We start from the raw sequence: 57671 nt of genomic DNA on the forward strand, positions 1-57671 counted from the left end.
GGGCAAGAGCGCTTTGGTTACTTTCGCGCTTTTCGAAAGTGACCCGCTGTAAGAGCGGAACCCATAGTGGCCGTTACCTAAATAACGGATATGTACTCGGTCTGATCCAGCATCCCGGTCGGCCCTGAGGCCGCCATCGGGAGCAAGCCCCCTCCCACATTCAGCTGTGTGTGGGTATCGGCTTGCGCATCAGGCCCCCCACCACCAGCGCGCCCAGCAACCCCAATAAACCCGCCACCCACAACACCCCGCTGAACCCACCCACAAACGCCTGCCGCGCCAGCGGTTGCACTGTTACTCGCGCTGCTTCGGGCACCAAGTCCAGCGCCGCGGACATATCACCGGCTACCACCCGCGAAGCAATACCCGCCACCTGCGCCTGCCACTGCGGGTCGATACTCGCGCTCAGCAACTGTTCGCTGTGGCTGCTCAGCAATGCGCCATACACGCCGATGGCCAACATGATTGCGCTGAAGCGCATGGTGGTGCTCATGCCCGAGGCCATGCCCGCGCGATCCCGCGGCACGCAGGCCATGATGTTTTTCTGCGTGTCGCCATTGAGTAACCCCGCGCCTGCACCGGTGACGGCGATCGCCAGGGCAAAGGGCAGATAGCCGCCGGCCTGCACGGCCCACGCGCTCAACAGATTGCCGCAGCCCACCAGGGTCAAGCCACTCGCCATCATGGTCGCCGGTGTGAAGCGTGCCGCCAGACGTACACCGACGCGCGGGCAGATCAGCATGGTCAAGGCAAACGGCAACATGCCCAGGCCCGAGGCAATCGCGGAGAAACCCAGGCCGTTCTGCAGGTAGAACGGCAGCAGCGTCATCATCACCTGGGCGCACCCGGCATAGGCAAACATGCCGAGCAAGGCGCCGATAAAGCGCGGGTGCCGAAACAGCTGCAAGTCCACCATCGGTCGCTGCTGCAGGTGCTCGACCAGCACAAACACACCCATCAGCAGCCCACCGCCGAGCAGGCGAGCGTAGGTCAGCGGGCTATCCCAACCGATGCGATTGGCCTCGATCAACCCCCAGATCAGGCACAGCAAGCTGCCACTGAACGCCAGGCTGCCCCAGGGATCCAGGCGCGCCGATCGGCTGTCGCGGGACTCGGGAATCGCCCGCAGCACCAAGGCCATCAGTACCAGCCCCACCGGCAGGTTGAGATAGAAAATCCAGCGCCAGCCCAGGTACTCGGTAATCAAGCCGCCCAGGGTCGGTGCGGCGGTCATCGCCACGCCCATGCACGCGCCCCAGAACGCCCAGGCCTTGGCGCGTTCTATTTCATCGTGGAAGGTATGCCCGATAGACGCCAGTGCCGAGGTCAGCAGCAGCGCCGCACCCACCCCCTTCACGGCCCGGGCGATGTCCAGCCACAGCGCGGTGGGTGCTGCGCCGCAGCCCAGGGAGGCGAGGATGAAAATACCCAGGCCCCAGACCAGGGTTTTCTTGCGGCCAAAGCGGTCGGCGATACTCCCGGCCGGCAACAACAAGGCGGCGAACGCCAGCATATAAGCGCTGACGACCCACTCGATATCGGCAAAGTTGGCGCCCAAGTCGCGGGCGATGCTCGGCAGCGTGACGGCAACGATGTTGGTATCCAGCACGATCAACGAGCAGACAGCGGAGGCGGTCACCAGCGTCAGGCGTGGACTGACCCGGCTCACAAGCAAATTACCTGGTAGGCAATACGGAAATCTCGGTTGACTTGCATCGCAAGGGCTCTCTAGTGTTCAGGTACTGCGAGCTTATCCCTGGCGAATCACATTTTTGTTAGGCACCAGGAAGTACTTCATTACCTTTGAGCTAATACTGCCATGGAAATCCGCCATTTTCGTTACTTCCTGGCCGTGGCCCGGCAGCGCAATTTCACCCGCGCCGCCGAGCAATTGGGCATTGCGCCGCCGACCCTGAGCCGGCAAATCCAGGACATGGAAACCAGCCTGGGCACGCGCTTGTTTGTCCGCCGGCAGCGCGAAGTCAGCCTCACCGAAGCGGGTGCCGCGCTGCTGAGCGAGGCCGAAGCCGCCGTGCGCCAATTCGAGTTCGCACAGCGCAATGCCCAGCGCGCCGGGCGTGGCGAGATCGGGCATATTGAGTTGGGTTACGTGGCCTCGGCGCTGTACTGCGGGCTGTTGCAGCGCCAGGTACGGGGGTTCAGCCAGGCGTTTGCCGATGTGAACGTGAACCTGCGCGAATGGGCTATGGCTGCGCTACCGGGCGCGGTGGCCGAGGGGCGCTGCGATATCGGTTATATCCGTTCGCCGATGACTCTGCCGGACGGCGTGGAGGCGGTGCGCCTGGACAGCGAAGGCTTTGTGCTGGCGCTGGCCCATGATTCCTGGCTGCTGGGGCTTAAGGCAATCACCTGCGAGCACCTGGAAAACGAGACGTTTATCTTGCCGGAACAAATCAGCGGCACCTTGCATGTCGCCGCCCAGGGCGGCTACGCACCGCGCCTCGGCGCGCAGCCGGGCGGGTTGGTGGCGGTGGTGGCCCTGGTGTCGTTGGGGCAGGGGGTTGCGGTAGTGCCGGCATCGATGGTCGGGCATGTGAGCCTGCCGGGCGTGGTGTATCGCAATATCCAGGGCAATGAGGCGTCGTCGTGGTTGTCGTTGATTTACCGGCGTTTTGAAAAAGCGCCGGCGGTGGCGCGGTATATCCAGCAGGTCAAGCAGTCAGTCGCGGCTGCACCGAGTCGGCCAGGCGCGTAAGAATCAGGCAACACGACACCGCCCCGGCGTCCAGCACCCCGAGAGAGCGCTCGCCCAGGCGACTGGCGCGGCCGATCTTGGCCACCAGGTCCTTGGTCGAATCGCGCCCCTGGGAGGCGGCGGTTTTCATCGCCTCCAGCGCATCGTTGAAAGGCGCCCCGGATGCATGTGCCTGTTCAAACGCCTCTACTGCAGGAATAAGGGTATCCATCAGGCACTTGTCGCCCACGCCCGCCTCGGTGATGTCCTGCAGTGAAGTCAAGCCGCCGCGCAACAGATGGGCGAAGGTCGCGGCGTCGATGTCTTCACAATTGCGCACTTCGTCGGCCATGCCAATAAACAGGCTGCCATACAGCGGGCCCATGGAGCCGCCGATGCCTTCCATCAGGCTCAGGGTCAGTTCATCCAGGGCTTGGGCCAGGCTCAGTTGGCGGCCTTCGATAGTGCGACCGCAGTGGGCGAAGCCCTTGGCCATGTTGATGCCGTGGTCGCCGTCGCCAATGGCGCCGTCGACTTCGCTGAGGTATTCGCGATTGGCCACGATGACGCTGACCAGGTCGGCAACGATGGCGCTGCCGTCACGGGTGGAAAAGTGCTGGCTCATGTTTACTCCGCCTGGGTCATGCCGATGGAACGGCAGGGTTGGTCGATCAGGGTTTTCAGCTCGGCGTCGAGGCCGAGCAGGGTCAGGGTCACGCCCATCATTTCCAGGGAGGTGAAGTAGTTGCCGACGTAGCAACGGTGAATCTTCAAGCCCTTGGCCTTGAGTTGTTTTTCCACCTCGGCGTAGAAAATGTACAGCTCCATCACTGGCGTGGCGCCAAGGCCCGAGACCAGCACCACCACACTGTCGTCCTGGCTGAAGTCGCGGTCGGCCAGGATCGGCGCAAGCATTCGCTCAGCCATGGCGGCGGCCGGTTCAATCGGAATGACTTCGATGCCCGGCTCGCCATGATGGCCGATGCCCAGTTCCATCTGGCCGTCAGGGATCTGGAAGTTCGGCTTGCCGACGGCGGCGATGGTGCAGGGCGTGAGGCCGATACCGATCGAGCGGCAGTGGTCGACGGTCTTCTGCGCGACGCGAATCACCCCGTCGAGGTCGTAATGCTGGGCGGCGGCGGCACCGCCGATCTTCCACATGAAGATTTCCCCGGCCACTCCGCGACGCTTGGCGATATCGGCCTTGGGCGCCGAGGCCACGTCGTCGTTGGCCACCACGGTGCGGATGCGCATGTCTTTGCTGGCGGCCATTTTCATCGCCAGCTTGACGTTCATATTGTCGCCGGCGTAGTTGCCATACAGGCAGGCTACGCCCGCGCCATGGTCGGCGGCGCGGAAGGCGTCGAAAAAGCTCTTGGCGGTGGGCGAGGAGAAAATCTCGCCGACGGCCACGGCGTCTACCAGGCCCGGGCCGACATAGCCGAGGAACGCCGGCTCATGCCCGGAGCCGCCGCCGGTGACGATGCCGACCCGACCCTGGCCGGAGGGCCGGGCCTTGACGATGACCCGTGGGTTGGTTTCGTACTGGCGCAGTTCGGGGTGCGCGACCAGGATGCCGCGCAGCATGTCTTCGACCACTTGGTCGGGATCGTTGATGACTCGATTCATAACGCGGGTTCCTGTGTTCTTGTTCTAAGGGGTGACACCCCTCCATTGTGGGAGCTGGCTTGCCTGCGATGGCGGTGTGTCAGTTGGGGAATCTTTATCTGATTCACCGCCATCGCAGGCAAGCCAGCTCCCACAGTTTGTGTGTTGCTGCTGGAATCAGGGTTCGAGCACCACCTTGAGCGATTTATCGCCGCGCTCCATCACCGCAAACGCCTCCTTGAAGTCCGCCAGGGCAAACTTGTGGGTCACCACATCGCGCATGTCGATTTTGCGGTTGCCGATAAAGTCGATGGCTCTCGGGTACATATAGGGCCCCAGGTGCGAGCCGAGGATGTCCAGCTCCTTGCGATCGCCAATGATCGACCAATCGACCGTGGCCTCGTCATTGAACACGCTGAACTCGACGAAGCGCCCCAGCTTGCGCAGCATCGCCAGGCCCTGGTTGACCGCTTTGTGGTGCCCGGTGGCTTCGATGTAGATGTCGCAACCGTAGCCGTCGGTGATCTCGCGGATTTTGGCCAGCACATCGACCTCGGCCGGGTTCCAGACTTCGTCGGCGCCCATGCGCAGGGCGAGGGCGGCGCGCTCGGGTTTCATGTCCAGCACGATAAGCTTTTTCGGGTTGCGCAATCGCACCGCGCCGATGATGCCCAGGCCCAAAGTGCCGGCGCCTGCGACCACCACAATGTCGTCATGGTCGACGTTGGCGCGCTCCGCCGCGTGCAGCGAGCAGGCCAGCGGCTCGATCAGGATCGCTTCGTCGGGCGCGATGGATTCCGGCACTTTGTGGATGATGCCTTCCTTGGTGAAAATCATGTACTGGGCCATGGCGCCCTGCACATTATTCTGGAAGCCATACAGGTCATGCTTCTGGCACATCCAGTACTGGCCGTGGTTGCAGAAGCGGCAACCCCAGCACGGCACGATCTGTTCGGAAATCACCCGGTCGCCGACCGCCACGCCGCGCTTTTCGGCGCCTGGGCCAAGGGCGACGACACGGCACACGAACTCATGCCCGGGAATCATCGGCGGCTTCACATAGCGCGGTTGCTCGGCATCGCCCCAGAACGACGGCGCGCCGCGATAGGTCTTGATATCGCCCATGCAAATGCCGCACAGCTCGACCTTGGTCAGGATCTCGTCGGGGCCGGGGGTGGGCACGTCGACGGTTTCCAGGCGGTAGTCTTCCGGCCCATGGCAGACCACGGCCTGCATGGTTTTGGGGATGCTCGGGGCAAGTTGTTCGGGTGTGCGTTCGGTGACGGTGGACATGACAGGACCTCACGACATAAAGATGGAATTACTGAATGCTGTAGCCGCCATCGATCACCATGTTGGCGCCGGTGATCATCTGCGCGGCATCGCTGAGCAGGTATAGCGCCAGCCCGGCGATTTCTTCCGGCTGGGCAAAACGCCCCGCCGGGATCTGCAATTTGGCCCGCTCACCCACGTCGCCGGCCCAGGCTTTTTTGCCCAGGGCGGTTTCGACGATGGTGGGGGAGATGGCATTGACGTTCACCTGCGGCGCCCACTCCATGGCCAATACCTTGGTCATGCCGACGATGGCGGCTTTGCTGGCGCAGTAGGCGACGTGACGGTCCAGGCCAATCACAGCGGCCTGGGACGCCAGGTTGACGATGCGCCCGCTGCCTTGGGCGAGCATATGTCTGGCGCAGGCCTGGGCCACGAAGAAACTCGCCTTGAGGTTGATGTCCAGGGTGGTGTCCCAGGCGCTTTCGCTGACCTCGATGGCTTTGTCCAGCAACACCACGCCTGCGCTGTTGATCAGGTAATCCAGGCGTTGGAAATGTGTGAATACGCGGTCGATGGCGGGTTGTATCTGGCCGGTCTGGCCGAGGTCGACGGCAATGCCCAGGTGCCCGGCACCCAGGCTGGCGGCCACCTCGACCACGGCCGGGTCGCGGTCCAGCAGCGCCACCCTTGCGCCGCGTTCCGCCAGTAAGTTGGCGCAGGCCAGACCAATGCCGGCGGCGCCACCGGTGATGACCGCGCAACGGCCGCTGAGGTCGAAGGCTTGGTTCCAGAAACCAGACATGAATAACTCCCGTCACAGATCAAAAGGTAGAACGCGGTCCAATGTGGGAGCTGGCTTGCCTGCGATTGCATCGACCCGGTCTACCTGATGCACCCAGGTGCCTGCATCGCAGGCAAGCCAGCTCCCACAGTTGACTGTGTTTCAAGCCACTGACTACTTGCCGCCGCTGACTTGCTTGTACAGCGCATCCGCATTGGCATTGGTCACCGGCACCCACGGCAGGATGTAGTTCCTGGCCGTGCCGTCACCCCATTTCACGTCCTTGGCGTAGCGCTCCCAGATCACCGATTGCGGCTTGTAGTCCTCACCGGCCAGGGCGCGCAGGGCCACGTCCAGTGCGCCTTGGGATTGGGCCTGGGCGTCCTGGAGGAATGTGGTGACTTCGTCTTTTTTCGCCGCCTGGATCGCATCCGGCATACCGTCGATGGAGGTCACGGGCACCTCTTTGGAGGTCAGTCCGTGAGACTTCAGGGCCTGCACAGCGCCGAGGGCCATGTCGTCGTTCTGGGCGATCACGCCGTTGATGCCCTTGGGGTGGGCGTTGAGCCAGTCTTCGGTGAGGGTCATGGCCTGGGCGCGGTCCCAGTTGGCGGTTTTCTTCTCGATGATCTTGATATCAGGGTGTTTGCCCAACACTTCCAGCTCGCCTTTTTCCCGGTCGATCTGCGCCGACTGGCCAATCGGGCCCTGGATGATCACCACGTTGCCCTTGCCGTTGAGCTTGTCGACCATGGCCTGGGCCTGCAGGCGGCCGCCTTCGACGTCGTCGTTCCCCACATACGGCACGCTGGCATCGGCTACTTTCGTATTGGAGGCGATGACCACCACGTCGTTGCTCATGGCCGCCTTGACCGTACCGACACCGGCCTTGGTATCAATGGGCACGAACAGAATCGCGTCGTAGCGTTGGGTCACCATGTTTTCGATCTGGTTGTTCTGGGTCAGGGCGTCGTAGTTGCCGTCGAATACGGTCAACTGCACGGTGCCATCCTTGACGGCCGGATGTTCCTTGAGCTCACGCACCCAGTTCTGCATGAACTGGCCCTTGAGGCCGTAGACGGCTGCGCCGATCTTGTAGGTCTTGCCATCGGCTGCCATGGCGACACTGCTGGCGAGCAGGGAGAGGGCCGCCGCGGCGGCCAGGGTAGTACCCAGTTTCATAAGTCGAACTCCAGTTATTGTTATCGGTCGTTCTTCAGCGTTTTTTCTTGCGCCACACGTCGATCAGTACTGCGAACACGATGATCAGGCCCTTGGCGACCTGCTGGTAATAGGAGGACACGCCGAGCAGGTTCAGGCCGTTGTTGATCACACCGATCAGCAGCGCCCCGAACAAGGTGCCGACAATGCTACCGGTACCGCCCGACAGGCTGGTGCCGCCGATCACCACCGCGGCAATCGCGTCCAGCTCATAGGAAACCCCGGCCTGGGGCAGGGCAGAGGTGGTACGTGCCGACAACACCACGCCGGCCAATCCGGCGAGCAGGCCCGAAACCACGTACACCGAGAACATCACCTTGCGCACGCCGATGCCGGAGGTGCGTGCGCTTTTTTCATTGCCGCCTACCGCGTACACGTAGCGGCCGTAGGTGGTGTAGCGCAGCACCATCCAGAAGATCAGCGCGACCACAGCGAAGATAATGATCGGCACGCCCACTGGGCCGATCTTGCCGATACCCAGCGCCAGGTAGGCGTCGGGCAGGTCGGTGATCGGGCTGCCGTCGTTGAGGATAAAGGTCATGCCGCGGGCGATGCTGAGCATACCCAGGGTGGCCACGAACGGCGGGATCGACAGGTTGGCGACCATAAAGCCGTTGACCACGCCAAGCATCGCCCCGGCAAACATCCCGGCGCTGACTGCCGCCAACAGGCCATAGCCCTGGGTGGCGACCATCGCGCTGCACAATCCGGCAAAGGCCAGGATCGAACCTACCGACAAGTCGATGCCCTTGGTCAGGATCACATAGGTCATGCCCACGGCGAGGATGCCGTTGATGGAGGTCTGGCGCAGGATGTCCATCCAGTTGCGCCAGGTCATGAAGTATTCGCTGGAAAACGCCATCACCACGCACAGCAGGATAAACACCAGCGGCAGGCCGAAGCGGTCCAGAGACAGGCGCAAGCGGTTGCGTGGCGCGGTGGTGACAGGGGCGGTAAGGGTTTTGGCATTCATGAGGCAAGACTCAACAAGGCTTCCTGGGAAAGGGCAGTGTCGGTGCTGATGGTCACCAGCCGGCCGCCCTTGAATACGGCAATGCGATCACTCAAGTGCAGCAGTTCCGGAGCTTCGGACGACACCACAATGGCGGCGCCGCCGGCCCGTACGAACTGGTCGAGCAGGTGGTAGATCTCCTGCTTGGCGCCTTCATCGATGCCGCGGGTGGGTTCGTCGCAAAGCAGGCACACCGGCTCGGTGGACAGGCATTTGGCGAGCACGACTTTTTGCTGGTTGCCGCCGCTCATGGACGCCACCGGCAGGTCCAGGGAGCTGGTCTTGATCTGCAGGCGCTTGACCATGTCTTCGGCCAGTTGGGCTTCCTTGCGCGCATTGATCAGCGACCAACTCGACAAGCGCTTGTAGGCCGACAGCGCGATGTTCGAGAGGATGCTGCCGGTCAGCACCAGGCCACTGTCCTTGCGGTCTTCGGTGACCAGCGACATACCGGCGTTGATGGTGGCCTTGGGCAGCCCGATGGGCATGGGCTTGCCTTGCAGGGTGACGCTGCCGGAATCGGCTACGGTCAGGCCGTAGATGCAGTTGAGAAACTCACTGCGCCCGGAGCCCATCAGCCCGTAGATGCCAAGAATTTCGCCACGGCGCAATTGCAGGCTGATGTCGTGGAACTCGCCGTTGCGGCTCAGGTTGTCGACTTGCAGGCAGGTGTCGGCGGCGCATTCACGGCCGACCTTGTGGTCGATGCGCGTCAGTTCCTGGCCAACAATGCCGCGTACCAGGTGGTCGCGGTCGATATCGGCCATGCGCCCGCTTTCTACAAAGGCGCCATCGCGGAAGATGCTGTAGTCGTCGGCGATCTGCGCCAGTTCGCTCAAGCGATGGGACACATACACAATGCCGGCGCCACGGGCGGTGAGGCGGCGAATGGCCTTGAACAGGGTTTCTGCCTCGCGCTCGCCGATGGCCGAGGTGGGCTCGTCCATGATCATCACCTGGCAGTCATGGCTGAACGCCTTGGCGATTTCCACCAGTTGAATTTGCGCCACGCTCAAGCGGTGCATGGGGCTGGTGGCGTCGACGTCGAACTCCAGGCTTTCCAGCAGCTCGCGGGTGCGGCGGTTCAGGGCCTTGCTGTCGACAATGCAACCGGCGCGGCGCGGCTCGCGGCCCAGCCAGATGTTTTCGGCGACGGTCATGTAGGGGATGGGTTCCAGCTCTTGGGTGATCATCGCGATCCCGGCCGCCAAGGCTTCACTGGGGCGGTTGAACTGCACCGGTGCACCGTTGAGCGCAATGGTGCCGGCGTCACGCTGGGTAATGCCCATCAGGATGCTCAGGAAGGTCGACTTGCCGGCACCGTTGCCGCCGCACAGGGCGTGGACGCTGCCGGCGCGTAGAGAGAGGCGCCCGTCACGCAGGGCGGGCACCCCGGCGTAAGCCTTGGCGACGTGTTCAGCCTGGAGCAGTAATGGCGTGGCCATCGGCGTGTCCTCGTGCTGTGAATTCTTATTAGGTCGCACAGTCATGTTTCGCTGTGATCATATGTGTATCAAATGAAATTCTGATCAGTCAATCTCTTTCATTAAAAAGCGTTGATTCTCATCTGTAGTGGCTTTAATGGCTGTTTATCCCACTTTGACTGGGAGGTCAGTTAAATCGCGCTTGACATGAAGGGCATAATGATCGCGAAATGGCTGAGCGAAATTTCATTGAGTGATCATATGATCAGTCTTAATCTAGATAAGGGCAGCGGAGCCAGACGCCATGAACACACCTTTTCCGGTGGCTATCGGATGCGATGAAGCGGGTTTTGAGCTTAAAGAGCTGTTGAAGCGCCATATCGAGGCGCTGGGTTACCCTGTCACTGACTTCGGTACCCATTCCATCGCGCCGGTGCTCTATCCGGACATCGCGCTGGCCGTGGCCAACGCTATCAGCGCCGGGCAGCAGCGCCTCGGTGTGCTGGTGTGCGGCACCGGCATCGGCATGGCCATCTCGGCCAACAAGGTGTTGGGTATCCGCGCGGCTCAGGCCCATGACACCTATTCGGCGGAGCGGGCGCGCAAGAGCAACGATGCGCAGATTCTGTCCATCGGTGCGCGGGTGATCGGCGCCGAACTGGCCAAGAGCATTGTCACGGCGTTCCTGGTCTCGGAGTTCGAGGCGGCGCGTTCCGGGGCCAAGGTCGAGCGCATCAACGCAATCGAGCGCGATGGGCATCAGTAGTGGACGGCACGGGGCAAGAGTCGGGAGAATGCGCCTTTGACGCCGAAACGGAAGCCCGTCCCCATGAGTGACAGTACCCAGCGCATGGCCAGCGATATCGATCAAATGACCGAAGTGGCGATGCTCTATTACCTTGAGAACGTCACTCAGGAAGCCATTGCCAAGCGCTTTGACCTGTCGCGGGCCAAAGTCAGCCGCCTGCTCAAGCGTGCGCGAGATGAAGGCATTGTCGAGGTGCGCGTGTTGCAGCACCCGGCGATGAACAACGAACTGGAACGCGCGTTGGTGGAGCGCTTCAAGCTCGACCGCGCCTTGATCGCCGTTGACCATAGCGACCCCGACACCCAGCGCTCGGCAGTCGCTAGCCTGGTCGCCAACTACCTGAACAAAACCTTGGGCGATGGCATGATCGTCGCCGTGGGCATGGGCCGTAACGTCGGCGCGGTGGCCGATAACGTGTTCCTGCCGGTGACGCGCAACTGCACGTTCGTATGTGCTATCGGTGGTTCGCTCAAGGCCGGCGAGTACATGAACCCCGACCATATCTGCCGGCGCCTTGCCCTGCGCTTTGGCGGCGAGAGCGAAAGCCTGTACGCCCCGGCGCTGGTGGCCAACCCGGAACTGCGTGGTGTGTTGATCAATAACGACACGGTACGCTCCACCCTCGACCGCGCCCGGCGTGCCGACATTGCCCTGATCGGCATTGGTGATATGAGCGAAAACAGCAACATGGTGCGCATGGGCTGGTTCTCGCCCCAGGAAATCGCCCAGGCGCGGTTGTCCGGCACGGTGGGCGATATGATGGGCTATGACTTTATCGATATTCACGGCCAGCCGGCGGTCAACGCCATTCAAGGCCGAGTGATCGGGTTGACGGTGCAGGAGCTGTTCCGCATCCCGGATGTGGTGGCGATTGCCAGTGAAAACACCAAGGCCGCGGCGACGCTGGGGGCGTTGCGGTCGGGGGTGATCAATACGCTGGCGACGACCGTCACCAATGCCCACACCATCCTGGCGCTGGATGATGCCACCCGAAAGTCTTGATACCACACCGTTCCAAATGTGGAATGGGGGGCTTGTGTGGGAGGGGGCTTGCTCCCGATAGCGGTGTGTCAGCCAGCTTATATATTGACTGACACACCGCCATCGGGAGCAAGCCCCCTCCCACATTGGTTTTGCATCGGCTGGAAGACAGGTTTTGTAATAGTTTTGCTATGTGGGAATTGTGTATTTGGGCTGTAGGATTCAAGTCCTTTTGTTATTTCAGGACTTGCATGAACACCCTCTCGGAGCCTCCCAGTCGTCTTTCCCCAAGACACTTACTGTCGCTGTTCCCCCTGAAGCACCCCGTATTCCGACTGCTAACCTTGTCCCGGTCCACTGACCGCGCATTGCCGTGTCCGGCATTCTGAAAACTTTGAATACAGAGACTCTATAAATGGAATGGTTAGCGGATCCAACGGCCTGGCTGGGCCTGGCGACCTTGATTGTGCTGGAACTGGTGCTGGGTATCGACAACCTGGTGTTTATCGCGATCCTGGCAGACAAGTTGCCGCCGGAGCAGCGTGACCGTGCACGTTTGATCGGTTTGTCCCTGGCGCTGCTGATGCGCCTGGGCCTGTTGGCGAGTATTTCCTGGTTGGTGACCCTCACCCAGCCGTTGTTCGAGGTGTTCGACAAGAGCTTTTCCGGCCGTGACCTGATCATGCTGTTCGGTGGTGTGTTCCTGTTGTTCAAGGCCACCATGGAGCTGCACGAACGCCTGGAAGGCCACGTGGCCCAGCACAAGGGCAGTGTGGCTTATGCGATGTTCTGGCCGATCGTGGCGCAGATCGTGGTGCTCGACGCAGTGTTCTCCCTCGACGCGGTGATTACCGCAGTGGGCATGGTCGATGAGCTGGCGGTGATGATGATCGCGGTGATCGTGTCCATCGGTTTGATGATCGTGGCGAGCAAGCCGCTGACCCGTTTCGTCAACGCCCACCCTACGGTGATCATGCTGTGCCTGGGCTTCTTGATGATGATCGGTTTCGCCCTGACCGCCGAAGGCTTGGGCTTCCATATTCCCAAGGGCTACCTGTACGCGGCCATTGGTTTCTCGATTCTGATCGAGGTGTTCAACCAGATTGCCCGCTCGCGTCGCAAGAAATCGGCACAAGGTGTGCTGCCGGTGCGTGAGCGTACGGCCCATGCAGTGATGCGTTTATTGGGTGGCCGCAGCCTGGCGGTGGAGGAGGTGGGTGAAGAGGTCGCTGACTTGCTGGGCGAGCCGGATACTGCACAGGGCCCGCTGTTTGATCGACGTGAGCGGGTGATGATCAGCGGGGTGCTGCAACTGGCCGAACGGCCGATTCGTACCCTGATGACACCACGGGCCAAGGTTGACTGCATCGACCTGGCGGACGATCCCGACACGATCCGCCTGAAGCTGATGCATTCGTCCTACTCGCGTTTGCCGCTGATCCGCAACGGTGCGGTGGATGAACCCTTGGGCTTTGTGCACAAGAAGGAACTGCTCAAGGAGTACCTGGCCGGTAACGAGCCGAACCTGGAGCACCTGGCGCGCCGGGCAATCAACCTGCTGGAGAGCTTTTCGATCCTCAATGCCCTGGAGCAGATGCGCCAGGAGTCCACCCATATCGCCTTCGTAATCAACGAATTCGGGGACTTCATGGGCGTGTTGAGCATGACCGATATTCTGGAGTCCATCGCCGGTGAATTGCCCGATGCCAGCGAAATCGAAGGGCCGGACATCGTCGAGCAGAACGACGGCTTTCGTGCCAACGGTGCCTTGAACCTCAATCTGGTGCGTCTGCGCACGGGCTTCAAGGCTGCGGCGACCGAGGATTATCAAACCCTGGCGGGGTTGGTGATGAGCCTGCTCGACCGTTTGCCGGTGGTGGGCGATAGCTTGGAACATGAGGGTTGGCGTTTGACGGTAGCTGAAGTGGAGGAGCGTCGAGTGACGCAAGTGCACTTGCGCCCTTGCTCAGGTCATAACGGTTGAAGATGTCTGTTACGCACTGCTCTTGTTCTTCAAGTGGGCCGAAGCCCTTGAGTTTTTCTACCACGATTCCCTCCTGGTAGATCAGTAGCGTCGGGGTGCCTGTCACATCAGGGTGCCTCGGCGTATGGGCGCAATCGAGTACCAAACTGACTAGCCAGGGATGCTTCCAAGCGGCCTGTTCGAATAAGGAGCCTGCTTGCGCACAGGCAGGGCAGTGCTCGGAAACAAACAGAATGAACACCGGGCGCGGGGTGTTCAGTACCCGATTGAACTCTTTGGCGCTGGAAATTCTGCGCGTGGCGACTCCCATGTCGATCCCCTTCCGGCTGTGTTGGTTTTTGCCAACGCTAAGCCGGTGGGGTACCACCGTCTACTGTCAACCTTCACAGGTGTGCGTCGATCCGAGGCGGTCAGTATGGGGGCGCAGTAACACCGTTGTGGGGCGTTGCGTAGCAACACCCGATGCTGGCGGCGCAAAGCCGTTAAGCGCTTCAATACCTATCTTGCTGAACCCTAAAGAGTTTCCCGACCGCATATTTTTCCTCCCGTGGCTGTGGCACACTTTCTGCTGTCTATTCCGTTGTTACATACCAAGTTCCGGTATAGCGGAATACACAATCCCTGGAGTGCTTGTCATGCATCACCGACCTTCCGTATTCAAAGCGTGTGTTTTTCTTGTCGCCGCATCGGCTTCCTTCACAAGCATGGTGCAGGCGGCGGACAGCAAGCTGGATGATGTGCTCAAGCGCGGGCATCTGATCGTGGGTACAGGCAGTACCAATGCGCCGTGGCACTTCCAGGGAGCGGATGGCAAATTGCAGGGGTTTGATATCGACATCGGCCGCATGGTGGCCAAGGGTTTGTTCAATGACCCGAGCAAGGTCGAGTTTGTGGTGCAGTCATCCGATGCGCGCATTCCCAACCTGCTGACGGACAAGGTTGACATGAGCTGCCAGTTCATCACCGTCACCGCCAGCCGTGCGCAGCAGGTGGCTTTTACTTTGCCGTACTACCGCGAAGGTGTCGGCCTGCTGTTGCCCAACAACAGCAAGTACAAGGAAATCGAAGACCTTCAAGCCGCAGGCGATGACGTGACCGTAGCCGTGCTGCAAAACGTGTACGCCGAAGAGCTGGTGCACCAGGCACTGCCCAAAGCCAAGGTCGACCAGTACGACAGTGTCGACCTGATGTACCAGGCCGTGAACTCCGGTCGCGCCGACGCGGCTGCCACCGATCAGTCCTCGGTCAAATACCTGATGGTGCAGAACCCCGGTCGCTACCGCAGCCCCACTTACGCCTGGAGCCCGCAAACCTACGCGTGTGCGGTCAAGCGTGGCGACCAGGATTGGCTGAACTTCGTCAACACCGCGCTGCATGAAGCCATGACCGGTGTGGAATTTCCCACCTACAAGGCTTCTTTCAAGCAGTGGTTCGGCGTTGACCTGCCAGAACCGGCCATCGGTTTTCCCGTGGAATTCAAATGATCCGGAACAGCCGGGGCGTGCTTGAGCGCGCCTCACTCAGGTATTGCCGACCATGAACTATCAGTTGAATTTTGCCGCCGTCTGGCGTGATTTCGACACCTTGCTGGCGGGGCTCGGCCTGGGCCTGCAGTTGGCCCTGCTGTCGATTGCCATCGGCTGCGTGATCGGCCTGCTGATGGCGTTTGCCATGCTGTCCAGGCACCGCGCGTTGCGCATCCTCGCTTCGGTGTATGTGACGGTGGTGCGCAATACGCCGATCCTGGTGTTGATCCTGTTGATCTACTTCGCCTTACCGTCCCTGGGGATTCGCCTGGACAAAATCCCTTCGTTCATCGTCACCCTGTCGCTGTACGCCGGTGCCTACCTGACCGAAGTATTCCGCGCCGGGCTGTTGAATATTCCCAAGGGCTTGCGTGAAGCGGGGTTGGCGATCGGCCTTGGCGAATGGCGGATTCGCGCCTATATCACCGTGCCGGTGATGCTGCGCAACGTGCTGCCGGCGCTGTCGAACAACTTTATCTCGCTGTTCAAGGACACGTCCCTGGCCGCCGCGATCGCGGTGCCGGAGCTGACCTATTACGCCCGCAAGATCAACGTTGAAAGCTACCGGGTGATTGAAACCTGGCTGGTGACGACCGCGCTCTATGTGGCTGCCTGTTACCTGATTGCCATGCTGCTCCGTTACCTGGAGCAGCGTCTGGCGATCCGTCGTTAAGGAAGGGTTTGCATGTACGAATCCCCCAGTTGGCTGCATGAATTGTGGATCGCCCGCGAGACCCTGTGGGCCGGCTTCCAGGCCAGTGTGTCGGTCTCGGCACTGGCGATTATCTTCGGCACCCTGATCGGTATCGTCGCCGGGTTGATCCTGACCTACGGCAAGTTCTGGATGCGTGCACCGTTTCGTCTGTACGTCGATCTGATCCGAGGCACCCCGGTGTTCGTGCTGGTGTTGGCGTGTTTCTACATGCTCCCGGCCCTGGGCTGGAAAATCAGTGCATTCCAGGCCGGTGCGGTCGGGTTAACCCTGTTCTGTGGCTCCCACGTGTCGGAAATCGTGCGCGGTGCACTGCAAGCCATTCCCCGTGGGCAACTGGAAGCGGGCAAGGCCATTGGCCTGACGTTTTACCAGTCGTTGGGCTATGTGTTGTTGCCCCAGGCCCTGCGTCAGATCCTGCCGACCTGGGTCAATTCCTCTACCGAAATCGTCAAGGCGTCCACTTTGCTGTCGGTGATCGGCGTGGCCGAATTGCTGCTCAGCACCCAGCAGGTGATCGCCCGCACCTTCATGACCCTGGAGTTTTACCTGTTCGCCGGTTTCATGTTCTTTGTCATCAACTACGCCATCGAATTATTCGGGCGCTACATTGAAAAGCGGGTGGCCTTGCCATGAACCAAGCTCAAACCAAACCAGCGCTGCTGGACATTCGTGGCCTGCGTAAACAGTACGGCCAGGTGGAAGTGCTCAAGGGTGTCGATCTGTCGATGCAGCGCGGCAATGTGGTGACGTTGATCGGCTCCAGCGGCTCGGGCAAGACCACCTTGCTGCGTTGCGTGAACTTGCTTGAGGAGTTCCAGGGCGGGCAGATCACCCTGGACGGCGAGTCCATTGGCTACAGCGAGGTCGGCGGCAAGCGCGTACGGCACCCGGAGCGGGTGATTGCCCAGCACCGCGCCATGACCGGCATGGCGTTCCAGCAATTCAACCTGTTCCCGCATCTGACTGCGCTGCAAAACGTCACCCTTGGCTTGCTCAAGGTCAAGAAGATGGGCAAGGATGAAGCCGTGGCCCTGGCCGAAAAGTGGCTGGACCGCGTCGGCCTGCTGGAGCGGCGCAACCACTTTCCCGGCCAATTGTCTGGTGGTCAGCAACAGCGCGTGGCGATTGCCCGCGCCATTGCCATGAACCCCAGTCTGATGCTGTTCGACGAGGTCACATCGGCCCTCGATCCGGAGCTGGTAGGCGAAGTGCTCAGCGTGATCAAGGGGCTGGCGGAGGAGGGCATGACCATGTTGCTGGTCACCCACGAAATGCGCTTTGCCTATGAAGTCTCCGACCAGATCGTCTTCATGAACCAGGGCCGCATTGAAGAGCAGGGCACTGCGAAGGACATCTTCGAGCGGCCGCAGTCGCCGCGACTGGCGGAATTTTTAAAGAACATTCGTTTTTAACAAGGAGCAACTTTTATGAGCATTACTCGTTACGGTACCGGCAGCACCGCAGGTGGCGGCCAGCCACGCCCGTTCGCACGTGCGGTGGAGGCCGATGGCTGGCTGTATGTGTCGGGCCAGGTGCCGGCGGTGGATGGCGAAATCATCAGTGGCGGCATCGTCGAGCAAACCCGGCAGACCATGCGCAATGTGGTGGCGATCCTCGAAGAAGCCGGCTATGAGCTCAAGGATGTTGTGCGCGTGGGCGTGTGGCTGGAAGATCCACGGGACTTCTGGAGTTTCAACAAGGTCTTCGGCGAATACTTCACCCCCGAGCACGCCCCGGCGCGGGCTTGTGTGCAGGCCAATATGATGGTTGATTGCAAGGTTGAGATCGACTGCGTGGCCTACAAGAAAAAGGGCTGAATGCCCCCACTCTTGAGATCACTGAAGATCAATGTGGGAGCTGGCTTGCCTGCGATGACGTAGTGCCAGATAACACCTTTGTCACTGACCCACCGTCATCGCGGGCAAGCCCGCTCCCACAGGGGATCACCGTGCAGCAAACACCTTTGACCGGACCCATCACTGCCATGACCGAAGACACCATCAAACGCCGCGCCAAAGGCCTGGACCGTGCGTTCGATATCCTTGATTTTCTCAAGGAAATCGGCCAACCCCTGCGCCCGAATGACATTGCCAGCGGCATCGGCAGCCCCAAGTCCACGGTCTACGAATTGGTCGCGTCGCTGCTGGAGCGGCGCATTCTGGAAACCGTGGGCAAGGACGGTCACGTGTATCTGGGGCGCCAGCTGTATTTCCTCGGCCAGGCGCACCTGCGGCACTTCGACCTGACCCGCGAGGCCGATCACGCCCTGCAGGAAATCGTCAGCCAGACCCACGAAACCGCGCAGATGTGCCTGCTCAACGGGCGCAAGTACACGGTGGCGCTGATGCGCGAAGGCCAGCGGCATTTTCGTATTTCTTCGGATATCGGTGAAAACGCGCCGATCCCGTGGACCGCTTCCGGGCGTTTGTTGCTGGGGCATTTGAGCGACCAGCAGATCATCGAGCTGATCGACCCCGACGATTTCATCCTGCCGGACGGCCTGCGCCTGCCGCTCGATACCTTCCTGGCGCAGATCCGCCAGGCCACCGTCGATGGGTTCTTTTCCTTCGACAGTGTGGCCGACACCTTCACCCATTGCTTCGCCGCCCCGGTGCGGGACGCCCAGGGCATCAGCATTGCGACCCTGTGCATCGTTGCCCCGCGAGCCGATGCCAGCAAGCACTACCACGACTATCGCCGGGTGCTGATCGACAGCGCCAACAGCCTGGCCCGGCGCATCAACGAATAGGAGTTTTCCATGTCTGCCCTCAATGCCGTTGAAAAAGGTGCCGCCGCCGTCGGTGCCCATTTGGTCCGCGATGTCAGCCTGCCGGCGCTGGTGCTGCACCGTGACGCCCTGGAGCACAATATTCGCTGGATGCAGGACTTTGTCAGCCACAGCGGCGCCGAGCTGGCGCCCCACGGTAAGACCAGCATGATGCCTGCGCTGTTCGAGCGCCAGATCACCGCCGGTGCCTGGGGGATCACCCTGGCCAACGCCGTACAAACCCGCGCCGCCTATGCCGGTGGCGTGCGTCGTGTGCTGATGGCCAACCAATTGGTGGGTGCGCCGAACATGGCGCTGATCGCCGACCTGCTGGCCGATCAGGATTTCGACTTCCATTGCATGGTTGATCACCCGGACAACGTCGCGGATCTGGGCCTGTTCTTCGCCGCGCGCGGCCTGCGTCTGAACGTGATGATCGAATACGGCGTGGTCGGCGGCCGGTGTGGCTGTCGCAGCGAGCAAGAAGTGCGTGAACTGGCCCGGGCAATCAAGGCCCAACCGGCATTGGCGTTGACCGGCATCGAAGGCTACGAAGGGGTGATCCACGGCGAGCACGCCATCAGCGGCATCCGTGACTTCGCTGCCAGCCTGGTGCGCCTGGCGGTGGACCTGCAAGACAGCGGCCTGTTCTACCTGCCCAAACCGATCATCACGGCGTCGGGCTCGGCCTGGTACGACCTGATCGCCGAGTCGTTCGAGGCCCAGAACGCTGCCGGTCGTTTCCTCAGTGTGTTGCGCCCAGGCAGCTACGTGGCCCACGACCATGGCATCTACAAAGACGCGCAATGCTGCGTGCTCGACCGACGCAGCGACCTCAACGAGGGCCTGCGCCCGGCGATGGAGGTCTGGGCGCACGTGCAGTCGCTGCCGGAGCCGGGGTTTGCGGTGGTTGCCCTGGGTAAGCGTGACGTGGCCTATGACGCCGGCTTGCCGGTGCCGCTCAAGCGCTACAAGGCCGGGATCGTCCCGGCGCACGGTGATGATGTGAGCGCGTGCAAGGTCACCGCGGTGATGGACCAACATGCGTTCATGACCGTAGCGCCGGGTGTTGAGTTGCGCATTGGCGACATCATTTCGTTTGGCACGTCCCACCCCTGCCTGACCTTCGACAAATGGCAGGTGGGTTGCCTGGTGGATGAGCAGTTGCAGGTGGTCGAGTCGCTGCGTACCTGTTTCTAGACCGAGTCGCACCTATCGGGGGCAAGCCCCCTCCCACAGGGGAATGCATTCCAAATGTGGGAGGGGGCTTGCCCCCGATGAGGCCATCAGCCCCACCGAGACAGCAGCCATGACCACCCAACCCCGCATCGCCCTTATCGGCGAATGCATGATCGAACTGCAACACCGCGCCGATGGCAGCCTGCACCAGAGCTTCGGCGGCGACACCCTGAACACGGCGGTGTACCTGCGCCGTGAGCTGGGCGAGTGCGCCAGTGTCGACTACGTCACCGCCTTGGGCGATGACAGTTTCAGCGACGCCATGTGCCAGCAGTGGCAAACCGAGGGCCTTGGCCTGGGCATGGTCCAGCGCCTGCCCGGGCGTCTGCCGGGTTTGTACTGCATCCAGACCGACGCCAATGGCGAGCGCAAGTTTCTCTACTGGCGCAACGAAGCGGCCGTGCGTGACTGCTTCACCACGCCTGCGGCCGAGCCGATCCTGGCAGTGTTACCGGATTATGACGTGGTGTATTTCAGCGGCATTACCCTGGCGGTGCTGGGCGAGGTTGGGCGCGAGCGCTTGCTGGACACCCTGGTCGAAACCCGCCGCCGAGGTGGCAAGGTGGTGTTCGATAACAATTACCGGCCACGGCTATGGGCCGATGTGCAAGCGGCCCGTGCGGCTTATCGCAAGGTGTTGGCCGAAGTGGATATAGCCTTGTTGACCGAGGATGACGAGCACGCGTTGTTTGGCTATGAGGACAGCGAGCAGGTGTTTGCGGCCTATCCATCGATTGCAGAAGTGGTGCTCAAGCGTGGCGCGGATGCGTGTTTGATTCGCTGTGCGGGAGAGCGTTTTGCGTTGCCGGCGTTGAAGGTGGAAAAGGTGGTGGACACTACGGCGGCGGGAGATTCGTTCAGTGCGGCGTATCTGGCCGGGCGGCTCAAAGGTGGCTCGCCGCAAGAGGCTGCATTGGCGGGGCATCGGTTGGCGAGTCGGGTGATTCAGCTGCCGGGGGCGCTGATACCGAGGTGAATGGCCGCCTGCGGCGGATCGGGAGCAAGCCCCCTCCCACATTAGACTGCATTCCTTCAGTTGGAACAGGGTCAACTGTGGGAGGGGGCTAAAGGCAATCCCATCAATCCCGGTAAAACACCTGCACCAGGTGATAGCCAAACTTGCTCTTGATCGGCCCGTGCACCACCTTCACCGGCTTCTTGAAGATCACCGCATCAATCGCGCCCACCATCTGCCCGGGCCGCACTTCGCCCAGATCGCCGCCACGCTTGCCCGACGGGCAGGTGGAGTACTTCTTGGCCAGCACGTCAAAGGCTTCACCCTTGGCAATGCGCTGCTTGAGTTGTTCGGCTTCTTCGCTGGTTTTCACCAGGATATGACGGGCTTGGGCTTTCATTGATCTCTACCAGGTGTGCGACGGCGCGCGATTATGCCTGAACTCAGGCCTCGCCGCCGATCATGCTGCGGATTTTGGTGGCCAGCAGGTCGATCGAAAAGGGCTTGGCGACCATGTCCATGCCGTCTTCCAAAAAGCCCTGGCGCTCAGCGGCTTTCTCGGCATAACCGGTCATGAACAACACCCGCAGGCCGGGGCGATGCTGGCGCGCGATTTCCGCCAGTTGCCGGCCGTTCATGCCCGGCAGGCCGACGTCGGTCACCAGCAAATCCACGCGCAAATCCGACTCCAGCAGCGGCAGCGCGGCACGGGCGTCGGCCGCCTGGTGCGCGGTATAGCCCAGTTCATCGAGGACGTTGACCACCAACATGCGCACCGCCGGGTCGTCCTCGACCACCACCACGGCTTCACCGGCCAGGGCCACCGGGGCTTCGGTGAGGCTGACGGGCAGGTCGCTTTCCAGTGCGGTGCCGTGCAGGCGCGGTAGGTACAGGCGCACGCAGGTGCCCTGGCCCGGTTCGCTCTGGATCGTTACATGGCCGCCGGACTGCTGGGCAAAGCCGTAAATCATCGACAGCCCGAGGCCGGTGCCTTGGCCGATAGGCTTGGTGGTGAAGAACGGGTCGAATGCCTTGGCGAGAATTTTCGGCGCCATGCCGCTGCCGTTGTCGCTCACGCCGAGCATTACGTAGTCGCCGGCCTTGACCGGCTCCAGGGTGGTGATGTCGGTGCCGTCCAGGTAGCTGTTGGCGGTTTCGATCAGCAACTCGCCGCCGTCGGGCATGGCGTCGCGGGCGTTGATCACCAGGTTGAGCAGGGCGTTTTCCAATTGGCTGGCGTCGGTGTTCACCGGCCAGATGTCCTTGCCCAGTTGCACCTTGAGCGCGATATGCGCGCCCTTGGTGCGCTGGAACAGATCTTCCAGGGATGCCACCAGCTGGTTGGGGTCGATGGGGCGGCGGTCCAGCGACTGGCGCCGCGAAAACGCCAGCAGGCGGTGGGTAAGGGCGGCGGCGCGATGGGCCGAGGATACGGCGGCATCGGCAAAGCGGCCAATCTCATCGCTGCGCCCGGCGGCAATATAGCGCTGCATCAGGTCCAGGCTGCCGATGATGCCGGTGAGCATATTGTTGAAGTCATGGGCAATACCGCCGGTGAGCTGGCCCACCGCTTCCATCTTCTGCGCATGGCGCAGGGCGTCTTCGGCGCGTTCACGCTCGAACATCTCGTTCTGCAGGCGCTGGTTGGCCTCGGCCAGCGCCTGGGTACGCTGGGCCACACGCTCTTCGAGGTTCTCGTTGAGATGACGCAGGGCTTCCTCGGTGAGTTTGCGTTCGGTCTCGTCGATGACAAAAATGTAGAAGCCGTTCACCGAACCGTCATTGCTGAAGCGCGGCAGGTATTTCATCAACGCGTGGCGCGGGCGGCCGTCGCGATGGGGCGTGAGGGTCATGAAGCTGCACGCCTTGCCGTTCAGGGCCGCTTCGATCTTGTCGATTCTCCCGGCATACACCTCATCGCCGAGCACTTCGCGGATGGTCCTGCCGTACAGCTCCTGGGGCGTCTTGCCGTACCAGTCGAGGTAGGCGCTGTTGTTCAGGCGAAAGCGCTGCTCATGGTCCACGTAGCCGATCAACACCGGCATGGCGTTGATGATCAGTTGCAGCTCGGTCTGGCTCTGGCGCAGCGCCTGTTCGGTGTGCTTGCGCTCGGTGAGGTCCAGCGCGGCGCCGAGGAAGCGTGCGGGTCGGCCTTGTTGGTCCTTGTAGCAGCGGCCACGGGCAAACACCCAGCGCACCTGGCCGTCGGCTTGCAGCAGGCGGTACTCCTCGGCGTATTCAGTGCCGAACGTGATGCAATGCTTGATGCTGCGCGTGACCATGCCACGGTCTTCGGGATGTACGCCGAGCAGATAGGCGCTGATGGGCAGCAGGCCGGCGTCACTCGGGTCGACACCGTGCAGGTAGGCGAAATGTGCATCGGCGATAAAGTGGTCTTCACCGATGTCCCAGTCCCAGGTGCCCACGGCATCGGTCGCCGCCAGTGCCAGTTGCAGGCGCTGCTCGGTGTTGTGCTGGGCCTTGAGGCTCGCTTCGGAACGCTGCTGCAGTTCCAGGGTTTTGCTGCGCCGTTCATTGGTTTCGATGGCGGTGACCAGGATGCCTGCCACCTGGCCACTTTCGTCGCGCACCGGGCTGTAGGTCAGGTCGAGCCAGATTTCGGTGTCGCGACATTCGCGTTGCAAGACAAAACGCTGCTCGCTGAAGGTGCGTACCTGGCCGCCGAGCACCGCATCGTAGACCGGCGCAGCAAAGCTTTGCAGCTCCGGCCAGGTCTGATGCGCAGGCTGGCCCAGGGCGCCGGGGTGCTTGTTGCCCACCAGTTGGGCAAAGCCATCGTTATAAAGTTGTATGAGTTGCGGGCCCCACAGCAGCACCATCGGCATCGGCGAATGCACGACGATATCGACGGCGGTACGCAGGCTCTGCGGCCAATCAGTGGCCTCACCGAGGGGGCTTTGCGCCCAGTCCAGCCGCTTGATCAATGCAGCGGCTTCGCTACCGGTGGATGTTCCATTCATGAAAAAAAGCCCTGAGCACGACGCTTTGAAAAATAACCACATCCATTGTCCCAAGGATCATCAATGGATGACTACCCCGGAAAAATAGCACGCATTGACGGCTTTTCTTCAAAACAGCGGTTCAGCGCTGAAACCTTTCATCTAAAAATCCAGTTCAGGGCGTCGGCGAAACTGCTCCAATGCCTCGGGATTGGCGAGGGCATCGGTGTTCTTTACCGGCTCCCCATGTACCACGTTGCGCACCGCCAACTCCACGATCTTGCCGCTGATGGTGCGCGGGATATCCGTGACAGCGAGGATCTTGGCCGGTACGTGGCGCGGCGTGGTGTTGGCGCGGATCACCTGGCGGATCTGCTGTTGCAGCGCTTCATCCAGCTCGACGCCGTCATCGAGGCGCACAAACAGCACCACACGTACATCGTCCTGCCAGCGTTGGCCGATGGCGAGGCTTTCCAGCACCTGTGGGACTTTTTCCACTTGGCGGTATATCTCGGCGGTGCCGATGCGTACGCCGCCAGGGTTGAGCACCGCGTCTGAGCGCCCATGAATCAGCAGGCTGCCATTGGTCCGCTGCTCGGCATAGTCACCCTGGGCCCATACGCCGGGGAACTGGCTGAAATAGGAGGCGCGCAGCTTGTGCTGGTTCGGGTCGTTCCACAGCCCAATGGGCATGGCCGGAAAGTGCCGGGTGCAGACCAGTTCGCCTTTTTCCCCGATCAGCGGCCGGCCCTGGTCGTCCCACACCTCGATGGCCATGGCCAGGCTCTTGCATTGCATCTCACCGCGCCGCACCGGCAGCACCGGGTTGCCGATCACGAAGCAGGAGACGATATCGGTGCCACCGGACATCGACGACAGGCACAGCTCGTTCTTGATCTCGCGGTACACATAGTCGTAGCTCTGGGGTGACAGCGGCGAGCCGGTGGAAATCAGGCCTTTGAGGCTGCTCAGGTCGTGGCTCAGGCGTGGCCGCAACCCGGCTTTCTCCAGGGTAGCGAGGAATTTCGGGCTGGTGCCGAATACACTGATTTTTTCCGCATCGATCAAGTCGATCAAACGCTCGGGGCCGGGGTGGAACGGTGAGCCGTCATACAGCACCGCCGTGGCGCCCATCGCCAGCACCGACACCAGCCAGTTCCACATCATCCAGCCGCAGGTGGTGTAGTAGAACAGGCAGTCCTCGCGGCTCAGGTCGGCGTGCAGGCCGTGTTCCTTGAGGTGGGTGAGCAGCACGCCGCCGGTGCCATGGATAATGCATTTGGGGATGCCGGTGGTGCCGCTGGAATAGAGGATATACAGCGGATGTTCGAACGGCACTGCGACAAATTCGGGCACGCCGCCGGCCTGATAGAAGTCGTCCCACAGCGTGACACGGGCTTGGCTCAGATAATCGTCGACCTGTGCCTGAGGCCGGGCGTACGGCACGATGATCAGCTGTTGCAGGGAGGGCAGGCGCGCAAGGATTTCATTGAGCTTGGCGCTCTGGTCGATGTTTTTGCCTGCATAGCGGTAGCCGGCGCAGGTAATCAGCACTTTGGGTTCGATCTGGCCGAATCGATCGATGACGCCCTGGGTGCCGAAATCCGGCGAAGAGCATGACCAGATCGCGCCGAGGCTGGTAGTGGCAAGCATACCCACCAGGGTTTGCCAGGTGTTGGGCATGCACGCGGCCACCCGGTCACCCATGCCCACCCCGGCTGCCCGCAAGCTTTTTTGCAGGCCGGCAACATGTTCCGCCAGTTGCGCATAGCTCAACTGTTCACGTTGGCCGTCTTCGCTGACAGCCACCACCGCAGGATGATTGTCGCGGCGGCGCAACAGGTGTTCGGCAAAGTTCAGGGTGGCGCCGGGAAACCATTGGGCGCTGGGCATCTCGATGTCTTCGATCAGTGTGACGCTGGGCGGGCTGCGAAACTGCACGTCGAAGAACGCCACAATCGCCTGCCAGAAGTCCGGGCGCTGGTCGATGCTCCATTGGTGCAGGGCAGGGTAGTCGTGGAGGTGCAGGTCGTGGCGTTGGTTGATGAAGCGACGGAACTGGTCCATCCGTGTGTTGGCGATGCGTTCGGGCGAGGGTTGCCAGAGGATGTCGGACATAGCGAAATCTCTTGTTCTAGTATCGGTCTTCCAAACAATAGCGTTCCAATGTGGGAGGGGGCTTGCTCCCGATAACGGTGGTTCAGCTACAAATGTCTACCCTGACACACTGCTATCGGGAGCAAGCCCCCTCCCACATTTTGATCTCCGGTGTCTGGGGGGTTATTGGGCCAGCCAGCCACCGTCGATATTCCACGCCGCACCGCGCACTTGGGCGCCAGCTTCGCTGCACAAAAACAGCACCAGCTCACCCAGCTGCGACGGCGTCACAAACTCCAGGGACGGCTGCTTTTCAGCCAGCAAATCCTGCTGCGCCTGTTGCGGGTCGATCCCACTGGCCACGCGATCATCAATCTGCTTCTGCACCAGCGGCGTCAGCACCCAGCCCGGGCAGATCGCATTGCAGGTCACATTGCTGGTGGCGGTTTCCAGGCCCACCACCTTGGTCAGGCCGATCACGCCATGCTTGGCCGCCACGTAGGCAGCCTTGCCCACTGAGCCGACCTGGCCGTGCACCGAGGCGATATTGACGATACGCCCCCAGCCCTTGGCCTTCATGCCCGGCAGGCTCAAACGTGTACTGTGGAACACCGAGGACAGGTTGATCGCGATAATCGAATCCCAGCGCTCCACCGGGAAGTCTTCCACCGCCGCCACATGCTGGATGCCGGCATTGTTGACCAGAATATCCACGCCACCGAACTCGCGCTCGGCGTAGGCGAGCATGTCGGCGATCTGCGCCGGGTCGCTGACATCCGCCGGGTGATGCCCGACCTTGCCACCAAACGCCTGCACCTGGGCGATCACCGCGCTGGCGTCGCCAAAGCCGTTGAGAATCAGGTTGGCGCCGGCCTTGGCCAGGCTCAATGCTATCCCTAAGCCGATGCCGCTGGTGGAGCCGGTGACCAGGGCGGTCTTGCCATTCAAAGTCGTCATGAAAACCTCACACAATGCCGGTGGCATAGAAAGTACCGATCACCACGAACACCGCGAGGGTCTTGATAATCGTGATGCCGAAAATGTCCTTGTAGGCTTCGCGGTGGGTCAAGCCGGTGACCGCCAGCAGCGTGATCACCGCGCCGTTGTGGGGCAGGGTGTCCATGCCGCCGCTGGCCATGGCCGCGACCCGGTGCAGCACTTCAAGAGGGATATTGGCCGCATGGGCGGCTGAAATAAAGCTCTCGGACATCGCCGCCAGGGCAATGCTCATGCCGCCGGAAGCCGAGCCGGTGATGCCCGCCAGCAGGGTCACGGTAATTGCTTCGTTGACCAGCGGGTTGGGGATGCCCTTGAGCCAGTCCGCCAGTACCAGAAAGCCTGGCAGCGAGGCGATTACTGCGCCAAAGCCGTATTCCGAGGCGGTGTTCATTGCCGCCAGCAGCGCGCCGCTGACCGCACTTTTACTGCCTTCGGCCAGCTTGCTTTTGATCGCGGAGAAGCCGAACACCAGTACCACGATAATCCCCACCAGCAACGCCGCCTGCACCGCCCAGATCGCGGTGAGCTTGGCGATTTCGGTGGTCACCGGCGCGCTCATGCCTGGCAGGCTGAGGCTGTGGGTCTTGCCGTACCACTGCGGGATCCAGTGGGTAAACAGCAGGTTCATTACCCCGACCAGAATCAACGGCGACAGCGCGATCCAGGGATTGGGCAGGCTGAGGTTCTCGGCGGTTTCCGGCTCGTTACGCAACTCGGTGCCATAACCTTCCCCGGCCCGCTGGGCCTTGTTGCGCTGGCGGGCCAGGTAGAGCATACCGGTGCAAAACACGAAGATCGTGCCGATCAGCCCCAGCCACGGCGCCGCCCAGGCAGTGGTGTTGAAGAAGGTACTGGGGATGATGTTCTGGATCTGCGGCGTGCCGGGCAGGGCGTCCATGGTGAACGAGAACGCGCCGAGGGCGATGGTTGCCGGGATCAGGCGCTTGGGGATATTGCTCTGGCGAAACATCTCCGCCGCGAACGGGTACACGGCAAACACCACCACGAACAGCGACACGCCGCCGTAAGTGAGCAGGGCGCAGACCAGCACGATCACCAGCATTGCCTGGCGCGTGCCCAGCAAGCGGATCGCAGCCGCCACGATCGAGCGCGAGAAACCCGACAACTCGATCAGCTTGCCGAACACTGCGCCGAGCAGGAACACCGGGAAGTACAGTTTGATAAAACCGACCATCTTTTCCATGAACACCCCGGTAAAGGCGGGGGCGACGGCTGATGGGTCGGTGAGCAGCACCGCGCCGAGGGCGGCGATGGGGGCGAACAGGATAACGCTATAGCCACGGTACGCAGCCAGCATCAGCAGCGCGAGCGCGGCCAGGGCAATGATCACACTCATGGTGTGTCTCCATCGGATTGTTATTGTTGTGGGGTGAAGCGGTGGGAGGGCTATAGCTAGATGTGTGCCATGTTATTAACTATTTGAAAAACAACAATATTTTCAGAATTTTCAACAGCGCTTTGAAATTTTATCTCTATTTTGAGACAAGCAAATACCTAATGTGGGAGGGGGCTTGCTCCCGATAGCAGTGGGTCAGGTACAGATGCTCAGCCTGACACACTGCTATCGGGAGCAAGCCCCTCTCACAATGGATTGTCTTTGTATTGAGAATTGGGTCTCAATATGGAGACTGGGTCAGGCCCAGCGCCACCATTTTCTTGTACAGCGTCGACCGCCCAAGCCCCAACTGCCTGGCGGCCTCTACCACATTCCCTGCGCACGCCTGCAACGCCGCACCAATCACCTGCCGATCAAACCGCTCCCGCGCCGCCGCAAAGGTTTCACCCTCGATCGCGTCCACCGGGCCACGGACTACTGGGCTGAACGTACCAATCGCTGCACGAACCTGCGCGGCATTCAACATCAGGTCATCACTAAGCAACGCCGCCCGCTCCAGCACATTGCGCAGTTCACGGATATTGCCCGGCCATGCATGTTGTGCGAGCAACGCCAGCGCCCCATGGTCGAGTTCGTGCTGGCTGCGCAGCTCTTCGAGGATCGCCTCGCTCAACGCCGGAATATCCTCCAGCCGCTCACGCAACGGCGGTACCTGGATCGGCAGTACGTTGAGGCGGTAATACAAATCCGCACGAAACTCGCCACGTTTGATCGCTGCCTCCAGATCCATGGATGTCGCCGCAATCACCCGCACATCGCTGTGCAGCATCTCGTTGGAGCCCACCGGTTCGAATTCCTTTTCCTGCAACACCCGCAGCAATTTGCTTTGCAGCGGCAGCGGCATGTCGCCAATTTCATCGAGAAACAGCGTGCCGCCCTGGGCGATCTGGAACTTGCCGGGGCGACCCTTGCGGTCGGCGCCGGTAAATGCACCGGGTGCGGTGCCGAAGAACTCCGCTTCGAGCAGGTCATGGGGAATCGCGGCGCTGTTGATGCTCACGAAGGCTTTGTGCGCCCGCGGTGACGCACCGTGGATAGCCTGGGCGAGCAGTTCTTTGCCGGTGCCGGTTTCCCCCAGCAGCAACACTGGCGACTCGGCACTCGCACTGCGCCGCGCCCGGCGCTTGACCTCCAGGCTTGCAGCGCTGGTGCCGATAAAATGCGCGAAGTTGTATTTGCTTTGCCGCGAGCGCAGCAGCGAGCGCGTCGAGGCCAGCTCTTGCTGCATGCTCAGGTAGCGCTCGATCAGCGGTGACAGGTTGCGCAACTCATCGAACAGCGCAAAGCCAATCGCACCGATCACCACTCCGGCATCGTCGTGGATCGGCAGGCGCATCACCACCAGCGGGCCCTTGGGGGTGTCCTGGATATCCAGCAGGATCGGCCGGTCGTTGTGCACCACCTGGCGCAACAGGCTGTTGGAAATCACCTGCTCGCAGGGCTGGCCGATGGCCTCATCGGCGCTGTGCAGGCCGAAACGCCTGGCGTAGCGCTCGTTCATCCACACGATGTTCGCGTCGCGGTCGACGATGACCGTGCCTTCGCTGGACTGCTCGATGATCTCGAACAACGACTGAATGGCCAGGCCGCGAACGTGTTGATAATCCTTGAGGCTGGTACTCATGGAGGCAGAGTCCTGTTGATCATCACAAAGGGATGTGCGCTGCAGCCAGCAGTTCTTTGGTATAGGGGTGCTGGGGCGAATCAAACACATCATGACTGGCACCGCGCTCCACTACCTTGCCATCCTTGACCACGATCATGTCATGGGCCATGGCGCGCACCACGGCCAGGTCATGGCTGATAAACAGATAAGTCAGGCCATATTTGTCCTGCAGTTCACGCAGCAACGCCACCACTTGTTTCTGCACCGTACGGTCCAAGGCCGAAGTGGGTTCGTCGAGCAGCATCAGCGCCGGTTTGAGCACCAGGGCGCGGGCGATGGCGATGCGTTGGCGCTGGCCACCGGAAAACTCATGGGGGTAGCGATGCCGGCTGGCGGGGTCGAGGCCCACGTCCTTGAGCACCTGGATCACCTGGGCATCGCGCTCGGCCAGGCTGCATGGCGCATGCACTTCCAGGCCTTCGCTGATGATCTGCTCGACCGACATGCGCGGGCTGAGGCTGCCATAGGGGTCCTGGAACACCACCTGCATCTGCTTGCGCCACGGGCGCATCTGCTGATGGTTGAGCGGGTCGAGGGCCTCACCCTGGAAGCGGATGCTGCCGGTGGAGTCAAGCAAACGCAGGATCGCCTGGCCCAACGTCGATTTGCCTGAGCCGGACTCACCGACAATCCCCAGGGTCTTGCCGCGCTGCACGCTGAGGCTGATGCCGTCGACCGCACGCAGGTAGGTCTTGCGCCGAAACAACCCGCCGCCCAAGGGGAAATCGACGTTGAGGTTGTCTACTTGCAACACCGTCTCGCGCGCATCGCTGCACAGCGCATCGCCCGTGGGCTCGGCGTCCAGCAGCAGGCGGCTGTAAGGGTGCTGTGGGGCCGTGAACAAGGTCTGGCAGTCAGCCTGCTCGACAATTTCCCCGGCGCGCATCACGCAGACCCGCTGGGCGATACTGCGCACCAGGTTAAGGTCATGGCTGATCAGCAGCAGCGACATGCCCAGGCGTTGCTGCAAAGACTTGAGCAGCAGCAGGATCTTGCGCTGCACGGTCACGTCCAGCGCGGTGGTGGGCTCGTCGGCAATCAGCAACTCCGGCTCGCAGGCCAGGGCCATGGCGATCATCACCCGCTGGCGCTGGCCGCCGGACAACTGATGCGGGTAGGCCTTGAGCCGTTCCTGGGGTTTCTGGATACCCACCAGCTCCAGCAGTTCGAGAATCCGCGCCCGCGCCTGCTTGCCGCCCAGGCCCTTGTGCAGCAGCAGGGTTTCGCCGATTTGCTTTTCGATGCTGTGCAACGGGTTCAGGGACGTCATCGGCTCCTGGAAGATCATCGCAATTCGGTTACCGCGCAGTTTTTGCAGGGTAGACGGCGCTGCACCGTTCAACTCCTGGCCACGATACTTGATCGAGCCCGTGGTTTCGGTACCGGCTTGCGGCAGCAGTTGCAGGATTGAATGGGCGGTCACTGACTTGCCCGAGCCCGACTCACCCACCAGCGCCAGGCACTCGCCGGGGCGCACATCCAGGCTCAGATTGCGTACCACGGTCTGGCCGCTGAACGCGACGCACAGGTCGCGGATTTCGATCAGGTTCATAGGCAATTACTCATGAGCGAGGGTCGAAGGCGTCACGCAACGCCTCGCCGATAAACACCAGCAACGACAGGATCAGCGCCAAGGTGAAAAACGCGGTCAGGCCCAGCCAGGGGGCTTGCAGGTTCTGCTTGCCCTGGGCGATCAGCTCACCCAGGGACGCGCTGCCAGCCGGCATACCGAAGCCGAGGAAATCCAGGGCGCTCAAGGTGGATATCGCCCCGGTCAAGATAAACGGCAGATAGCTCAGCGTCGCGGTCATGGCATTGGGCAGGATATGCCGGCGAATGATCTTGGCGTCGCCCAGGCCCAGGGCGCGCGCGGCCTTGACGTACTCCAGGTTGCGCCCGCGCAGGAACTCGGCGCGCACCACATCCACCAGCGCCAGCCAGGAAAACAGCGCCATGATCCCCAGCAACCACCAGAAATTCGGCTCGACGAACCCCGACAGGATAATCAGCAAGTACAGCACCGGCAGGCCGGACCACACCTCCAGAATGCGCTGCCCGAGCAAATCCACCCAGCCGCCGTAGTAACCCTGCAACGCCCCGGCGGCAATGCCGATGGCGGCGCTGATGGCGGTCAAGGCCAGGGCAAACAGGATCGACACCCTTGCGCCGAAGATCACCCGCGCCAGTACATCGCGGGACTGGTCATCGGTGCCCAGCCAGTTCACCGCCGACGGTGGGCTCGGGGCAGGGCGGGTCAGCTCATAATTGGGGGTGTCGTCGCTGAAGGGAATCGGCGGGAACAGCATCCAGCCGCCGTCCTGCTTGATCAGCTTTTGCACATAGTCACTGCGGTAATCCGCCTGGAACGGCAGCTGCCCGCCGAACTGCTGTTCGGTGTAGCGCTTGAACACCGGAAAATACAGTTCGTTCTTGAAGCTGAGCACCAAGGGTTTGTCATTGGCGATCAACTCGCCGCCCAGCGTCAGGATAAACAGGCCGATAAACAACCACAGCGACCACCAGCCACGCCGGTTTTTCTTGAAGCGTTCGAAACGCCGACGCGCAACGGGAGACAGGTCAAGCATCAGGCGTTCCTCGCAGCAAAGTCGATACGCGGGTCCACCAGGGTGTAGCAGAGGTCACCGATGAGTTTTATCAAAAGGCCGAACAGGGTGAAGATAAACAGCGAGCCGAATACCACCGGGTAGTCACGGGACACTGCCGCCTCGTAGCTCATGCGGCCCAGGCCGTCGAGGGAGAAGATCACTTCGATCAGCAGTGAGCCGGCAAAAAATACGCTGATAAACGCTTGGGGAATCCCCGAGATCACCAGCAGCATGGCATTGCGAAACACATGGCCGTACAGCACCCGGCGTTCGCTCAGGCCCTTGGCACGGGCGGTCACCACGTACTGGCGGGTAATCTCATTGAGGAACGAGTTCTTGGTGAGGATGGTCAAGGTGGCAAACCCGCCGATCACCAGCGCCGTCACCGGCAAAACCAGGTGCCAGAAATAGTCGGCAACCTTGCCCACGGTGCTCAGTTCGGCAAAGTTTTCCGACACCAGCCCGCGCACCGGGAACCAGTTCAGCGACGTACCGCCGGCGAATACCACAATCAGAAACATCGCAAACAGGAACGCCGGCATCGCGTAACCGATCACGATGGCCGTGCTGCTCCACATGTCAAAGCTGCTGCCATGGCGCACGGCCTTGCGTATCCCCAAGGGTATCGACACCAGGTAGGTGATCAGCGTCGCCCACAGGCCTAGGGAAATGGTAACTGGCATCTTTTCCAGGATCAGGTCGGTCACCGTCGCGCCGCGAAAGAAACTGTTGCCGAAGTCCAGCTGGGCGTAGTTCTTGAGCATCAGCCACAGGCGTTCCGGTGCTGACTTATCGAAGCCGTATTGTTTTTCGATGTCCTTGATCAGCTTCGGGTCCAGGCCACGACTGGCCCGGGAGCCGCTGATACCTTCGCCGGATGCGCCCGCTACACCGCCGCCGCCAATGCCTTGCAGATGGGCAATGGCCTGTTCCACCGGCCCGCCGGGCGCGGCCTGCACGATCACGAAGTTCACCAGCAGGATGATCACCAGCGTCGGGATGATCAGCAGCAGGCGCCGTACGATATAGGCAAACATCAACGGGCTCCTCCGCGTTTTTTCAGCTCGACCTGCATTTGCTCGTTAGTCAGTGGCGTGGGGCTGACTTCCCACCAGGTTTCCAGGGCTTCGTCATTCTTCGCCTCGATCGCCGGGCGGCCGAAACGGTTCCACCACGCGGCGGAGGTGCCCGGGGGGTAATAGTTGGGGATCCACAGGTAATTCCATTGCAGCACACGGTCCAGGGCGTGGGCGTAGGTGAGCATCTGCGCCTGGGTGTCGGCCTTCACCAAACCGTTGATCAGCGTATCGACGGCCGGATCCTTGAGTGCGATGTAGTTGTTGGCGCCCGGATCGAACGCAGCGGCGGAGCCGAAGTAGTTGTACAGCTCCATGCCGGGCGAGGTGGTGACCGGAAAACCGGTGACGATCATGTCGTAGTCACGGGCCATCAGGCGGTTCACGTACTGCGACGAGTCGATGCGGCGGATATTGAGGGTGATGCCGATCTGCGCCAGGTTGCGCTTGTAGGGCAGCAACAGGCGCTCAAGCCCGTTCTGGACGTTGAGGAAGGTGAACTCCAGCGGCTCGCCCTGGGCGTTGACGAGTTTGTCACCCACCGGTTTCCAGCCAGCGTCCTCAAGCAGTGCCAGGGCTTGCAGTTGTTTATCGCGGATCATGCCGCTGCCGTCGGTGACCGGGGCCTTGAATACCTGGGTAAACACTTCATCCGGGATTTGCCCGCGCAACGGTTCCAGGATCGCCAGTTCTTCCTGGGTCGGCAATTGGCTGGCCGCCAGCGGGCTGTTGGAAAAGTAGCTTTGCTGGCGGATGTACAGGTTGCGCATCATTTGCCGGTTGGCCCATTCGAAATCCCACAGCATCGCCAAGGCCTGGCGCACGCGGCGATCTTTGAAAATCGGCTTCTGCACGTTGAACACATAGCCTTGGGCCGGTTGCGGCATCTCTTTGGCCAGGTGTGCGCGCTGCAGGCGACCATCGTCCAGCGCCGGGCCGTTGTAGCCGATGGAATAGCCGGTGGCGGAGAATTCACGGTTGAAGTCGTAGGCGCCGCCGCGCAGCACCTGGCGCGCCACTTCGGTGTCGCCGAAGTATTCCAGGCTCAGGTGATCGAAGTTGTACAGGCCACGGCTGACCGGCAAATCCTTGCCCCACCAATCCGGATCGCGGGTAAAGGTGATGGTGCTGCCGGAGTCGATCTTGCTGACCTTGTACGGGCCGCTGCCCAGCGGGGCTTCGTAGCCGCCGCCATTGGCAAAGTCGCGGGTCTTCCACCAATGCTCCGGGAACACCGGCAAGGTGGCGATATCCAGGGGCAGGGTGCGGTTGTCGTTGCTGGAGAAGTCGAAGCGTACCTGACGCTCGCCTTCGACTTCGACGTGCTTGACGTCGGCAAACAACGTGCGAAAGCGCAGGCTGCCTTGGGTCATCAGCAGATCGAAGCTGTAGCGCACGTCTTCGGCTGTAATCGGGGTACCGTCGGCGAAACGCGCCTTGGGATTGAGGTAGAAACGTAGCGACAGGCCGTCGTCGGCGCGCTCCATTTTTTCTGCAACCAGGCCATAAACGGTGTAGGGCTCATCCAGCGAGCGCAGCGCCAGGGGCGCATACACCCAGCCGTCGACCTGAGACACGCCAATACCTTTGTCGATATACGGCAGCACATGATCAAACCGCCCGACCTCCAGCGCCGAGCGCCGCAGGCTGCCGCCCTTGGGCGCGTTGGGGTTGGCATAGTCGAAGTGGCTGAAACCGGCGGGGTACTTGGCGGGCTCGCCGTAAACCGTCAGGTAGGTTTGCGGGGCCGCGATCGCCGCAGTGCTGGCCATCAGCAGGGCCAGGGTGGAGCAGAGCAGAGATGAAAAAGCCAATCGCATTATCAGCCTTGAACGCCGGGTTAAGAAGAATAGGGATTTGTACGCTAACGGCCTGGGCATCGCCAGTCATCACATGCACAACGGCCCGCCAAAGGGCGGGCCGTTGTTTATCGCATCTGCGCCGATTGAATCAATCCTGGCGGCTGGTGACTTCCAGCAGGTGATAACCGAACTGGGTTTTCACCGGGCCCTGCACGGTATTGACCGGGGCGCTGAATACGACAGTGTCGAATTCCTTGACCATTTGGCCCGGGCCGAACGAACCCAGATCACCGCCCTGGCGGCTGGATGGGCAGGACGAATTGGCTTTGGCGATTTCTGCGAAATCAGCGCCGCCTTCGATTTGGGCCTTGAGTTCGTTGCACTTGTCTTCAGTGGAAACGAGGATGTGACGGGCGGTGGCTTTGGCCATGGGGAATAACTCCTAGAGTAAAAAACGGTGAGCGTACCGGATTCAGGCGGTTATTTCCTGGCAAAGTTCCGCTGTTGTTCAGTCCTGCCTTTTTCAGCGTGGCGGTTCAAGGCAACACGATGTAGTCGTTGCGCTGCACGATCGGTTGGTGCGGCCCCTGCACCAGGTGGATGTAACGGCCGTCCACCAAGTCGATCGGCAGGCAGTCGTCAATATCCAGCACGCCGTCGGTGTGGGCCTGGGACCAGTGGCGCAGCATCTGCTGCTTGCCCTGGCTCATGGCCTGCTGTTTGTTACGAGCGACTACCAGCAGGTAGTGATGGGCCTCGCCGAAACTATGGGCTTCATAGCCCCCGAGGTTGATGAAGTACAGGCGGGGCGCGTCGCCATGAGGCGCCAGATGGCTCAGTTCAACTTTCCAGCCGTCGACGCCGTCGACCGCCATCCATGAGTCGATGTGCACACCCTTGGGGCTGCCAAACCAGGCGTCGCGCAATTGCGGGTAGCTGGCCTGCAACGTATCCGCCACGGCGAACACTACATCGTGTACTTCGATTTTTGCCCGTGGATGCTTGCCCCCGAGCATGACGACAAACAGCATTACCGGTGATTCCTGGCGACTGGCGAAAGGGCAACCATACTGCGATTGAACCCTTTTGTCCGCTCAATGCCACATTGTTAATCAGCACACTCACCAGGAGGTTGTCATGCGTACCATTGATCTGGCCGGTGTTCCCGTCCCTGTCATCGGCCAGGGGACCTGGCGCATGGGCGAAAACCCAAGCCGGCGCCGCGCCGAAGTTGCTGCGCTGCAACTGGGTATAGATGAGGGCCTGACGCTCATCGATACCGCCGAGATGTATGGCGACGGCGGTGCCGAAGAGGTGGTCGCAGAGGCGATTCGTGGCAAGCGCGACCAGGTATTTCTGGTCAGCAAGGTCTATCCGCATAACGCCAGCCAAAAGGGGGGGCCTCGCGCCTGCGAAGCCAGCCTTCAGCGCCTTGGCACCGATTACATTGATTTGTATCTGTTGCACTGGCGCGGCCAGTACCCACTTGAAGAAACTGTCGAAGCGTTCGAGCGTTTGCGCGAGGCCGGCAAAATCGGCCGCTGGGGTGTTTCCAACTTCGATGTGGCAGACCTGCAGGAGCTCGCATCCCCTGCATGTGCGACCAATCAAGTGCTCTACAACATTGAAGAGCGCGGGATCGAGTTCGACCTGTTGCCATGGTGGCAACAGCATCATTTACCACTGATGGCTTATTGTCCCATCGCCCAGGGTGGTGAGCTGCTGTCGAGCCCGACCCTCAAGCAGATCGCACGTCGCCATGAGGTCACACCGGCCCAGGTATCGCTGGCGTGGGTCCTGCGTCAGGAGGGTGTCATCGCAATCCCCAAGGCGGTCACACCTGAACACATCCGACTCAACGCCGCAGCTGCGAAGCTGGTGTTGGATGAACATGACCTGGACGCTATCGATCGTGTGTTCGCAGCGCCCAAGCGTAAGCACCCATTGGCGATGGTGTAACCGGCCAGCAGGAACGGCGCCTTCCCTGGCAGCTGTTCCCGCTCTAGCCGTGGTTAGCCGGCCACTGGGCTGCGCCAGTCGTCCGAGCCGGAAGTTCCGGCCACTTCGTGAGTCCAGATGATCTTGCGATAGGTGAAGTGCACATCCTCCAGATGAGTGAAGTGGGCGTTGTCGGGGTCCTGGCAGTTGGGCATGCGTGACTGGATGTCCACGATAGTCGCACCCTCCAGTTCAATGGTGAAGTAGTGCTCCTGGGTTCCGGCGGACGAGGTGCGCAGCCATTCGAGGCGGCAGGAGACTTCTTCACCGCTGGTCAGGGCGCTGAACAGCAACGGTGACGATTTATCGAAAACCTTGCTGATCATCAGCGGCTTGTGCACGCGCTGACCTGTCGGCTGGCCCGATTGCGGATCGCGAGGAATGATCACCTGATGGGCAAATGCCTGGACCAGTATCTGATCCTCATGACCTTCCTGATAAATGTTGCCTACCGAGTCCTGAGTAAATGTGCCTGCCGTGATCAAACCTTGTTTGACTCCGGTGATGGAGAGGTACGCGGGTGTTGGCATGATTGGTTTCCTTGCCGGGTTGAGTAGGTTTTGCCGAACAGCGAAATGGCTGAACGGGTAGGTGCCTATAACCTATAACAAGAAGCGTGCCTGAAAGTGTGAAGTTCAATGAAATAAGGGCGAGCACTGTTTGGTGTGCTGCGTATTGGGTTTTTATTCCGGGCTATGGGCTGTTTTTAGTTATAAAAGTTGCGCATCGATGCGCACTTAGTTGCTCACGTGTTTTTAGGGTGAAGTACACGGCCGGCCGAGCTAACAGAGTTGTTGTTACTCGAATGTGTGCGCAAATAGCTGCGCAGGCCAAGATTATAGCGGTGCGTAGGATGTTTCTTAAGTTTTGGTCCGTCGCTTGCTCATTGCTTTATGCATGGCTAAGGTTCTTGTGTCTCGATATGTTTGAACGGAACTTAAGGGCTCTCTGATACGTACTTCAATGGCGTTAAGTTTGCCTATTTTGCCTTGGATGGTTGTGTGCGGCCGAAAATGAGTCATTCAAAAGAACTGTATGCCTATTATTTGCTACTTGCACGAGCAGCCTGTTCGCCAGGTAGTTTCGTGGGCATTGATATGCGCTTTTCCAACGAGTTCGAAGCGCTGGAAGGCGAACTTGGCAAAGCGCAGTCGGTTCATGGCAATGGGCTGCCGGATTGGCAGCGGGTCAGCGAAATCAGCGAATGCCTGCTGCGTGAGCACTCCAAGGATCTGCGTGTCGCCTGCTGGTTGACCTGGGCCTTGTATCAGCGTGATTCATTGGCTGGATTGCTGGCCGGCCTCGGTGTGCTGCGTGAGCTCTGCGAGCACCATTGGGTGCACGTCTACCCTGGCAAACTGCGTACCCGCGTTGCAGCGTTTGGCTGGTTGGTGTCGCGCCTTGAGCAAGCGTTTGCAAAAAAAATCTCGCTCAATGATCAACAGCCTTTATTTCAAGCGTTGCTGGAACACCTCGAACATCTGGACCAACTATGGGCCCAACATCTGGGGAGTGATGCTCCCGTGCTGCTGCCGATTCGACGGCAATTGGCGGAGCGCCTGGCCGATGCCGCGCAAGGGGCGCCAGAAGCTGATGGGCGCGCGGGTGCTATTCCCGGCGTGAGGCAAGCGGCGGTCCAGTTGCCCACCCCCGAGCAATCGGTCAACAGCGAAAAAGAGGCGCACAAATTACTGCGCTCATTACAGGAACAGGCCCGGCCTTTATGCGCCTGGTGGTTGCGTCAGAACGCCACCGACCTGCGGGCTTTGCGCCTGGCCCGAACCTTGGCGTGGCTGATGCTCGTCAACTACCCCGACGCCAACAGTGAGCGCATAACCGCGCTGCGCCCATTGGCCGCCGACAAGCTCAAGCGTTATCAGGAGCGCTTGAGCCAAGGCCATTACGCCGATGTGCTGTTCGAACTGGAAGTCAGTCTGGCCGGTGCGTTGTTCTGGTTCGATGGTTTGCGCATGGCCTGGGAGTGTCTGGACGGCTTGCACGCGGACCTGGCCATGGCCGAACTGGAGATACATTTCGCGCTGCTGCTGCAGCGCCTGCCAAACCTGACGGAGTACCGCTTCGACGACGGCACCCCCTTTGCCGACACTGCGACAGCCGAGTGGATTGCGCTGCACGTGATGCGCCATGTGCGCAAGCCTGCGCCCAGTGAAGTCGTGACCGACCTGACGACCCAACCCTGGGACGCGGCGTTGGACGCGGTAATGCCTTGTCTGCGCAAGGACGGGCTCAAAGCCGCGGTGGGTGTGATCAAGCAAGGCTTGCAGGGCGCGGTCAGTGATCGCTGCCGTTTTCATTGGCGCCTGGCGCTGGCCAGGCTGTGCATGGCGGCCGGCAAACACGAGCTGGCCAGGATCCAGCTGGAGCAACTCGATCTTCAATTACAGCGCACGGGCCTGGAAAGTTGGGAGCCGGCGTTGGCCCTGCAAGTCGCTCAGCTCCTGTACCGCTGCTACGACCTGCTACCTCAAAGCCAAGCCATACGCGACGGCAAGGATGCCCTGCATCGCCGGTTGTGTCATTTCGACCTGGAAGCAGTACTTCAATAGTGCCTCATCAAATAAAAGGAAAAGCACCATGGCCAAAGACGGTTCGGTAGCCCCCAAGGAACGTATCAATATCACCTTCAAACCCGCCCTCGGCGGTGCTCAGGAAGAAGTCGAACTGCCGTTGAAGCTGCTGGTGCTGGGAGACTTTTCCCAACGTGCGGACCTGCGCAAGCTGGAAGATCGCAAGCCCATCGGTATCGACAAGCACACCCTCGACGAGGTGTTGGCCAAGCAAGCAGTGAGCCTGACGCTGAACGTACCCAATCGCCTCCAGGATCAAGCCGACGTGGAAGAACTGGCGATCCAGGTTCGCATCAACGCGATGAAAGACTTCAATCCCGCGAATCTTGTCGAGCAGATCCCGGAGTTGCAAAAGCTGATGGCACTGCGTGAAGCACTGGTGGCGCTCAAGGGACCATTGGGCAACACCCCAAGCTTTCGCAAGGCGATCGAGCAGGCATTGACCCATGGTGATTCCCGCGCACGAGTTCTGGCCGAGCTTGGGCTGCCCAGCCCAGACGCCTGACATTTTCAGTAAAAGGACACTGATACCATGACCACGATTCAACACGAGCTGCAATCGGTACAGACTATCCACACCTGCAGCATCCTCGACAACATCACCGCCCAGACATTGCTGAGCGCCGACGACGAGGCTTACGGCATCGCCAAGCGCGGCGTATCGGCGTTTATCGCGGAGCTGCTCAAGCCACACAACCGTGACGAACCGGTAAAGAAACGCCTGGTCGACCGGATGATCGCCGAAATCGATACCAAGCTCAGCCAGCAAATGGATGAGATCCTGCACCATCCCGACTTCCAGGCGCTGGAAGCTTCCTGGCGGGGGTTGCAGTTGCTGGTCGACCGCACCAATTTTCGCGAGAACATCAAGATCGAGCTGTTGAATGTCTCACGCGAAGACCTGCTGGATGATTTCGAGGATTCCTCGGAAATCACTCAGTCCGGGCTTTACAAGCATGTTTACAGCGCTGAATACGGTCAGTTCGGTGGGCAGCCGGTGGGTGCGATCATTGCCAATTATTTTCTCTCGCCCAGTGCGCCCGATGTAAAGCTGATGCAATACGCCTCCAGCGTCGCCAGCATGGCTCACGCCCCCTTTATTGCTGCGGCGGGGCCGAGTTTCTTTGGCTTGGAAAGCTTCACCGGGCTGCCCGACCTGAAAGACCTGCGGGATCATTTCGAAGGGCCGCAGTTTGCCAAATGGCAAAGCTTTCGCCAGAGCGAAGACGCCCGTTACATTGGCCTTACTGTCCCGCGCTTTCTGTTGCGCACCCCGTATGACCCCCTTGAGTGCCCAGTCAAGACCTTTGCGTATCAGGAAAACGTGGTTAACAGCCACGAGCATTACCTGTGGGGCAATACCGCCTATGCCTTTGCCACACGCCTGACAGACAGTTTCGCTCGCTTTCGCTGGTGCCCGAATATCATCGGGCCGCAAAGCGGCGGGGCCGTCGAGGACCTCCCACTGCATCACTTCCAGAGCATGGGCGAGATTGAAACCAAGATCCCTACCGAAGTGCTGGTATCGGATCGGCGCGAATACGAGCTGGCGCAAGAAGGGTTCATCGCCTTGACCATGCGCAAGGGCAGCGACAATGCAGCGTTCTTTTCCGCCAGCTCCGTGCAAAAGCCCAAATCCTTTGGCATCAGTGAAGAAGGCAGGGCGGCAGAACTGAATTACCGCTTGGGCACCCAATTGCCCTACATGATGGTGGTCAACCGCCTGGCCCATTACCTCAAGGTTCTGCAACGCGAACAGTTGGGCGCTTGGAAAGAGCGCACGGACCTTGAGCAGGAACTCAACAAGTGGGTTCGCCAATATGTGGCGGACCAGGAAAACCCCAGCGCCGAAGTGCGTGGACGGCGCCCACTGCGTGCCGCGCGCATCGTCGTCAGTGATGTCGAGGGCGAGCCAGGCTGGTACCGCGTCAACGTGACAGTGCGCCCGCATTTCAAGTACATGGGGGCAGACTTCACCTTGTCCCTGGTTGGCAAGCTCGATAAAGAATGAGCAGAGGCCAGGGCATGATTCAGCACAACAGCCTTTTCGAGCGTCTTGAATACGGTGCATCGACTCGAGGGTGTCCTGTGGCGTCCATCGCCGCACATCTGGGGAAAATGCTCAGCACACGTGCGGGCAGTGTCCAGACACTGGCTGATTATGGTTTGCCTGATCTCAACGACATGCGACTGAGCCTGCATGAATCATTGACTCAGTCGCGGCTGCATATCGAGCGTTTTATCCAGGCCTACGAACCGCGACTGGCGAATGTGCATGTCAGGCTGTTGCCCGATGTGCGTGGGTCCCTGGTCCTGGCATTTGCAATTGAAGCTGAGCGAGTTATCGACGGCGTCCTGCAACCGGTCGTGTTTCAGGCCCGTCTTGCGCAAGCCGGGCGGGTAGAGGTTTTCGTCCATGACGTTTAACCGCTACTTTCAAAGTGAACTCAGCGCGCTGCGCCAACAAGGGCGGCGTTTTTCCGAGCGCAATCCAGCTCTGGCGCCGTTTCTTGCTGAGGCCGGCCAGGACCCGGATGTCGAGCGTTTACTGGAGGGGGTTGCATTTCTGACCGCTCGCCTGCGACAAAAGCTGGATGACGAACTGCCGGAGCTGACGCATTCGTTGATGCACTTGTTATGGCCCCATTACATGCGGCCAACACCGGCCTTCAGCATCCTGCAATTCGACCCCTTGAAACGTGCCGGCCCCAGTGTTCGAGTGGCCCGGGACACCGCCGTGGAAAGCGCTCCCATCAAGGGTGAGCGTTGCCGGTTCCGCACATGCTATGCCACCGACATCATGCCCCTGCAACTCAGTGGCCTGGAATACCGCTGCCAGGGCGAGGGAGCCTGGCTGGAGTTGCAACTGACCATGAGTACCCAAGGTAACTTCAGTGAGTTGGCATTTGATTCGCTGAGGCTGCACTTGGCTGGCGACCACTACATCAGTCAGGGCCTGTACCTCAGCCTGTTGCGCCATGTCGACAGTATCTGCCTGTCGCTGCTGGATCACGAGGGTGTACCGGTGAGGACCCGCGACGGGCAACCTGTAACGCTGCGCCTCAGTGCCGGCCAGGTCCAGCCAGTGGGGTTTTCCCCGGAGCAGGCGCTGATTCCTTATCCGCAGAACACCTTCGATGGTTATCGGCATCTGCAGGAGTACTTCGCTTTTCCCGAGAAATACCTGTTTGTCGACGTCGAAGGGCTGAACGTGGTGCACACGCTGCCTGACGAGCTGCTACGGGAGGCGCATGGCATGGTGATGCGCTTCGAACTTCACACCCAGGGCCGTGATCCCCTGCGTCCAACCCTGGACAACGTGAAGCTGTATTGCACGCCCATCGTCAACCTGTTCAAACAGGATGCGATCCCCATTCGCCTGGACGGTAAACAGGATGAGTACCTGTTGGTACCTGGGGAATATACGCCGGGCAATGCCAGTGTGTTTTCCGTGGACCAGGTCACCGGGTGGCGCCCCGGCGGGTTGGGCTACCAGACCTATGTGCCGTTCGAGTCGTTTGAACATGACTGCGATCACGAGGCTTCGGCGGCACCCTCCAGTTACAGCATTCGCCAGCGTTCGTCGGTACAGCATGGCGGGCTTGATACCTGGATGGGATTCCCCAGCCGCCGCGAACAGGGCCAGGAAACCCTGTCGGTCGAACTGACCTGTACCAATTGCAACCTGCCGCGCCAACTTCGTGCAGGCGAAATCACCCTGCCCGGGGAACAGACCCCGGAGTCATTGGGGTTTTGCAACATCACCACACCCACAGCGAGCTTTGCGCCGCCACTGGACCAGGATTTTTTGTGGAAGATCATCAGCAATATGTCGGTCAACTATCTGTCGTTGACCGATATCAATGCCTTGAAAGTGATACTCCAAACCTACGACTTGCCGCGCTATCACGATCGACAGGCGCTGAAGGTAAGTCAGAAAAGGTTGAGCGCTTTGCGCTCCATTCGCCATGAGGCAGTGGACCGTCTGCACCGCGGTCTGCCTGTTCGAGGCTTGCAGGTCGAGCTGACGGTTGATTCCCAGGGCTTTGTCGGTCAGGGCGATCTGTTTGTATTCGCCTCTGTTCTCAATCAGTTCTTTGCGCTCTATGCAAGCCTCAATTCGTATCACGAGTTGCGGGTCATCAGCACACAAGGAGACGTGTACCTATGGCCATCCCGGATGGGGCAGCAACCGCTGTTTTGACTCAACTTTGCCGTGTGATTCGTGAGTACACGCTATTTCAGGCGATTGTGCAGGTCATCGAACGACTGCGCGAGGCCCATCCGCTGCTGGATGACGAGGCGCTGTATGACCAATTGGAGTTCCAGGCCAACCCCGGTTTTGGGTTTGCCGCGCACGATATCGACCGTGTGGAGTTTTTCAGCGAGCACGGGGCCTTGCGCGCTCGCTTGCGTCTCAACGTATTGGGGTTATTCGGTGCTGGCTCGCCGCTACCTGCGTTTTACGCCGAGCAAGCGTTTGCCGAGCGCTCGGGCGGCAACCCGACTCGAGATTTGCTTGATCTGTTCCATCATCGCCTGCAGCGCTTGATGTTGCCGATCTGGCGCAAATACCGTTATCGGGCGTGTTTCCGGGCAGGTGCTAACGACAGGTTTTCCGAGCAGATGTTTGCCTTGATGGGGCTGGGCGACAGCGCAATTCGCAGTGCTTCGCAGCTTGATTGCAAGCGCCTGCTGCCTTATCTGGGCCTGCTGAGTTTGCGAGTGCACTCGGCTGCGCTGATCGAGGCTGTCCTGCGTTACTACTTCAAGCACGACGCGTTGTTTATCGAGCAATGGATGGAGCGCACGGTCGAGGTCAGCCAGTTGCAATGCAATCATCTGGGGCGGGCCAACAGTGCCCTTGGCCAGGACCTTGTCCTGGGGCATCGCATCGCTGACCGCGGCGGCAAGTTCAGGGTGCATCTTCTGGCGCTGGGTTGGCAGCGTTTCCATGATTTTCTGCCTATCGCTGAGGCGTACCAGCGGCTGTGCGCGCTGGTGCGACTGACCCTGCGCGACCCTCTGGAATACGACCTGCGCCTGACGTTGGCGCCGGGCGAGGTCAGGCCGTTGCACATCGGCGAAAACACGCTTTGCCGCCTGGGCTGGACCACCTGGCTGGCGCATGAACAGGCCGACGGCGTGGTTACGCTTGCCGGCAATTTTAACAGGGGTTGATGATCATGATGAATGTGGACCTGCCAGGCGAATTGTCCGACCCACTGGTATACGCCAATGCGCTGGCCGCCTGCTTTACACACCTGGCGTTGTGCCGTGATGAACAGGCGCTGCCTGACGCGCTCGTCGCCGGTGTGGCACAACTGAGCCAGTGCGAACTCAGCCAGTTTTACCTGCTCAATGAAGTGACCGGTCGCCTTGAACTGATTGCCCAACATTTGTCCGAGGCGGCATCGATGGTCGTCGCGGTCGCAGATGCTGATCTGCACCATCCACCATTGTTGAACCATACCTTGAGCCAAGGTGCTGTCCTGAGCCTGGAAGATGTGCAGAGCAGTTGCCATGACGTTAATTTCCTGCCCGTACCGGTGAAGCCCTGGCGGGCGCTGTTGAGCGTGCCGTTGCTCAATCGTGGTGAGCGGGTCGCCGGTGTGCTGCTGTGCGCTCGGCAACAGCCGGGCCAGTTGCAAGGCTACGCCACCTCCCTGGCGCAGTTGGGCAGCTTCGCCGTGAACCAGCTGCTGGTACTGCGCAGTATGCAGCCCAACGTTGATTCAAGGCTCAGGTGCAACAAGCCATTGGCCAGGGAGTACGGATTGATTGGCTCCAGTGCGGCGATGAAACAGACGTGCCATTTGATCAGTAAAGTCCTGCATACCCCGTATACCGTACTGCTGTGCGGCGAGACCGGTACCGGCAAGGAAGTGGTAGCTCGGGCCATTCATGCGGCCGGCCCGCGCCGGGAGAAAGCCTTCGTCGTGCAGAACTGCGCAGCGTTCCCTGAAGGGCTGCTTGAGAGCGAGCTCTTCGGTTATCGCAAAGGTGCGTTCACGGGGGCCGAGCGCAATCATGCGGGTCTGTTTGATGCCGCGCACGGCGGTACATTGCTGCTGGATGAAATCGGCGACATGCCGCTGGCACTGCAAGCCAAATTGCTGCGGGCCTTGCAGGAGGGCGAGGTCCGGCCGCTGGGTGCCAGCGCGGCGCATAAGGTCGACGTGCGGATCATTGCGGCCACTCATCGCGACCTCGCTGCGATGGTCGCCGAGGGGCGCTTTCGCGAAGACCTCTATTACCGGCTCGTGCAGTTTCCGATCACGTTACCGGCCCTGCGCGAGCGAGACGGCGACCTGCTGCAACTGGCGCGCTATTTCACTGACGAGGCGTGCGCGGCGCTGGAGAGGTCACCCGTGGGTTGGTCCACCCTGGCCCTTGATCAACTGTCCGGCCACGCCTTTCCCGGCAACGTACGCGAGCTTAAATGCATGGTTGAGCGTGCCGTGTTGTTGTGTGACGCCGGCGTGATCTTGCCGGAGCACCTGGCGCTGCCACCGACTGCGGCGCCGGCCGCGAGCGACGATGTGACGCTGCGCCAGCGCATGGAACGAGTAGAGCGAGTGTTCCTGCTCGATTGCTTGCACAAGAACCATGGCAATCGCACCCGTACCGCGCGGGAGCTAGGGGTTGCCCGACGCACGCTGCTTTACCGTCTTGCACGCTTGAATATCCCCGTCGGCGATGCCAGGGAGAAATGCTAATGGTGCACTTGATTTTTACTGTGGGAGAAACCTGATGCCTGACCGTCCATGGCACGCCGTGTTGCTTGTGTTGTGTTTGCTGGGTGGCTGTAACGCCAACTACGTGTTCGATGATGCCGAGTACCGTCCTCTGGGTGACCCACAGGCAATTATTCGTGGCCGATGAATAGAGGGATCATGACGATGCAGCTTGTGTTTGAGGTCTGTACGGTCGACAGCGCCAGCGCCGAACCCTCGGCCCACAAAGTATTTGACGCAGTGGGCGGCGTGATTGGCCGCGGCCCCGGATGTGACTGGGTGATACCCGACCCCAGCCGCGTGCTCTCCAGTCACCATGGATTAGTCGGTTACCGTGAGGGACGCTATTTCCTGACTGATATCAGCCGCAACGGTATTGGCGTGGCAGGCAGTGCTGAACGCCTGCGCAAGGGGCAGGCGCGATTGATCAATGATGGCGATGTATTCGAACTTGGGGCGTTGGTGCTACGTGCGCGTTTGTTGCAACCCGCACGACCTTGCGGCGAGCTGCGTGCCAGTGCGGCAGTACCGATTCCCGATGATGCCTTCCTGTCCCTGGACCCTCTGCACGCGCTGGACCTGGAGCACCAGCAGCAGGCCATCTCGGATGACCTGGCAGCATTGAGCGAGGCCGTTGATGAGCAAGGGGTGTGGGCCGAACGCCACGGGACCGATAGGGAGCATGTGACATTCCCGCGCCGGGCAGAGCCCGGGGTAGAGGTTGCTGCGGTGCACGTTAGTGCAATGGCACCCTCGACTGATGAAGTGTTCTGGTCACAGTTCGCGGCGGCCTTGGGCGTGGGGCTCGACGCACTCGATCCAGCGGCCAGGGAGGTGTTGGCGATCAAGGTGGCGGGCTTGTTTCGCTTGACGATCCAGGGGCTGCAACAAGCCCTGCGCACGCGTGAAGAGTTGCATCACGAATGGGGGAGGTCGTCGTTCGACAGTCAGGGCGCAGCCCAGAACCCCTTGAAAATGTTCAGCGACACCAACGCGGCGTTATCCGCACTGCTGGATACAGGGGCTTTGGGCCAAATGCCCGCCTCGCGGGCCATTGGTCAGGCTCATCGGGAGCTGCAGGTGCATCAGGTCGCGCTGCAGGCTGCCTGTCGCAGCACCGTGAACAAGGTGTACACGGCCTTCGAGCCGAACCATTTGGCCTGGTGCTTTGAATCTCAGGGCAAGCCGCCACGATTTTTCACCGATGGCGCGCGTTGGCGTGCTTACCAGCGTCACTACCAGCGTTTGGTGGCGCAAGGGCCGTTGAACGATCGCCCGTTGAACGGAGATTTCGCCACGGCCTATGAAGAACAGGTGCGCCTGATCTCCTCCCTGCACATTGATTTTTCAGGATGATATTCATGTATCGAGCTACCCGTGCTTTGGTGTTGCTTTTGTTTGGTTTCTTGGCGGGTTGCAGCGCCGTATCGCCTTTTTCCACGCTGACCAAGCTGGACGTTGTGTTGACCGCCAACGAGCACGTCAACCCTGACCTGCACGGTCGCCCCTCTCCCGTGGTGGTGCAGTTGATCGAACTGCGCCATGGCGTAGCCTTCGAACATGCCGACTTCTTCAGCCTGTATGACAAGGCGCAGCAATTGCTGGCAAAGGACTGGGTAAGCAGTGAGGAAGTCGAGCTGCGTCCAGGTGACCACCTGGCGCTCAAACTCCGTATCGGTCCCGACAGTCGTTTTGTAGGGGTGTTGGCGGCTTACCGAGACTTGCCGCACGTTCAATGGCGGCAGTTGATCCCCGTGACTATGCACCAGCGCAACCGTGCCGATCTGGTGCTGGACCAGGACGGTATACGCGTCGTCGACTCGCTCGCCGGGATGGAGGTGCGCTGAGATGCCTGTTCATAAAGTGATCTGGCAAGAAGGCATGTTGCTGCGGCCACAGCACTTGCAGCACAACGACCGCTATTACCAGCAGCAACTCAACCAGACGCGCCTGTTGGGCAGTGATGCCTGGGGCTTCCTTACGCTGGAATTGAATGAGCAATACCTAAAGCTGGGCAAGCTGGTGGTCAACCAGGCGAGTGGCGTCTTGCCGGACGGTAGCTTGTTTGATTTGAGTGCCGCTATGGAACCGCTGGTGTTGCAGGTGCCAACTGATGCGGGCAGGCAGGGCATTTACCTGGCACTGCCCCTGGCCAGCGGCAATCACCTTGAGGTCCGCCAGCCTGAACAGAGCGATGTTCTGGCGCGTTACCTGCGATGCGAAGTGGAAGTGGGAGACTCCAACCTGGGTGTAGATGCGCGTTGCCGAATCAGCTGCGCACGGCCCGACTTACGCCTTGTATTGGGCGAGCAGGCGGGTGATCAGAGCTTCGTCAAACTCAAGGTTGCCCAGGTACTGGACGTCAGCGGTGAAGGGGGCGTGAGCCTGGATACCGCGTTCATCCCGACCTTCATTTTCGTGCAGGAGCATGGCTACTTGGCGTCGTGCCTTAACGAAGTCGTCGGTCTGCTTGCCAGCCGCGGCGATGCCATCGCGGCGCGCATTCGTGGCGAGAGCACGGCTGCAAGCACACAACTCGGTGATTTCCTGATGCTGCAGGTGATCAATCGTACCGAACTTGCGCTGCGGCACTGCCTGAGCCAGGCCCAGGTTCGACCCGAAGCGCTGTTCCGCCTGTTGGTGTCGATGCTCGGCGAGCTATCAACGTTCGCCTGTGACAGTAAACGCGCGCAGCTGGACGTGCATTATCGACACAGCGACCAGGGCGCCAGTTTTCGTGGGTTGATGGAGCGCCTACGCGCCGTCCTGTCGGTGGTGCTTGAGCAACATGCGATCGAATTGACATTGCAACCACGCCAGTACGGCGTTCTGGTCTGCCCGGTCAACGAGTTGAAATTGCTCGGCACGGCCACGTTCATCCTGGCAGCCACCGCGCAGTGTGAGGCAGAGGAACTGCGCCAGCGCCTGCCGGCACACCTGAAAGTCGGGCCGGTAGAGCGCATACGTGAGTTGGTCAACCTGCACCTGGCCGGTATCAAGGTCAAGCCGCTGCCAGTGGCGCCGCGGCAGATTCCGTTTCATGCCGGCAAGACCTACTTCATCCTCGATATGAGTGCCCCCGAGATCGCGCAATTGCAGCAGTCGGGCGGTTTCGCGTTCCACGTAGGCGGTGACTTCGCCGGGCTTGAACTCAACTTTTGGGCCATCAGGAATTGAATGCCATGGACAGTGAGTACACACAGGATGAAAGAACCGTCCTGCTCGACCGCGAGGGTCATGGGCCTGCACAGGGGGCATTGACGGACTTCCCATCGCCGCCACGCTATGAGCAGCTGGAAGATCGCATGATCTATGCCGGCCGTATGCTCGATGCGTCGAGCTTCAAGGCTGGGCTCAACCCGCTGGTGGCTGCGGCTTGGGCTGTGTTGTCCGAGATCGTGGCGCTCAGGGTCTGCTCTGGTCGCGAAGACCTGGGCACGCTCAACGACCGATTGTCATTGACGGTGACTCAATTCGAAACCCGCGCCTTGCAGGGCGGTGTTGAAAGCAGCCAAGTCATGTCGGCGCGTTATGTGTTGTGCAGTGTGATCGATGAGGCGGTTGTTACTACGGCGTGGGGGGCACAGAGTGAATGGTCGAAGGTTAGCCTGTTGAGCCGCTTTCATAACGAAACCTTCGGGGGCGAAAAAGTTTTCCAACTGCTGGAGCGTCTATCACGCGACCCGGTGAAGAACCTGCCGATGCTGGAGCTGCTTTACCTGTGCCTATCCCTGGGGTTCGAGGGCAAATACCGAGTGATGGAGCGCGGCATGTCGCAACTGGAGGGTGTTCGCGATGCCTTGTATCGCCAGATCCGGCACGTACGCGGGGAGCCGTCGCCGGCGCCAACCGTGCCCGCGATGCACGGGGCGAGCCGGCGTACGGGGTTGTGCGTTGTTCCCGTTACCTGGTTGGTCATCTTCACCCTGGTTTGCTTGCTGGCAATGTACACAGGATTTGCCTGGGTGCTGAGCAAGGAGCGCGCGAACGCGCTGCAACCGCTTCAATTTTCGGCGTCGGATTTGATCCGCACGTCCTTGTAAACGCAGGGAGCAAAGAATGAGCGCATTCTTCAAGGGTGTGGGCGCCGTGCTGGGCCGGACTTGGGTTTGGAGCCTGTTGCTGGCGCTTTCGTGTGCTGCAGTGGTGTGGTTTTGGGGGCCGCTGCTGGCGGTGAATGATCAGCCTGTTTGGCAGGGTGCGACGGCTCGCCTGGTCACCATCAGTGTCGTGTTTCTGCTTTGGGGGTTGGTGATGGTCCTTGCCGGCGGTGGTCGTGCCGCCCGGCGTCCACGGTCTGAGCGCCAGCCCCGCCAGCAGCCGTCGACACGTGTGGAGAACGAATACCGCTGCGTACGCACTCGGTTCAAGGATGCGGTTCACCTGCTGAAAACCTCCAGCCGTTATGGAGAGCGCAGCGCGCGTTGGCGCCATGAGTTGCCCTGGTACCTGTTGATTGGTGAGCCGGGCAGTGGCAAGACGCAGCTGCTGGCGGCAGCCGGCTTGCAGTTATCGCCTGAACACGCTGACAGGCGACCGACGAGCAGCAGTGCTCATTGCGAGTGGTATTTCGCCGACGAAGGCGTACTCGTCGACACCCCGGGGCGCTATCTGACCCAACCTGACAGTGCAGTGGATGCCGCAGGCTGGGCCACCCTGCTGAATCTCCTCAGGTGGCGCCGCCGGGTGCGCCCGCTCAACGGCGTGGTGGTGGCGCTGTCGGTAGACACGTTGCTCAACACCAGCGAGTACGACCTGGATCACCATGCCCGTCGTGTGCACGCGCGCTTGCAGGAGATCCGGCAAACGCTACATGTGGATGTGCCGATCTATCTGGTGTTGACCCAGGCTGATCGATTGCCGGGATTCGCTGAGTTCTTTGATTCACCCCATGGGGAAAGTGCCGACAGTCCGCTGGGGCAGCCACTGGACGTCGGCAGCGGCATGGCTGAAATTACTCAGGTGCACGAGGCCGTCGAGGGATTGTTGCAGCGTTTGAACGGTGAGCTGATTGCGCGACTGCACCAGGAGGGCAACGTTGAACGTCGTGGTCAGATCCTGGAGTTTCCCCAACAGGCGGCACGCGTCGGTGAGCGCGTAAGCCTGTTCGCTGAAATGGCCTTTTCTGCTCATCGCTACCAACCCATCAATGGTTTGCGAGGGTTCTTCCTGACCTGTGCCGATGACAGGCATGCACGTTTTGTGAGGGGGCTGTTCAGCCAGGTGATCTTTGCCGAAGCCGGTCTTGCCAGCCTGCAAGCCCAGGAGCAGCGGCGCATCCGTCAGCGCCAGGGCCTGCAAGCGATGACAGTCGCGCTGATTCTTGGCGGTGTCGGTGGCCTGTGGATGTACAGCTACAGCGTCAACCAGCTACGCCTGGTCCAACTGGCGGCATTGGTCGCCCAGACGATGCCGGCCACAGGGGCTCAAAACGATGAAAGCCCGGCGTTGTTGGGGCTGTTGGATGCGCGGTTGGCGGCGACCCGGGTGTTTCCGGCGGCGCAGGATGTGCGCTTGGTCGAGCGCCTCGGCCTGTATCAGGGCGAGGTGAGTCGTCCCTGGGTAGACCAGGCTTATGAGCAGGCGCTGCAACAGCAACTGCTGGCCTGGATAACCGCGCAGCTTGAAGAACAGATAGACGCAAGCCTGGGGGACCGCGAACGGTTATTGGATAACCTGCGTGCGTATTTGATGCTCAATCTGCGCGAGCGCCGTGACGCCACCTGGCTGGCACAGCATGTGACAGGCCTTTGGTCGGTGCGTTTTGCCGGGGATATGCCCACGCAGAAGCGTCTGGGGGAGCACTTGGCGCGGCTGCTTGAACGGCCGTTTGTCACACCGCTCAACGATGAACGAGTGGCCCAGGCCCGCGAAGTGCTGAGAGGGGAGTCTTTGGCCGATGGCGTGTATCGAGTATTGCGCGAACAAGCGCGCAACCTGGAACCGTTGCGCCTGGCCGAGGGTAAGGTATTTGCCACGATCGACCCGCCTGTTCCCGGTTTCTATACAAAAAGATATGTGCAGTACTTTGAGGCGCAGGGCCCGAGGCTGGTCAATGCCATCGCTCAGGATAATTGGGTGCTGGGGCAGGGCACCGACCTGGGGCCACAGGATCTGCGGCGGTTGATGGCAGAACTGCAGGAACGCTACTTCAGTGAGTATGCCGATGCCTGGAGCGACGTACTCGGACGAGTCAGGCTGCAACAGACCGACAGCCTGCGCCAGGATGCCGACCAGCTCATGAGCCTGACCTCGGCACAGTCCCCCTTGATTCGGCTATTGCAGCAGTTGCGGGAAAACACTCGTTTGCTGCCAGGCCATGTGCTGCTGGATAAGGTGTCCCAGCATTCGGGAGAGCTGGCAGGGCTGGCCAAGGCGACGTTGACGGATGGGCAGTCGGTTTTTGACGATGCGCCACGGCGGGCATTGCAGCAGCGGTTTGAACCCTTGCATCAGTTGCTCGATGAGCAGCACAACCCCGGCGCAGAGCTGGCCCAGGCGTTGCGTTTGCTCGGTGAGCTGCACCTGCAACTCACGGCATTGAACCGTGACAGTGCGCCAGAACAGGCGGCCTTCCTGCGGGCTCGACAGCGTATGGAGGGGCAGCAGGATGTACTGGGCAATTTGCGTGATGCTGCTGCGCGTCTGCCGCTGCCGCTTGCCGGTTGGTTCGAGGGCGTGGCCGACGACAGTTGGCGGCATTTGCTGGAGCAGGCGTATGTGCATGTCAATCAACGGTATCAAAGCGACGTACATAGCCTTTATGCCAAGGCCCTTCGCCGACGTTATCCATTCAATGCCCATGCAAGCAGTGATGTTGCGCTGCATGATTTTCAGGAGTTCTTCAAGCCGCAGGGGGTAATGGCACGTTTTTATGAGGGATATCTTCGGCCTTTCATCAGCGCCGATGGCAGCCGCTACAGGTTGCGTGGGTTGGATGGCCAGAGTTTGCCGGTTTCGCGCTCGCTGCTGGACCAACTGACGAAAACCCAGGTAATCCGCCGCGGCTTTTTCAGCGAGGACTCGGGGGAGTTATCTGTGCGATTTACCTTGGCGCCCTACAGCCTGGACCAATCGGTCAGCCGAGCCGTACTGCGGTTTGGCGACCAGCAGTTGGAATATCGGCACGGCCCGATCACGCCCATGCCGTTTCATTGGCCCACCGAGGCAGAGAATGGGCGCAGCAGCCTTGTGCTGGACAGAGGTACGGAGCAGCGCCCGTTGGGCATCGAGAAAAACGCAGGCGCCTGGTCGCTGTTCCGGTTTTTCGATCTGCTGCAGAAAGAACCCGCAAGTGGTGCAAATATGCAGATTTTCAAGGCAGACCTCGCCGGTCTGCGCGCCAATTACCTGCTGACCAGCCAGCGCACGCCAGGGCCGTTTGATATGGACACATGGCGCACCTTTCGATTGCCGGAGCAACTGTGAGCCAGGCCGGCGCCCATTGGCGCAGTGCCGGGCGCACCCAGCGAGGGCAGGCGCGACTGCGTAATGAAGATGCGTTTCTGGACAACCCGCATGGCGGTTGCTGGGCTGTGGCGGACGGAATGGGCGGCTATCGGCACGGTGATGTCGCCAGTCGTTGGGTGGTCAGCCACCTGGCTTCAGTGCCGGCTCATGGCAACCTCCATCAACGGATCAATGCCGTTCGGGAAAGTTTGCAAGGCGTTAACCAGCGATTGCGGCGCGCGTGGACAGAGCCCGACACAAATGATGGCGCGACGATGGGCAGTACCGTGGTTGCCTTGCTGTTGGAGAACGGGCGGGCGGCCTGTGTCTGGGCTGGAGACAGTCGCTGCTATCTATGGCGGGGCCAGAACTTGTACCAGTTGTCCAAGGATCACTCGCTGCTGCGGCGCCTCATGGACGAGCGTCATATCAGCGTGGCGCAAGCCCAGGCGCACCCCGATGCCAGGGCCTTGACCCGCGCCGTTGGTGCGCGCTCGCGTTTGGACCTTGAGGTATTGGAGCTCAGTACTCGCCCTGGGGATGTATTCCTGCTGTGCAGCGATGGCCTGTATCAGACCCTCAGCCATGTCGAGGTGGGACGGGCGTTGAGCGGGAGAACGCCCCGGCAGGCGGTGGAACAATTATTCGCCGGGGCGTTGCGCAGGCCGGTGCGAGATGACCTGACCGCAGTTGTGGTGCAACCTTGAACCTGGCGGTCGCACCATCCCGTCTGCTGGCAGGGCGTTATCACCTTGAGCACGTCCTGGGCAGCGGCGGCATGGGTGTGGTGTACCGCGCGCGCGATCTGTTGCATGAGCAATTGGGCCAGCCTTGCTCCAGGGTGGCACTTAAGCTGCTGGGCGAGTCCATTTCCCAGTGCCCCGACGCGCATGTGCTGTTGTACGGCGAGTTTGCGTTGGCTCGCAGCCTGCGACATGACCGTGTGGTACGGGTGTTTTCCTTTGAGGTCGACACCCACAGCAAAATTGCGTTTTTCACCATGGAGCTGCTGCAAGGGGTGACCCTCGACCGGCTGCTGCTGGAGTGCCCCTATGGTTTGCCCTGGCAGGAACTGCAACCCATCGCGCTGCAGTTGCTGGATGCTTTGGCCTACATCCACCAGAAGAACGTCCTGCATGGCGATGTGAAACCCGCCAACGTCATGGTAGGAGAGGAGGGCGTATGTTTGTTCGATTTTGGCCTGGGGCATGCTCAGACGCAGGAGGCGATGGGTTTGCCAAGTGTCAGCCGTACTCGTTTCAATGCCTGGACACCCGCCTACGCGGCCCCGGAGTTACTGGACGGCGGTGCGCTGAGCGGCGCTGCGGACGTATACGGCATGGCTTGCATTGTGTATGAGCTGGCTAGTGGCCAGCGCATCGGCGCACGCTCTTTCACTGACCGGCTGGCCCGGCCCGCGCAATTACCCAGGCACTGCTGGCCGGCATTACATTCGGCGTTGGCGATAGATCCGCAGCGTCGAACCGTAACAGTCGCCGAATTGCGCCAAGTGATGGCCTGTAGCCGGCCACGCTGGTACTTGTAGGGTAAAGGTCAGACCGCCAGGCCATGCAGCTGGCAATACTCCACCCAGTCCATACCGGCCATCTGTGCGACTTCTTTATGCACTTCGCGGCGCTGGGCCTCGAAGGTTTCGGTGGAGTCGGCCGTCAGTTTAAGGGTCAGTTCCCAGGCGAACAGGTGTTGCTGCTCCGCGTGGGCTTCGAACGCTTCGTGCAAGCGCTCGGCGCGATACTGCGCCAGGGTTTCCCCCCTGGCCTGGGCGGCCAACGGGTTGAGGTTGTCCAGCTCAGCGGCGATGTGTGGCTGATCGCGCAAAAACCTGTCCAAGGCGAGCTGGTAAGTATCGCTGGGTGCTGACAAGGATGTGCCCTTAGTGCGAAGGACGGGACTTGGAATCGCCTGAGTGCGCGCTGGGGTGAAGGCGCGCACGTTTGCGGGCTCTGCGTCGCATCCAGTTCTGCAACGGCGCCAGCAAGAAGAACATCAGGTAAGCGACTAGCACCAATGCCAGGTCAACCCAGGTTTCAGCGACAGGCCCGGTGAACAGCTCAATGACATTCTTGATTACAAACAGCAGCACCACACTGCACAACCACAGCAAAATGGTGACAAATAGGGGACGCATGTTGCTTGACCGCTTGTCTTGCATAGTGAAGCTCTCTCCTTTGTGCCTGTTGTCGTTCCAGGCCTGATTCCCTGACTGCGTACCTGCTGGTTTGCAAGTTGTAACATCCTTTAACACGCAGACAGACGCGGATGATACCGACTCAGATAGCCTTAGGGGTTGCTTCAAGTCAGAAAGTTCGATAATTCGGTGGGAAATAAGTGCAGCTATCGTGCGTTTTATCCCAAGAAGCGCGGTGCGGCTTGGCAAAAGTCTTTTGCTCCTGCACTCAGGGCGTGTAGCGTTAGCGTGTGTTTCCAGCCCTGGCTTCCAGCGGCAATAGGTGACGGGCAGAGGACGGCTCATGGCGCAAACGCTGTTCAAACTTTTCCTTACCCAGCGCCTGGCGGTCTTGGCCAGCACCGAGTCGTTGCGTGCGATTCGCGAGGGGTTGTTGTGGATACTGCCGTGTTTGTTGGTATCCGCCGGATTCCTGATCCTGTCCGAGTGCGCCCAGGCGTTGGGGTTCGCCCCTCAGGTAGTGAGTTTCCTGGCGGGGTTGCACAACCAGATCAGCTCGGTGATTCCCTTGCTGGTTGCGGCCTCCATCGGTTACATGTTGGCGATCCAGCATCGCCTGCCACAGCTGCCGGTCGCCTTCCTGTGCCTGGCCCACGTGGTGGTTGCCACGTTCGTATTGCGCGAGTATCCCCGGGCGTCGGCCACCTTCCTGCTGTTTATTGCCATCGCTTCGCCCTTGATCAATGTGCCGGCCATTGCCTGGCTGCACCGTTTTCGCTGGACACGCCTGGTCAACGAAGACCTGGTTGGGCATAACCTCAAGGGCACCATCAACATGGTGATCCCTGGCGCGATCACGGCGTTGTCACTGGTGATGATACTGACGTTGCTGTTGCTGATTCCCTACGTGGCGCAATTGCAGGGGCCTCAGGTGCTCGATGCGTTGCAATCGCCTTACAGCACTGGGTTGTTTGTAACGCTGATGAATTCGCTGCTGTGGTTCTTCGGCATTCACGGCGTCTATGCCATGCAGCCGTTGTTCGATGTACTGGACCAGGCCGTGGTGCTCAACGGTGCGGCGCTGGCGGCGGGACAGCCGGTCCAATACCTGCTCAATAACGGCCTGCTCGGCAGTT

The 57671-nt window shown here is 60.7% G+C and carries 52 protein-coding genes and 1 pseudogene (1 of these 53 running past the window's edge); 29 read left to right on the forward strand and 24 right to left on the reverse strand.

The genetic code is table 11. The features are described from left to right. Positions 1–160 precede the first annotated feature (160 nt). Positions 161–1669, reverse strand: a complete 1509-nt coding sequence (locus tag E4O97_RS16135) for an MFS transporter (RefSeq protein WP_248161726.1) — start codon at positions 1667–1669, stop codon at positions 161–163. 150 nt (positions 1670–1819) lie between these two features. Between E4O97_RS16135 and E4O97_RS16140 the strand changes: the two genes are divergently transcribed. Further along, positions 1820–2716: a LysR substrate-binding domain-containing protein gene (locus E4O97_RS16140; RefSeq protein WP_032876102.1), complete on the forward strand. Its 897-nt coding sequence runs from the start codon at positions 1820–1822 to the stop codon at positions 2714–2716. Here E4O97_RS16140 and dhaL read toward each other — a convergent pair. The 7 genes from dhaL to E4O97_RS16175 all read right to left on the reverse strand — a co-directional run bounded on the left by dhaL (position 2673) and on the right by E4O97_RS16175 (position 10037). Next, complete coding sequence (gene dhaL, locus E4O97_RS16145; protein WP_248161729.1) at positions 2673–3320, reverse strand: dihydroxyacetone kinase subunit DhaL; 648 nt, start codon at positions 3318–3320, stop codon at positions 2673–2675. The two genes, E4O97_RS16140 and dhaL, sit on opposite strands and share 44 nt — an antisense overlap. A gap of 2 nt (positions 3321–3322) precedes the next feature. Beyond that, positions 3323–4324, reverse strand: coding sequence for a dihydroxyacetone kinase subunit DhaK (locus E4O97_RS16150; RefSeq protein ID WP_032876100.1), 1002 nt, complete (start codon positions 4322–4324; stop codon positions 3323–3325). Between the two features lie 156 nt (positions 4325–4480). Further along, entirely contained in the window at positions 4481–5596 is a 1116-nt protein-coding gene (locus E4O97_RS16155; protein WP_032876099.1) for an alcohol dehydrogenase catalytic domain-containing protein, read from the reverse strand. Positions 5597–5624: 28 nt separating this feature from the next. Next, positions 5625–6380: an SDR family oxidoreductase gene (locus E4O97_RS16160; RefSeq protein WP_032876097.1), complete on the reverse strand. Its 756-nt coding sequence runs from the start codon at positions 6378–6380 to the stop codon at positions 5625–5627. Positions 6381–6533: 153 nt separating this feature from the next. Next, on the reverse strand, positions 6534–7541 hold the full coding sequence (locus E4O97_RS16165) for a substrate-binding domain-containing protein (protein WP_148853687.1): 1008 nt from the start codon (positions 7539–7541) through the stop codon (positions 6534–6536). 34 nt (positions 7542–7575) lie between these two features. Continuing rightward, positions 7576–8553 (reverse strand): ABC transporter permease, encoded by a 978-nt coding sequence (locus E4O97_RS16170; protein ID WP_216091571.1) that lies wholly within the window; start codon positions 8551–8553, stop codon positions 7576–7578. Then, the gene (locus E4O97_RS16175) at positions 8550–10037 is read right to left on the reverse strand and encodes a sugar ABC transporter ATP-binding protein (protein ID WP_078821550.1); all 1488 of its coding nucleotides are present in this window, start codon (positions 10035–10037) and stop codon (positions 8550–8552) included. The genes E4O97_RS16170 and E4O97_RS16175 overlap by 4 nt, the downstream gene beginning before the upstream one ends. A gap of 283 nt (positions 10038–10320) precedes the next feature. On the opposite strand from E4O97_RS16175, the gene rpiB reads away from it, so the two are divergent. From rpiB to E4O97_RS16190, 3 genes are all read left to right on the forward strand, one after another. Next, a complete protein-coding gene (rpiB, locus tag E4O97_RS16180) occupies positions 10321–10782 on the forward strand; it encodes a ribose 5-phosphate isomerase B (protein WP_248161731.1) in 462 nt (153 codons plus the stop codon). A 63-nt stretch (positions 10783–10845) separates the two neighbouring features. Further along, entirely contained in the window at positions 10846–11826 is a 981-nt protein-coding gene (locus E4O97_RS16185; RefSeq protein ID WP_005788844.1) for a sugar-binding transcriptional regulator, read from the forward strand. Between the two features lie 394 nt (positions 11827–12220). Continuing rightward, positions 12221–13789, forward strand: a complete 1569-nt coding sequence (locus E4O97_RS16190) for a TerC family protein (protein WP_248161734.1) — start codon at positions 12221–12223, stop codon at positions 13787–13789. A 37-nt stretch (positions 13790–13826) separates the two neighbouring features. On the opposite strand, the pseudogene E4O97_RS16195 reads toward E4O97_RS16190, so the two are convergent. Continuing rightward, positions 13827–14099, reverse strand: a pseudogene (locus E4O97_RS16195) (thioredoxin family protein); the annotation flags it as partial. A 325-nt stretch (positions 14100–14424) separates the two neighbouring features. Between E4O97_RS16195 and E4O97_RS16200 the strand changes: the two are divergent. The 8 genes from E4O97_RS16200 (at position 14425) to E4O97_RS16235 (ending at position 21012) form a co-directional block, all read left to right on the forward strand. Beyond that, on the forward strand, positions 14425–15273 hold the full coding sequence (locus tag E4O97_RS16200) for a transporter substrate-binding domain-containing protein (RefSeq protein WP_005788838.1): 849 nt from the start codon (positions 14425–14427) through the stop codon (positions 15271–15273). Between the two features lie 52 nt (positions 15274–15325). Next, on the forward strand, positions 15326–15988 hold the full coding sequence (locus E4O97_RS16205) for an amino acid ABC transporter permease (RefSeq protein ID WP_005788836.1): 663 nt from the start codon (positions 15326–15328) through the stop codon (positions 15986–15988). Between the two features lie 12 nt (positions 15989–16000). Next, on the forward strand, positions 16001–16663 hold the full coding sequence (locus E4O97_RS16210; RefSeq protein WP_032876082.1) for an amino acid ABC transporter permease: 663 nt from the start codon (positions 16001–16003) through the stop codon (positions 16661–16663). Beyond that, complete coding sequence (locus E4O97_RS16215; protein WP_103734357.1) at positions 16660–17442, forward strand: amino acid ABC transporter ATP-binding protein; 783 nt, start codon at positions 16660–16662, stop codon at positions 17440–17442. The genes E4O97_RS16210 and E4O97_RS16215 overlap by 4 nt, the downstream gene beginning before the upstream one ends. A 15-nt stretch (positions 17443–17457) precedes the next feature. Continuing rightward, positions 17458–17847 carry a RidA family protein gene (locus E4O97_RS16220; protein ID WP_005788829.1) on the forward strand — a complete coding sequence of 130 codons (390 nt, stop codon included), beginning with the start codon at positions 17458–17460 and terminating at the stop codon, positions 17845–17847. A 167-nt stretch (positions 17848–18014) separates the two neighbouring features. Further along, positions 18015–18779 carry an IclR family transcriptional regulator gene (locus E4O97_RS16225; protein WP_032876076.1) on the forward strand — a complete coding sequence of 255 codons (765 nt, stop codon included), beginning with the start codon at positions 18015–18017 and terminating at the stop codon, positions 18777–18779. Between the two features lie 9 nt (positions 18780–18788). Next, entirely contained in the window at positions 18789–19997 is a 1209-nt protein-coding gene (locus E4O97_RS16230; protein ID WP_248161736.1) for an amino acid deaminase, read from the forward strand. Between the two features lie 109 nt (positions 19998–20106). Beyond that, a complete protein-coding gene (locus tag E4O97_RS16235) occupies positions 20107–21012 on the forward strand; it encodes a sugar kinase (protein ID WP_078821545.1) in 906 nt (301 codons plus the stop codon). A gap of 103 nt (positions 21013–21115) precedes the next feature. Here E4O97_RS16235 and E4O97_RS16240 read toward each other — a convergent pair whose 3' ends face one another. The 12 genes from E4O97_RS16240 to E4O97_RS16295 all read right to left on the reverse strand — a co-directional run bounded on the left by E4O97_RS16240 (position 21116) and on the right by E4O97_RS16295 (position 36645). Further along, on the reverse strand, positions 21116–21391 hold the full coding sequence (locus E4O97_RS16240) for a peptidylprolyl isomerase (protein ID WP_003174397.1): 276 nt from the start codon (positions 21389–21391) through the stop codon (positions 21116–21118). A gap of 43 nt (positions 21392–21434) precedes the next feature. Continuing rightward, positions 21435–23972: a PAS domain-containing protein gene (locus tag E4O97_RS16245; protein WP_248161738.1), complete on the reverse strand. Its 2538-nt coding sequence runs from the start codon at positions 23970–23972 to the stop codon at positions 21435–21437. A gap of 141 nt (positions 23973–24113) precedes the next feature. Further along, positions 24114–26069 carry an acetoacetate--CoA ligase gene (locus tag E4O97_RS16250; RefSeq protein WP_248161739.1) on the reverse strand — a complete coding sequence of 652 codons (1956 nt, stop codon included), beginning with the start codon at positions 26067–26069 and terminating at the stop codon, positions 24114–24116. 162 nt (positions 26070–26231) lie between these two features. Beyond that, complete coding sequence (locus E4O97_RS16255) at positions 26232–27005, reverse strand: 3-hydroxybutyrate dehydrogenase (RefSeq protein ID WP_032876062.1); 774 nt, start codon at positions 27003–27005, stop codon at positions 26232–26234. Between the two features lie 7 nt (positions 27006–27012). Continuing rightward, complete coding sequence (locus E4O97_RS16260; protein ID WP_005788811.1) at positions 27013–28404, reverse strand: GntP family permease; 1392 nt, start codon at positions 28402–28404, stop codon at positions 27013–27015. 280 nt (positions 28405–28684) lie between these two features. Beyond that, positions 28685–30088, reverse strand: a complete 1404-nt coding sequence (locus E4O97_RS16265; protein ID WP_248161740.1) for a sigma 54-interacting transcriptional regulator — start codon at positions 30086–30088, stop codon at positions 28685–28687. A 22-nt stretch (positions 30089–30110) separates the two neighbouring features. After that, entirely contained in the window at positions 30111–31682 is a 1572-nt protein-coding gene (locus tag E4O97_RS16270; RefSeq protein ID WP_248161741.1) for an ABC transporter ATP-binding protein, read from the reverse strand. 10 nt (positions 31683–31692) lie between these two features. Continuing rightward, positions 31693–32715 (reverse strand): ABC transporter permease, encoded by a 1023-nt coding sequence (locus tag E4O97_RS16275; protein ID WP_005788807.1) that lies wholly within the window; start codon positions 32713–32715, stop codon positions 31693–31695. Continuing rightward, complete coding sequence (yejB, locus tag E4O97_RS16280; protein ID WP_032876053.1) at positions 32715–33773, reverse strand: microcin C ABC transporter permease YejB; 1059 nt, start codon at positions 33771–33773, stop codon at positions 32715–32717. Before yejB ends, E4O97_RS16275 begins: the two co-directional genes overlap by 1 nt. Beyond that, the gene (locus E4O97_RS16285) at positions 33773–35632 is read right to left on the reverse strand and encodes an extracellular solute-binding protein (RefSeq protein WP_248161742.1); all 1860 of its coding nucleotides are present in this window, start codon (positions 35630–35632) and stop codon (positions 33773–33775) included. The genes yejB and E4O97_RS16285 overlap by 1 nt, the downstream gene beginning before the upstream one ends. A 130-nt stretch (positions 35633–35762) precedes the next feature. After that, positions 35763–36044 carry a peptidylprolyl isomerase gene (locus E4O97_RS16290; protein ID WP_005788801.1) on the reverse strand — a complete coding sequence of 94 codons (282 nt, stop codon included), beginning with the start codon at positions 36042–36044 and terminating at the stop codon, positions 35763–35765. 106 nt (positions 36045–36150) lie between these two features. Beyond that, positions 36151–36645: a DUF1543 domain-containing protein gene (locus E4O97_RS16295; RefSeq protein WP_032876046.1), complete on the reverse strand. Its 495-nt coding sequence runs from the start codon at positions 36643–36645 to the stop codon at positions 36151–36153. Positions 36646–36751: 106 nt separating this feature from the next. Between E4O97_RS16295 and E4O97_RS16300 the strand changes: the two genes are divergently transcribed. Then, positions 36752–37573, forward strand: coding sequence for an aldo/keto reductase (locus tag E4O97_RS16300; RefSeq protein ID WP_248161743.1), 822 nt, complete (start codon positions 36752–36754; stop codon positions 37571–37573). 53 nt (positions 37574–37626) lie between these two features. Here E4O97_RS16300 and E4O97_RS16305 read toward each other — a convergent pair whose 3' ends face one another. Further along, positions 37627–38142: an Hcp family type VI secretion system effector gene (locus E4O97_RS16305; RefSeq protein WP_005788794.1), complete on the reverse strand. Its 516-nt coding sequence runs from the start codon at positions 38140–38142 to the stop codon at positions 37627–37629. Between the two features lie 483 nt (positions 38143–38625). On the opposite strand from E4O97_RS16305, the gene tssA reads away from it, so the two are divergent. The 15 genes from tssA to E4O97_RS16380 are packed head-to-tail and all read left to right on the forward strand — an operon-like array spanning position 38626 to position 55932. Continuing rightward, a complete protein-coding gene (gene tssA, locus E4O97_RS16310) occupies positions 38626–40179 on the forward strand; it encodes a type VI secretion system protein TssA (protein WP_248161744.1) in 1554 nt (517 codons plus the stop codon). 28 nt (positions 40180–40207) lie between these two features. Further along, positions 40208–40705: a type VI secretion system contractile sheath small subunit gene (tssB, locus tag E4O97_RS16315; protein ID WP_078821537.1), complete on the forward strand. Its 498-nt coding sequence runs from the start codon at positions 40208–40210 to the stop codon at positions 40703–40705. A gap of 27 nt (positions 40706–40732) precedes the next feature. After that, positions 40733–42211: a type VI secretion system contractile sheath large subunit gene (gene tssC, locus E4O97_RS16320; protein ID WP_005788785.1), complete on the forward strand. Its 1479-nt coding sequence runs from the start codon at positions 40733–40735 to the stop codon at positions 42209–42211. A 14-nt stretch (positions 42212–42225) separates the two neighbouring features. Next, positions 42226–42627 carry a type VI secretion system baseplate subunit TssE gene (tssE, locus tag E4O97_RS16325; protein ID WP_078821536.1) on the forward strand — a complete coding sequence of 134 codons (402 nt, stop codon included), beginning with the start codon at positions 42226–42228 and terminating at the stop codon, positions 42625–42627. Beyond that, complete coding sequence (gene tssF / locus E4O97_RS16330; protein WP_248161746.1) at positions 42617–44404, forward strand: type VI secretion system baseplate subunit TssF; 1788 nt, start codon at positions 42617–42619, stop codon at positions 44402–44404. Before tssE ends, tssF begins: the two co-directional genes overlap by 11 nt. Beyond that, positions 44368–45381, forward strand: a complete 1014-nt coding sequence (tssG, locus tag E4O97_RS16335; RefSeq protein WP_248161748.1) for a type VI secretion system baseplate subunit TssG — start codon at positions 44368–44370, stop codon at positions 45379–45381. Before tssF ends, tssG begins: the two co-directional genes overlap by 37 nt. An 8-nt stretch (positions 45382–45389) precedes the next feature. Beyond that, a complete protein-coding gene (locus tag E4O97_RS16340) occupies positions 45390–46919 on the forward strand; it encodes a sigma 54-interacting transcriptional regulator (RefSeq protein ID WP_248161776.1) in 1530 nt (509 codons plus the stop codon). A gap of 34 nt (positions 46920–46953) precedes the next feature. Continuing rightward, on the forward strand, positions 46954–47085 hold the full coding sequence (locus E4O97_RS16345) for a type VI secretion protein (RefSeq protein WP_078821533.1): 132 nt from the start codon (positions 46954–46956) through the stop codon (positions 47083–47085). 11 nt (positions 47086–47096) lie between these two features. Beyond that, on the forward strand, positions 47097–48293 hold the full coding sequence (tagH, locus tag E4O97_RS16350; RefSeq protein WP_216091555.1) for a type VI secretion system-associated FHA domain protein TagH: 1197 nt from the start codon (positions 47097–47099) through the stop codon (positions 48291–48293). Between the two features lie 5 nt (positions 48294–48298). Further along, complete coding sequence (gene tssJ, locus E4O97_RS16355) at positions 48299–48784, forward strand: type VI secretion system lipoprotein TssJ (protein WP_032876027.1); 486 nt, start codon at positions 48299–48301, stop codon at positions 48782–48784. 1 nt (position 48785) lies between these two features. After that, positions 48786–50114: a type VI secretion system baseplate subunit TssK gene (gene tssK, locus E4O97_RS16360; protein WP_078821531.1), complete on the forward strand. Its 1329-nt coding sequence runs from the start codon at positions 48786–48788 to the stop codon at positions 50112–50114. A gap of 5 nt (positions 50115–50119) precedes the next feature. Continuing rightward, positions 50120–50980, forward strand: a complete 861-nt coding sequence (gene icmH / locus E4O97_RS16365; protein WP_148853699.1) for a type IVB secretion system protein IcmH/DotU — start codon at positions 50120–50122, stop codon at positions 50978–50980. A gap of 16 nt (positions 50981–50996) precedes the next feature. Continuing rightward, positions 50997–54365: a type VI secretion system membrane subunit TssM gene (tssM, locus tag E4O97_RS16370; RefSeq protein WP_248161750.1), complete on the forward strand. Its 3369-nt coding sequence runs from the start codon at positions 50997–50999 to the stop codon at positions 54363–54365. Then, positions 54332–55093, forward strand: coding sequence for a PP2C family serine/threonine-protein phosphatase (locus E4O97_RS16375; RefSeq protein WP_248161751.1), 762 nt, complete (start codon positions 54332–54334; stop codon positions 55091–55093). The genes tssM and E4O97_RS16375 overlap by 34 nt, the downstream gene beginning before the upstream one ends. Further along, positions 55090–55932: a serine/threonine-protein kinase gene (locus E4O97_RS16380; protein WP_032876012.1), complete on the forward strand. Its 843-nt coding sequence runs from the start codon at positions 55090–55092 to the stop codon at positions 55930–55932. The genes E4O97_RS16375 and E4O97_RS16380 overlap by 4 nt, the downstream gene beginning before the upstream one ends. Before the next feature lie 8 nt (positions 55933–55940). Here the strand turns inward: E4O97_RS16380 and E4O97_RS16385 are convergent, their stop codons facing one another. Together E4O97_RS16385 and E4O97_RS16390 are read right to left on the reverse strand one after the other, a co-directional pair. Beyond that, on the reverse strand, positions 55941–56270 hold the full coding sequence (locus E4O97_RS16385) for a DUF6388 family protein (RefSeq protein WP_032876009.1): 330 nt from the start codon (positions 56268–56270) through the stop codon (positions 55941–55943). Between the two features lie 10 nt (positions 56271–56280). Continuing rightward, complete coding sequence (locus E4O97_RS16390; RefSeq protein WP_228309798.1) at positions 56281–56535, reverse strand: hypothetical protein; 255 nt, start codon at positions 56533–56535, stop codon at positions 56281–56283. A gap of 343 nt (positions 56536–56878) precedes the next feature. Here E4O97_RS16390 and E4O97_RS16395 point away from each other — a divergent pair, with 343 nt between their 5' ends. Further along, on the forward strand, positions 56879–57671 hold the 5' end (the start) of the coding sequence (locus tag E4O97_RS16395; RefSeq protein ID WP_078821526.1) for an EAL domain-containing protein. The gene runs 1277 nt beyond the window's last position; only the first 793 of its 2070 coding nucleotides appear in the window; it begins with the start codon at positions 56879–56881; its stop codon lies off the right edge, out of view.

It is taken from the genome of Pseudomonas sp. W15Feb34, assembly GCF_023127765.1.
Classification (GTDB): domain Bacteria; phylum Pseudomonadota; class Gammaproteobacteria; order Pseudomonadales; family Pseudomonadaceae; genus Aquipseudomonas; species Aquipseudomonas synxantha_A.

Excerpts from the sequence above, each read along its gene's own strand:
- tssC (WP_005788785.1), top strand. The coding sequence starts at position 40,733 with ATGACCACGATTCAACACGAGCTGCAATCGGTACAGACTATCCACACC.
- E4O97_RS16305 (WP_005788794.1), bottom strand. The coding sequence starts at position 38,142 with ATGCCAACACCCGCGTACCTCTCCATCACCGGAGTCAAACAAGGTTTG.
- E4O97_RS16300 (WP_248161743.1), top strand. The coding sequence starts at position 36,752 with ATGCGTACCATTGATCTGGCCGGTGTTCCCGTCCCTGTCATCGGCCAG.
- E4O97_RS16150 (WP_032876100.1), bottom strand. The coding sequence starts at position 4,324 with ATGAATCGAGTCATCAACGATCCCGACCAAGTGGTCGAAGACATGCTG.
- E4O97_RS16290 (WP_005788801.1), bottom strand. The coding sequence starts at position 36,044 with ATGGCCAAAGCCACCGCCCGTCACATCCTCGTTTCCACTGAAGACAAG.
- E4O97_RS16230 (WP_248161736.1), top strand. The coding sequence starts at position 18,789 with ATGTCTGCCCTCAATGCCGTTGAAAAAGGTGCCGCCGCCGTCGGTGCC.
- E4O97_RS16260 (WP_005788811.1), bottom strand. The coding sequence starts at position 28,404 with ATGAGTGTGATCATTGCCCTGGCCGCGCTCGCGCTGCTGATGCTGGCT.
- E4O97_RS16295 (WP_032876046.1), bottom strand. The coding sequence starts at position 36,645 with ATGCTGTTTGTCGTCATGCTCGGGGGCAAGCATCCACGGGCAAAAATC.
- E4O97_RS16155 (WP_032876099.1), bottom strand. The coding sequence starts at position 5,596 with ATGTCCACCGTCACCGAACGCACACCCGAACAACTTGCCCCGAGCATC.
- E4O97_RS16340 (WP_248161776.1), top strand. The coding sequence starts at position 45,390 with ATGAATGTGGACCTGCCAGGCGAATTGTCCGACCCACTGGTATACGCC.
- tssB (WP_078821537.1), top strand. The coding sequence starts at position 40,208 with ATGGCCAAAGACGGTTCGGTAGCCCCCAAGGAACGTATCAATATCACC.
- icmH (WP_148853699.1), top strand. The coding sequence starts at position 50,120 with ATGGACAGTGAGTACACACAGGATGAAAGAACCGTCCTGCTCGACCGC.
- rpiB (WP_248161731.1), top strand. The coding sequence starts at position 10,321 with ATGAACACACCTTTTCCGGTGGCTATCGGATGCGATGAAGCGGGTTTT.
- E4O97_RS16160 (WP_032876097.1), bottom strand. The coding sequence starts at position 6,380 with ATGTCTGGTTTCTGGAACCAAGCCTTCGACCTCAGCGGCCGTTGCGCG.
- E4O97_RS16250 (WP_248161739.1), bottom strand. The coding sequence starts at position 26,069 with ATGTCCGACATCCTCTGGCAACCCTCGCCCGAACGCATCGCCAACACA.
- tssG (WP_248161748.1), top strand. The coding sequence starts at position 44,368 with ATGGCCATCCCGGATGGGGCAGCAACCGCTGTTTTGACTCAACTTTGC.
- tagH (WP_216091555.1), top strand. The coding sequence starts at position 47,097 with ATGACGATGCAGCTTGTGTTTGAGGTCTGTACGGTCGACAGCGCCAGC.
- E4O97_RS16185 (WP_005788844.1), top strand. The coding sequence starts at position 10,846 with ATGAGTGACAGTACCCAGCGCATGGCCAGCGATATCGATCAAATGACC.
- E4O97_RS16190 (WP_248161734.1), top strand. The coding sequence starts at position 12,221 with ATGGAATGGTTAGCGGATCCAACGGCCTGGCTGGGCCTGGCGACCTTG.
- E4O97_RS16235 (WP_078821545.1), top strand. The coding sequence starts at position 20,107 with ATGACCACCCAACCCCGCATCGCCCTTATCGGCGAATGCATGATCGAA.
- E4O97_RS16175 (WP_078821550.1), bottom strand. The coding sequence starts at position 10,037 with ATGGCCACGCCATTACTGCTCCAGGCTGAACACGTCGCCAAGGCTTAC.
- E4O97_RS16245 (WP_248161738.1), bottom strand. The coding sequence starts at position 23,972 with ATGAATGGAACATCCACCGGTAGCGAAGCCGCTGCATTGATCAAGCGG.
- tssJ (WP_032876027.1), top strand. The coding sequence starts at position 48,299 with ATGTATCGAGCTACCCGTGCTTTGGTGTTGCTTTTGTTTGGTTTCTTG.
- E4O97_RS16140 (WP_032876102.1), top strand. The coding sequence starts at position 1,820 with ATGGAAATCCGCCATTTTCGTTACTTCCTGGCCGTGGCCCGGCAGCGC.
- E4O97_RS16375 (WP_248161751.1), top strand. The coding sequence starts at position 54,332 with ATGGCGCACCTTTCGATTGCCGGAGCAACTGTGAGCCAGGCCGGCGCC.
- E4O97_RS16285 (WP_248161742.1), bottom strand. The coding sequence starts at position 35,632 with ATGCGATTGGCTTTTTCATCTCTGCTCTGCTCCACCCTGGCCCTGCTG.
- E4O97_RS16215 (WP_103734357.1), top strand. The coding sequence starts at position 16,660 with ATGAACCAAGCTCAAACCAAACCAGCGCTGCTGGACATTCGTGGCCTG.
- tssM (WP_248161750.1), top strand. The coding sequence starts at position 50,997 with ATGAGCGCATTCTTCAAGGGTGTGGGCGCCGTGCTGGGCCGGACTTGG.
- E4O97_RS16220 (WP_005788829.1), top strand. The coding sequence starts at position 17,458 with ATGAGCATTACTCGTTACGGTACCGGCAGCACCGCAGGTGGCGGCCAG.
- tssE (WP_078821536.1), top strand. The coding sequence starts at position 42,226 with ATGATTCAGCACAACAGCCTTTTCGAGCGTCTTGAATACGGTGCATCG.
- E4O97_RS16390 (WP_228309798.1), bottom strand. The coding sequence starts at position 56,535 with ATGCGTCCCCTATTTGTCACCATTTTGCTGTGGTTGTGCAGTGTGGTG.
- E4O97_RS16265 (WP_248161740.1), bottom strand. The coding sequence starts at position 30,088 with ATGAGTACCAGCCTCAAGGATTATCAACACGTTCGCGGCCTGGCCATT.
- E4O97_RS16170 (WP_216091571.1), bottom strand. The coding sequence starts at position 8,553 with ATGAATGCCAAAACCCTTACCGCCCCTGTCACCACCGCGCCACGCAAC.
- tssF (WP_248161746.1), top strand. The coding sequence starts at position 42,617 with ATGACGTTTAACCGCTACTTTCAAAGTGAACTCAGCGCGCTGCGCCAA.
- E4O97_RS16275 (WP_005788807.1), bottom strand. The coding sequence starts at position 32,715 with ATGCTTGACCTGTCTCCCGTTGCGCGTCGGCGTTTCGAACGCTTCAAG.
- E4O97_RS16240 (WP_003174397.1), bottom strand. The coding sequence starts at position 21,391 with ATGAAAGCCCAAGCCCGTCATATCCTGGTGAAAACCAGCGAAGAAGCC.
- tssK (WP_078821531.1), top strand. The coding sequence starts at position 48,786 with ATGCCTGTTCATAAAGTGATCTGGCAAGAAGGCATGTTGCTGCGGCCA.
- dhaL (WP_248161729.1), bottom strand. The coding sequence starts at position 3,320 with ATGAGCCAGCACTTTTCCACCCGTGACGGCAGCGCCATCGTTGCCGAC.
- E4O97_RS16205 (WP_005788836.1), top strand. The coding sequence starts at position 15,326 with ATGAACTATCAGTTGAATTTTGCCGCCGTCTGGCGTGATTTCGACACC.
- yejB (WP_032876053.1), bottom strand. The coding sequence starts at position 33,773 with ATGTTTGCCTATATCGTACGGCGCCTGCTGCTGATCATCCCGACGCTG.
- E4O97_RS16210 (WP_032876082.1), top strand. The coding sequence starts at position 16,001 with ATGTACGAATCCCCCAGTTGGCTGCATGAATTGTGGATCGCCCGCGAG.
- E4O97_RS16225 (WP_032876076.1), top strand. The coding sequence starts at position 18,015 with ATGACCGAAGACACCATCAAACGCCGCGCCAAAGGCCTGGACCGTGCG.
- tssA (WP_248161744.1), top strand. The coding sequence starts at position 38,626 with ATGAGTCATTCAAAAGAACTGTATGCCTATTATTTGCTACTTGCACGA.
- E4O97_RS16345 (WP_078821533.1), top strand. The coding sequence starts at position 46,954 with ATGCCTGACCGTCCATGGCACGCCGTGTTGCTTGTGTTGTGTTTGCTG.
- E4O97_RS16200 (WP_005788838.1), top strand. The coding sequence starts at position 14,425 with ATGCATCACCGACCTTCCGTATTCAAAGCGTGTGTTTTTCTTGTCGCC.
- E4O97_RS16255 (WP_032876062.1), bottom strand. The coding sequence starts at position 27,005 with ATGACGACTTTGAATGGCAAGACCGCCCTGGTCACCGGCTCCACCAGC.
- E4O97_RS16165 (WP_148853687.1), bottom strand. The coding sequence starts at position 7,541 with ATGAAACTGGGTACTACCCTGGCCGCCGCGGCGGCCCTCTCCCTGCTC.
- E4O97_RS16270 (WP_248161741.1), bottom strand. The coding sequence starts at position 31,682 with ATGAACCTGATCGAAATCCGCGACCTGTGCGTCGCGTTCAGCGGCCAG.